Here is a 44486-nt window from a genome sequence, read left to right as displayed (position 1 = left end):
GTTTACGAAATACTTCAAATCCAGTTTTGAGTGAGCAAAAGCAAACTCAATAATGATAACACCACAGTGTGGTGGCGATAGCGAGAAGGATACACCTGTAACCATGCCGAACACAGAAGTTAAGCTTCTTAGCGCCGATTGTAGTGAGGGGTTGCCCCTTGTGAGAGTAGGACGTCGCCACGCAAATGGTGAAAAGCAGATGAATTTAGTTCATCTGCTTTTTTGTTTGCTTAAATTAAGAAAAAATAAAAAGTTAGGAATAATCGTATTTGGGATTGTTCCTAGCTTTTTTACAAACAAAGGTATATTAAAACAATGAAGATAGAAAAGCGAGGCATTCCTCCTATTTAGCTGGTTTTTAGTAAAAGATAAAAGGTGACAAAATTAAATATAGTTAACAGGTTGTTTGACGAAGTGAGGCTGCCAAGTAAAAAAATTGCACTGAAATTTGCAAACAGATTAAAGATAGACAGCTGGAAATACAAGTTACGCTACATATCAAAAGACAGTGTGTTAATTCCCCATTTTCTTTTTCTATACTTTTAGAGAAAAAGGAGTAAATAATCCTCATGCTTCTACTTTTACCATAAAATACAAAAAAGTTAGGCATAAAGCAAGGGGAGAATTGGTCGGAGTAATCTATTCGAGTGAATGCGAACAAATTTTCGGTTTTTGATGAAAAAAAGCAATGAAAATGGTATGATAAAAGGGCATATAATTTTATAAAGCAGTACCTATTTTATAAAAATTATTCAAATAAAGCCGGATAAGGCATAAATTCATCTTGAGTAAAAAGGAGGACACTCGATGGTTAAATTCATCCATGCAGCTGATTTACATATCGATCGCTCTTTTGAAGGACTAGTAAATTTAGATAAATCGGTACAGGAAAAATTATTAGAGGTTAATTTAAAAGTTTTAGCAAATATTGTAGACAAGGCTATAATAAATGAAGTTGATTTTGTTTTACTTGCGGGAGACACCTTCCATCAAAATCGTCCTTCATTAAAAATCCAAAAACATTTTTTTGATCAAATCGAACGATTGAATGAAAAAGAGATTGCTGTCTATTTGACATTTGGAAATCATGATTATTATCAATCAGAGCGCTACTGGTTTACTTTTCCCGAAAATGTCCATTTATTTACTTCGGAAGAGGTAGAAACAAAGACATTTTTATCTAAAAAAGGGGAAAAGGTCGCCATCAGCGGGTTTAGTTATTTACACCAGTGGATACAGGGAGATAAAGTTACTGAATTTCCTTTACGACACTCAGTGGATTATCATATCGGTCTGTATCATGGCGAAATAGGGAGCAATCAGCGGGGAAACTATGCACCTTTTCAGCCGTCTAAAATGCAGGAAAAAGGCTATGATTATTGGGCATTAGGACATATCCATGTGCCAATGTCTTTAAACGAAAAAGAAACAATGAATTATCCAGGGGCACCTCAAGGCCATACCCAAAAAGAGCAGACAGCTAGAAATGTTTTATTGGTTGAATTGACCTCCAGTGAATGCCAGACGATTCCGCTAGAGGTCGCAGAAGTATACTGGGAGAGTAAGACCGTGTCTTTAAAAACTGCTCTGACTACGCAAGACGTGTTACAAGTGATTCAAGAGCAGTTAACTATGGGAAATCCAAAACTGACGTTGTTAGATTTAAAGGTAACAGAGTATCATCACTTGAACCAAGAAGTGATTGATCGAATCTATTCTGGCGAATTACTTGAGTATTTAATGGAAAAAATAGCCAACCTATCTACAAATTTACTTATTTGGCGTATATCTATTAAGGAAGATGAAAGAATGAATCGAGTATCGTTGAAGGTCTCACAGACATTAGTTGACCAACTCTTTGAAACTTATCGGGTAAGTGAAGATTTCCATCAGATTTTAGGTGAGATGTACAGTCATCCTGATGCGGTTCGCTTGATGAATGATTTACCTGAATATCAGGAAGGTACCTTGACTAAAGCCAAGGCAATACTGGAGCAAGATTTTGTGTTTGAGGAGGAAAGTATATGAGAATCCTTCGAATCGAAATAGCTGCATTTGGTAAGTGGAGACAAAAAACATTTGATTTTATTTCTGGAAATCAATTGATCTACGGTGAAAATGAAGCAGGCAAGTCAACGATTTACCAATTTATTCAGGCTGTATTATTTGGCTTCCCTTCAAAAGGAAAGAAGAAAAAAGACTATACGCCGAAAGATGGGGCTGCCTATGGTGGGAAAATTTGGTTAGAACATCCAGTTCATGGAGAAATACTAGTTGAACGTTACAAACAGCAAAATCGTGGGAAATCTAAAGTCCTTTTTAATGAGCAACAGGGAAGTGATGAATTATTAGAGAAATTACTATCTCCACTAACAAAGGATTTATTTCAGCAGGTTTTTACTTTTCAACAAGAACAGTTAACTGAACTAGATCATCTACGAGAAAAAGAATTACATGATGCACTGATCTCATTAGGGATTACGGGTAGTTCGTATGTTTTTCAAAAAAGACAAGAATATTATCAGCAAGCCCAACAGCTTTTTAAGAAAAAAGGGCAGAAACTGCTTATCAATCAGAAATTGAATGAGTGGAAGAACCTTCAAGAAAGAGTCCATCAAAAACAAGAGCAGGAATCTTTTTTCGGTGAACTCGTTCGACAAGAACAAGCCTACAGTCAAGATCAAAGAGAGCTACAAAAAAAACTCCAAGAGATAAACGAAAAAATTTCTCAGATCAAGCAGCAAGAGCTGAATTATTCTTTATACGAAGAGTGGCAAACACTTAAAGCCAATATCTTACCACAAGTTCCTGAAGAACAGTTGCTTTTAGACTTAGAGGAATTCACTAAACGCTATCAGCAGATGACGGAACGCCTAGATGAGCTCGAAGCTACTTTAGAAAAACATAGCGGAATGGATCAACAGTCGGCACGATATTATTTCTATTTGGAACAAGAGCAAGTACTAAAAGAATTGCAACAACAGCAAACACAAATCGAACATTGGCTGAATGAATGGCAAAGACTCCAAGTGGAAGAACGAGAAATTGATTCAGAATTAAAAATTTTAGAACAAAGCTGGCAATGGCAACGGACACAAGAGCCACAAGAATTTTTGCATACCGAAGAATGGCAGCAACTGTTTTCTGAAAATCGTTTGTTGAAAGAACAAGTCAATCAATTATCAATCAGATCAGAAATCGTCTTAGAGCAGCAGCGGACGATTGAAGCGGAGATCAACCAATTAGAAGCCACACATCCAGAATTATTACAGTCGGCACCTTCAGAAGTTCGTTCAAAGAACAAAACACCGTTTGCTATTATCGGCGGATTCTTTTTTGTAGTGGGGATCTTCCTACCAATGCCTTGGAAACTAGGAGTCTTTTTATTAGCCTTAGGTACATTGGGGTATTCATTTTATGAAAGGAAATCACTGAATGGTCAGAAAAGTGATTTATCAGAAATCAAAGGTAAGTGGCAAGAAAAACTAGGACAATTAGACAATACGTTAGCCCAAATCGAAGAGATTAATCAAAGTAAAAACAAGCTAGTGATTGAACAACAAAAAATCCAACAAAAAGCCTTCGATTTTACAAAGGTCCATCACTTAGGAACGATGAATACCTTAGAAGCGATGAAGGAATATGGGCATGAAGTATCCGATTATCAAGACTTGTATAGCCGCTTGATCAAGAAACAAGAACGAGCAAATGAGATTCAACAAAAGTTGATACAGATTGATCGTCAGTTTGAATTGATTAAGGAATGGTTACCGTTACAAGATAAAGGAATCGCTGAAAAAATGGTGCTTTTAACGAACTTCATCCAAGAAATGGAACAATTGAAATTCGCTAGAAGTTATCAACAAAATACACTATTGAAACAAGAAATCAACCAATTGAAAAAGAAACAAAAAAGTTTGATCGAACACTATAGCGGACAGATGGAACAGGTCGGACTTGCTTATCCATCCGAAGTAGCTGCTTATTTGCAAAAAGCGCAACAAACAAAAACACAACTTCAACGACTAAAAGAGTTGGATGAGATTCTCGCACCACTTTTTCCAAAAAAACGGACACGGGAGCAATTAAGTACTGAACTGTATCATAATCAAGAGAAACAACGGCAGTATCAGTTTGAAGAAAAACAATTGATCGAACAACGTCAGCGGTTAAAGATCCAAATCGAGGAATTACAAAAAGATGGTACGTTGGATGAGATGTACCAAGAAGAAAGTTTATTGAGAGCACAACTGCAACAACTGATGGAACATTGGGGCGGTCTAATGGTCGCTGGGACTTTTTTAGGGGATCTGTCTACAGAAATGAGTGAACGTCAATTACCACAATTGTTAAAAGCTGCTGGTCACTATTTAGGAGTCTTAACACAAAATCATTACCAAGAGATTTTATTGAGAAATGATACTTTGACACTAACAGACGGTGTAACTGATTTTCCCATTTATGAATTATCTACAGGAACGAAAGATCAACTAATTATGGCCATGCGTTTTGCCTACCTATCGTTAGAATCAAAACGTTCGATCTGTCCAATCATCATAGATGACGGTTGGTTGCATTATGACCATCAAAGAAAATATCAATTAGCTAAATTGTTAGCTGATTTCGGTCAAAATTATCAAGTTATTTGTTTTTCTTCTGACCAAGAAATGGTAAGCTATTATCAGGAGCTTCAACAATCTGTGAATATATTAAAGGATGTATAAAGAATGAAAAAAATTCGTGAATTAGTTGTCGATGAACAATTTGAATTGTTTGTTTTAATTAAAAATGCTGATGTCAGAGTTGCGAAAAACGGAAAAAAATTTATTGCATTTACTTTTCAAGATACGTCTGGAACGATTGATGGCAAATATTGGGATGCTTCTGAAGAAGAAATCAACAAGTTTACTGCTGGGACAGTTGTTTTCTTAAGTGGGAAGCGGGAAATCTATCAAGGAAACCCACAAGTAAAGATTTTGCATATGCGATTGACTAAACTTGAAGAGCCAAGTGATCCTAGTTTTTATATGGAAAGGGCTCCTTTGAAAAAAGAAGAAATGGAAGAAGAAATCAATCAATTATTATTTGATATAACAAATGCTCATTGGAATCGGATTGTCCGTCATTTACTAAATAAATATCAAAAGCAATTTTTTGAATTTCCCGCAGCAAAACGGAATCATCATGCTTTTGCGAGTGGATTAGCTTACCACACATTGACTATGTTGCATTTAGGTAAAGCGATTGCTGATGAATATCCAGAATTGAATCGATCGTTGTTATACGCAGGAATCATTTTACACGATCTCGGAAAAGTGATTGAATTATCTGGACCGATGAGTACGGAATATACTTTAGCGGGTAATCTAGTGGGGCATTTGGTACTAGTAGATGAAGAGATCACGAGAGCATGTATCGCATTGAAAATAAATGAAGCAGATGAAGATGTTTTGGTATTAAGACATATGGTCTTAGCACATCACGGCTTATTAGAATACGGATCGCCGGTTCGACCACGTATCATGGAAGCAGAAATCTTACACCAGATCGATAATCTCGATGCTTCAATGCAAATGATGTTGACGTCGATTCGTCAAACAGAACCTGGAAAATACACTGAACGGATTTTTGGAATGGAAAATCGTAGTTTCTATGTTCCCAAAGAACTATAGATAACTAAAGGCACGTAGCCTAACACGAACTACTTGTGAGCCTACGTGTCTTTATTATTGGAAAATTTATTTTGTTATTGATAAAAATCTACAATAGTGTAAGATTGTAGTCAGATGAGAAACCGTTTTACTAATAGGGGGAAAATAGTTAATGAATCATTATATCCAATCTCTTGGCGTTCAAAGAGATCCGCTATTTTTCTGGGTATTGGGAATTTTCTTCTCAGTATGTTTGTTGTATATGGCTTATAAATTGAGAAACAAATCCAAGATTGCTTTGATTACTTTAACGACTACGGGCGTCTTTATTTGTATTTTTGCTATGTTTGCAACGATCGTTACACTGATGACCAGAATCAGTTACTAAAAAACAGCTCTTTGTCAAAGTGAATAGGTAGCGAAAAAACATCAAAGTCAATCATTTACTTTGGTGTTTTAATCTATGCTTATCTTTTATAAAAAATAAGGTGGAAATTACGATCCTTCTTAGAAATTATAGCGTCAACAAAAAAACAGACCAGGATAGGTCTGTTTTTTTCATCTTATTTGCTTGATGATTCAGTTGTTGATGATTCAGAAGTTTTTGTTGATTCAGTTGTTTTAGATTCAGAAGATTTTGTTGATTTTGTTTTAGACTCAGATGTATTGGTATTAGCTGTTTCCATAGTAAATGGCGTTAATACATTTTTAAAGGCATCATCTGTGACTTTTACATTTTCTTCTTTTAATACTTTAGCGATAATTTCTTTTTGTAGGTCTTGATCACTTTCTTTTGTATCTCGGGCGATTGATTCTAATTGTTTCTTGTATTTATTCATGTCATCGCCTTTATTTTGGTTTTTGACCATTTTTACAACATAATAATCTGTTGAGTATGAAGTTGTATTTGTCGCTGAGATAACGTCAGATACTTGACCGTCTTTTAATTTGAAGGCTGCTTCTTTCACTTCAGTTGGAACATCTGTCGTTTGAGAATCAAATTTGATTTTTCCGCCATCTTTTTTAGTTGCTTCATCGGTTGATTTTTCTTTTGCCAATTTCGCAAAATCAGTTCCATCATCTGCTGATTTTTTCACTTCTTTTGCTTCATCTTCACTGCTTACTTTAATGATTTGTGCTTCAACTTCTGGATGGAAAGTTTTCCAAGCTTCTTTTAAATCTTTTTCTGTCACTTTGACGTTAGCACTTATACCAGCTTTTAATACTAAACTGCTTCTAAGTGCTTGTTTATATGAGTCTTCTGTATAACCAGCTGCTTCTAATTGTGATTTAAAGGTGTCACCGTAAGTTTCTTCATTCTTTTTGTATTCAGCATTGACATCTTTATCCGTTACTTTATCGCCATATTTATTTTCAAAGGCTTTGTAAATAATCATATTTTGAACTAATTGTTGGTTGTTTTGCGTATGTTTTGCTTCATTATAAAAATCTTCAACCGTGATAGTTCCGCCTTTCATTGTGGCGATGTCTTTATTTGTACTACCTGAACAAGCAGCTAATGCTAATACAGCTAGCGCACTAGTTGCAGCTAAAATTATTTTTTTCTTTTTCATTAAAATTGCTCTCCTGTGATTTATTATTATTCTTACAATAATAACTATACCATATCTATTTATTAATAAAAACGTTCTCGTGATAGTTTCAAATAAAATTCAAATTTTGATCACATTCCTAACTAAAAATTAAAAAAACAATAAAATTAAAATCAAAAGTGTTATAAAATTCCGCATTATTGCATGTCTTGTGGCAAATCATTTGTTAATTTTTCAACTTGTTCTTGGATTTGTGCAATTCTTGGTTCTGCTTGAAATTTAAAATTTTCAATATCTTTTTTCATTGATTCTTGAAAAGCGGGGATCAAAGTATTAGCTGTTTCTTTTGTGTCAACTAATGCTTGTTTGAAATTATTAAGACTGTTATTTAAATCATTTGTTAATTCCGTTGCTTCGTCTAGTTCAGCGATCAATTTTTTTCTGGTTTCGTTCCCGCTTCTAGGAGCAAATAACAATCCAGATATAGCTCCAACGGTCGTTCCAAAAACGATTCCTTTTAAAAAGTTTTTAATCAATGTTCTTCACCTGCTTTACAATGGTATGTTGAATTTGTTGCAATTCTTCCGCACTATATTCTGACTGATGGTTACCAAAGTGGATCGAAAAATCATCTTCTTTACTATAGCGAGGGACCAAATGGACATGTGAATGAAATACAGATTGATAAGCCAATTCACGGTTATTATTCAAGATATTCAGTCCTTGCATCTCAGGAAAAGCTTCTTCAATTGAACGAGCGATTTTAGGGATACGTGAAAAGACATCAGCTGCTAGTACTTCGTCATATTCAAAAATATCAGAAACGTGTTGTTTTGGAATAACTAGTGTGTGTCCTTTTGTAGCTTGGGATATATCTAAAAATGCATAGACTTTTTCGTCTTCGTAGATTTTATAACTAGGGATTTCTTGCTTAATAATTTTACAAAAGATACAGTTTTCCATAGGAAACATCCTTTCCATCAAAAATATTATTTATGTTAACTTTACCATATGTTCAAAGATTTGTATGAAAAAAAATAAATTGACTTCGTTTTCTTCATGGTATAATAAAAACAATCGAACGACGGAGGAAAAATTATGAGTCTAATTGTGGAACATGTAACAGGTGGCTATGGACATCTACCTGTTTTAAAAGATATTAGTTTTAGTGTACAGCCTGGCGAAATGGTAGGATTGATCGGTTTAAATGGCGCTGGAAAAAGTACAACGATCAAACATATCATTGGCCTCTTAGAACAAAAAAAAGGATCTATCACGATTAATGATCTGAGTTTGAAAAAGAATACTGAAGAATACCGAAAACAAATCGGTTTTATACCTGAAACGCCTTCTTTATATGAAGAACTAACTTTAAGAGAACATATCGAAGTGACTGCGATGGCCTATGATATTCCAATCGATATAGCGATGCAACGAGCTGAGAAATTGTTACATACGTTTCGTTTGGAGAATCGCTTGGAATGGTTGCCAGCCAATTTTTCAAAAGGGATGAAACAAAAGGTGATGATCTTGTGTGCTTTCTTGATCGAGCCTTCTTTGTACATTATTGATGAGCCTTTTTTAGGATTAGATCCATTAGCAATCAATGCTCTTTTAGAACTAATGGTAGAAATGAAAAATGAAGGTTCAGGGATCTTGATGTCTACGCATATTTTAGCTACGGCAGAAAAATATTGTGATCGTTTTGTAGTTCTGCACAATGGAGAAATACGTGCAGATGGAACCTTAAAAGACTTACAGGAGGAATTCCGACTACCTGATTCTTCACTGGATGAAATTTATATCTCCTTGACAAAGGAGCAGGATCATGAATAATTTCTTTCAATTGCGATTAGCAAAACACCAGAAAAAAATGATGAAGTATTTGCGTTATGTACTAAATGATCATTTTGTATTGGTTTGCTTATTTCTATTTGGCGGAGTCGGCTTTTACTATTCAAACTGGTTAAAAACGTTAACGACTCCTTTTCAAATGGGTGGGATTATCCTTACGATCTTTTGGTTTATTTGTTTGTTTTTTGGTAAATTTGCCACTTTCACGCAAGCGGCCGATCTGGTTTTTCTACTACCGAAAGAAAAGGAGATGCATCAGTATCTCCAACGAGCTTTTCTTTATTCCAGTCTATTTCCTTCTCTGTTCTTAGGACTAGCTTGTGGCTTTTCAATGCCCCTCGTGGTTGTGACAACCGGGAAGCCTTTTTCTTTTTATTTCGTTTATTTACTGATTCTCTGGGGATTGAAGAGTAGTCAACTACAAATCAAACGAGTGGAGCTTTTCCGAATTGAAGAGAAAAAATTGATGGTATGGAAAGCTTCTTGGTATCTTTCGACATTGCTGATCTTGTTGCTTACGGTCTATGGATGGCTCTGGCTTGGATTGTTAGCTATGTTGATTCAATTAAATATTTACTTTTGGTTTTTATGGAAAAATATGACGTATCGGTTGGATTGGGAAAAAATGATACAAAAAGAAGAGCAACGTTTACATCAAATCTATCAATTCATCAATCTTTTTACTGACGTGCCGGAAATCACTTCTAAAGTCAAAAGAAGAAGGTATTTAGACCCGTTGCTTCAACATACGAAGAAAACGAAAGATAATACTTATTATTATCTTTATGTCAGAAGATTTATTAGAGGTTCTGATTTCAGTGGTCTTTTCTTACGCTTAGTGTTGATTGGAAGTATCTTGATTGCGGGTATTGAAGATGTTTATTTTATAACTGCTATTGGGGCGCTTTTTATCTATTTGATCGGATTCCAAGTGATTCCTTTATACAATCAATTTCGTTACATGACACTTGTCCAACTTTATCCAATCACGGAAAAGCAAAAAGAGGTTGCGCTGCAAAAGTTATTGTTAAATCTTTTGCTGATTGCCGCTAGTCTTTTTGGATTGATTGGTGCGATCGTATTAAATGGTCTAGACAAACTCATACCGATTATCAGTTATTTGATTGTCATCGGCTTGTTTATTAAAATCTATACACCGACTCGGATCAAGAAAATGAACGAATAAAAGAGGTGAAAAAACGAGAGAATAAGGCAGATTTGCTTTTTCTCTCGTTTTTTTGATAAAAGATGGTTTTTTAGAGAGGAATACAGGAAAAAAGAACGTATATGTGCTTGACGTTCGGGGCTTAGGCGACTAGAATAATAAGTACTGCAAATCATAGAGTTTAGAGGACGGGAGAATGCATGATGGAGTTTCAGTTAGACCAAGAATGGCGTTTACGCCCAATCAAAGGTGATACGGGAAAAACATACATAGGCATGCGCGATGAAGATAAGGTCTTTATTAAACGCAATACGACTCCAATGCTTGCTGCACTATCCCGAGAAGGAATTACACCAAAACTGGTATGGACGAAACGGACAGGAAATGGCGATACCTTAACAGCACAGGAATGGCTAGAAGGACGTTTATTAACTCCGACCGAGATCGGCCAGCGAAATGATGTTATTGATGTCTTGTATCATTTGCATCATTCTGCTTCACTTAAAACGATGTTGACTCGGATCGGTGGTAGAGTGATGACACCAGAAAAAATGTTGCAGCAATATGAACTGGAGTTACCTGAGACACTCAGAAAGAATCGATTTTTACAAATCGTTCACCAGTTTTTGCGTCAACAAATTCCACAGATGGATAAAGAGAACTTTGCAGTTGTACACGGAGATGTCAATCATCGGAACTGGTTAGTGTGCAAAAATTATTTGTATCTAGTTGATTGGGATTCAATTATGTTTGCTGATCCAGCGGTGGATATTGCCACGATTTTAGGGAATTATGTTCCATTATCTAATTGGAATCAATGGCTCGTTACTTATGGGATTCGCCCAACGGATGAGATATTAGAAAAATTACATTGGTATGCTGCGATGAATCTTTTACAAGAGATTACCCGATATTGTCAGCGTGAAGATCATCGACGAATGAATGAAGAGATCTTACAGTTGAAAAGAATTTTTAGTGGTTGAGCAAAGAGTCAAAAAGAATGAGTACGGTGTACGAATAAAGCATTTATTGTCGATTATTTATTCAGAGTTAAGATCAGAAGAGTAGAACATCACTTGTCTGATCTTTATTTTTTTAGGAAAGAAAGGAATGGAGTTTTCATGCGTGTACGTAATCGCCCAGGTGCTGCTGAAATGCTAGCAGCGCATCCAGATCTAGTAATAAGTGAACCAACCAAGTGGAGAGGTAAGTGGAACGAACTATTTGGCAATGAGCAGCCGATCCATATTGAAATTGGTATGGGAAAAGGTCAGTTTATCACAGGAATGGCTAAGGCTCATCCTGAAATCAATTATATCGGGGTAGAAATGCAAGTCAGCGTTGTATCAATTGCTTTAGATAAATTAATTGAACAACCATTACCAAATTTAAAACTATTGCATGTTGATGGTTCAGCGTTGACGGAATATTTTGCAGATAGTGAGATTGATCAAATCTATTTGAACTTTTCTGATCCGTGGCCTAAAAAAAGACATGAAAAACGCCGGTTAACGTATCATACATTTTTAGCGGTGGATGAACAAATTCTACGCCCTAAAGGAGAAATCCATTTTAAAACAGATAACCAAGGACTATTTGAATATTCATTAGCTAGTTTTTCTCAATACGGCATGATCATCAAACAAGTATGGTTAGATTTACATCAAAGTAAATATGAAGGAAATATCATGACTGAATACGAAGAAAAATTTTCTTCAAGAGGTCAAAGAATCTATCGTGTTGAAGCTCAATTTCCAGATAAAACGAAGAAATAATGACTTCATTTAATCAAAAGCAACCGAAACATTTTTGTTTCGGTTGCTTTTTTGGTTGTAGATGCAGCTGTTCGAGCAAGAAAAAATTGCTGGGACAAAGTATGTTCGTATTTATCTTATAGAAGGTTCAATCAAGCTAAATTTAGAAAATGAAAATAATCCTTTATCCGTGATCTTCAACTCGGGAATGACAGATAATGTTAGAAATGAGAGTGTCAAAAATGGATCGAATGATTGACTGGCACCTAGCGCATGCGCTTCTTTAGTTAAGGAAACTAACTGCTCATTCACAGCTAAAAAAGGCTCTTGTGACATTAAACCACCGATTGGTAATGGCAAACAAGCTAACTCTTGACCATCTGCAACAGCGATCATTCCGCCACCTTTTTTGATTAATTGGTTTGCTGCTATTAACATATCTTCGTCATTCGTTCCCACCACGACGATGTTATGGGAATCATGCGCAACAGTTGTTGCAAGAGCTCCTTTCTTTAGTTGAAATCCCTTAACGATCCCAACGCCAACATTTCCTGTTCGATGGTGACGTTCGATCACAGCAATTTTTAGTTGGTCGTTGGCAATTGAAGGAACAAAGACACCGTTTTTTGTGTCTACTTCTACGAGACAATCATTGGTCAATAAACTATTAGGAATGACTTCGATCATGTGGGCTTTTTCAGTACAAAGTGGTAAAGCAAAAGAATCGACCGTTAATGGTTTCACATCCATTTTTGGTAATTTTTGAGCATAAGTATTTTTTTGTCTCGGAAATTGTTCCAGATTCAATTGTGCATCCTCTACCACGATTTTTCCATTAGAAAAGACAGTATTGATTGGAAGAGTCGTTAAATCATTGGTTAAGAAGAAATCAGCTTGATAGCCAGGTGCGATGGCGCCTAGCTGACTTAAGCCAAAACATTCGGCAGCGTTTAGTGTGGCCATTTGAATAGCTTGTAATGGTTCCATTCCTAAATGGATTGCTTGGCGTATGATGTGATCGATAGAGCCTTCTGCAACCAGATCATCGATCAGTTTATCATCCGTGACAAATAAACAACGTCGTGAATTTTCTGGTGTTACAACGGGAAGGAGTGCTTCGAGGTCTTTTGCAACTGTCCCTTCTCGAATCATTAAATACATCCCTAAAGCTAGACGTTCTTTTGCTTCTTGTGCGTTAGTCGCTTCATGGTCGGTTTTTATACCAGCCGTCAAATAGACGTTTAGCTCATCTCCTTGAATACCAGCTGCATGACCATCGATTTTCATATTTTTCTCATGCATCAATTGTAATTTATCAATGATGGTTTTTTCGTTATTTGCAACAGCTTGGTAGTTCATCACTTCAGCAAGTCCCAACACTTCAGGACGATCAAGAAAAGGAATGAATGATTGGGCGTCTAGCACTGCACCGCTTGTTTCAAATGGTGTTACAGGAACGCAGGATGGCAGCATGATAAAAATATTCATTGGTACGGATTGGGCATCTTCAATCATAAAATCAAGCCCAATACTTCCTGCTACGTTTCCTATTTCATGAGGATCAGTAATTATCGAGGTGACGCCATGTAATAAAGAAATTTTTGCAAACTCGCTTGGAGATAAAAGTGAACTTTCGATATGCACATGCCCATCAATAAGTCCTGGTACGAGGTATTGATTTTTTGCATCATAGATTTCTTTGCCTTCGTATTGACCGATCCCCACGATTTTACCGTCACAAATCGCAACATCACCGGTTAGGATTTCTTTTGTAAAAACGTTGACGATTTGTGCATGTTTGATTACCAGATCAGCTGGTTCTTTTTTCCCAGCGACTAAAATATGCTTTGTTCGTAATGATTCCACCATGTTCCCTCCAAAATAAATTTTTAATAGTATAACATAAATTCGGATTTTGCCCATCTTTTAGCATTTAATGATACAAAAATAAAATAGTATTAGAAAAAAGACGTATGTTTTTTATGGAGGGGATAAGATGGATATAAAGGAGATATCAGATGATCTCATTAATGAAAGTTATAAAAAACGTGTTCAAGATATCTATATAATGCCTAATCAAACTGATTTCAATATTTATTACCGCTATAGTAAAAAACGAACATTCCAAAAAAGTATTGCATCAGATATTGGACAACAATTAATCTCACGCTTTAAATATTTAGGAGAGATGGATATCGGTGAGAGAAGAAAAGCGCAATTAGGTGCAATGACTTACGTCTTAAAAGAAAAAGAGGTCAGACTGAGACTGTCTTCTGTAGGTGATTACTTACAAAGAGAAAGTTTGGTGATTCGATTACTTTATGATTTGTCTGAAAAACAGTTCCGCTGTTTTTGTCCTGAGGATTTAAAGGTGATCAATGAGCGGAGTAAAAAGCGTGGGCTCTATTTGTTCAGCGGACCAGTTGGATCAGGAAAAACTTCTTTGATGTACTATTTGGCACAAGACAAAGAGGTACAAGTAATTACAATAGAGGACCCAGTAGAAATTGAAGAAACAGCCTTTTTACAATTACAAGTAAACGACAAAATCGAACAAACGTATGAGGAATTGCTGAAGCTTGCATTACGTCATCGTCCAGATTTATTGATCATTGGAGAAATCAGAGATAGCAAGACAGCGAATGTAGCAATTCGAGCAGCGTTGACAGGTCACCGTGTATTTGCGACGGTTCATGCCCGCCATTTAGATGGAACCGAAGCGAGAATTCTTGAATTAGTTGGCAGAAGCGATGAGTTTTTTGAATGTTTATCTGGCGTAATCTACCAAGAAATCCTTTTAGACCAAACACAAGCAGCAGCGGCTTTATGGGGTTACAACTTTACCTACAATGATTTTGAGAGGAAAGGGTGGGACCAAAGCTATGAAGAAGCAAAAAATAGTCGCTGGCGATCGTTTGCCTTCTAAGAAAATGTCACTGAACCATCAAGCAAAGTATATTCGACTGATGGGGGAGTTACTTGACCATGGATTTAGTATTCAAGAAGCAACGGAAATATTGTTGAAGATCACACCTGTCCCCCATATTTATTTACAGCAAGGACACCGTTTATTGCAAGAAGGACATTCTTTTTATGAGGTTCTACAAGCATTGGGTTTTACTCAAGACAAGCTTGTGCAAATCGAGTTAGCCAGTGCGCATGGGAACTTGATCCAAACATTGAATGGGATGGCAGAACAATTTCGTCTCGTAGCAGAATTTCGAAAAGAATTAAAAAAGATGATCAGTTATCCGTGTTTACTGTGTTTGTTTTTATTAGGGATCTTAGTTGCATTACGCCAATTTATTTTGCCACAGTTATTAACTTCGGAAATGGTCATGGATACGCATTGGGGAATCCGATTTTTGCAGTCCTTTCATTGGTATGTTCTTCTTGTTTTACTGTCTGTTGGTTTATTATGTCTGTTTATCAAGATCAGGCTCCTAAAAATGGATATGATTCAACGAGGGGAATGGTTCAGCAACAAACCATTGATTGGTTCGCTGTTTTCCCTCTACCAGTCTTCTTATATCGCTTTAGAATTTGGAAAATTATTCTACGAGGGATTAGAATTGCGCCAAATTATTTTTTGTTTGAAAGAAACAAAACAAGGGAGTTTGATCCAACTATTAGCATTTCGTCTGACAAAAGGGTTAGAATCAGGAATTTCTTTAGCACAGCAGTTTGAGACTTATTCATTTTTAACGGCTGAATTTAGTCAAATCGTTTTACAAGGGGAAGCAAAAGGAAACTTAGGTAAAGAACTTTTGTTTTACAGTAAATTAGCAAGACAGCATTTTTTCCAAAAGGTAAACCGTGGACTTTCATGGATACAGCCAGTCCTTTTTCTAGGAATTGCCAGCTTGATTCTATTGATTTATGCAGCAATTTTACTGCCGGTTTATGGCAACATTGAGGAGGTTTTATTATGAAATATCTAGTCAATTTCAGACGAAAACAATTAAGGAATGTTGAAAGTTTTACGTTGATCGAAATGCTGATCGTCTTATTAGTAATCAGCGCATTAGTTCTCTTGTTCATCCCTAATATTTCCCGCTATCGAGATCATGTCAATCGAGAAGGCAAACAAGCAGTGATGCAATTGGTCGATGCTCAAAAAGAATTGTACTCTTTGCAAAATAATGGGAAAGTCCCAACGATCGCAGAACTCTTAAAGGAGGGATATATAAAGCAAGAACATGCAGATGCCTATAACCGCAAATAAACCAATTTGCCTTACTGGTTATACTTTGATTGAAACCTTATTTGTTTTGGCGATCACTTTAGGATTATTTCTATTCCCTTCACTTTCAGTCTCAGCTTGGCAAAAGCAGATGACAATAGAGCAATTTTTTGCACAATTTGAAAGTCGGATATATGCCACGCAGAAAATAGCCATTGTCAGCCAACAAGCTACAAGAATCTTTTACGATCAATCAAAGAATCAAATTGTTTTTGACGTACCTAATCCAAATCTCGGTTGGTCAACTTTAGAGGTGCCAGATGAAATTACTGTCCAACAGATGGAAAAGCTCATATTCGCTTCGGGAACCGGCAATGAAAGTTCATTGCAAGCCTATCGGTTCTATTGGACAAATAAAAGACAAACAATCGTTTATCAATTTCAGCTAGGGAGTGGCCGATATATTAAAAAAATCGAATAGACATGCTTTTATTCTATTAGAAACAGTAATGGCTTTATCCATTACCTTATCGTGTATCTTTCTTGTCAGTCACGGGAATTTGTATTTATTAACAGCAGAAAAGCAAAATAATCAGGAAATCTTATTACTTCGCAGACTATATGAAGATGTAAAAACCTACCGAATGTATGAACAAATACCGAACCGAACGTTAAATGGACCAGATAGTCAGACAACCATAACCGCTAAAAAGAAAAAGATCGAAAAAGTGAAGCTCACACAAGGAGACAAAGTGATTGAGATTACCAAAATACCAGAATAAAGCTGCCTTTACACTGATTGAATGTTTGATTTCGCTTGCCATTTTAAGTGCTGTTTTACTTTCAATCAGTCTTTTAATCACGCAAACAACGAAAGTGGAACAATATTTACAACAAAAGGATCAAAAAGAGTGGCTGATTTTTTTAGCTCAGTTTGAAGAAGAAATAAAAAAAGGAAAAAATGTCGTCATTAAAGATAACCGTATTTATTATGAGATGGAAAAGAAAACCTATTTATTTGAACAATATCATGCGTTGATACGTAAACGAGAAGTATCAGGGGGACACCAACCTGTGTTAACACAAGTCAAGCATTGGGAAGTGAGAGATTCTACTGCAGCTATCACATTTTTAATCGAATTTATAAACGGAGAGAAGTATGAGGGGATTTGGACCAAGCCACTATCATAAAAAGCATAACAAGGGGTTCAGTAGTAATATCTTATTCTCAACCTTACTATTGTTTTTAGTTTGTAGTTCATTATTGTCGATCATTGTACAAACTTATCGCTCGACAGTAGATTTGAGCCAACGCATCAAAAATTATTATGTAGCAAAAATAATCAAACAAATGGTTTTATCTGAAAGTAACGAGTTGAAAGAACAGGGAATGTATCAATATAATTTAGGAAAGGCTCATTACAAAAGAAAAGCGAATCAGCTAACGATCGAAATTCAGATCGAATCTCAGCATTTTCAGTTCATAGAAATGCTTAACAGTGATACAGAAAGTAACACAGAAAGTGAGTGAATCCATGAAAACGCACTCTTTTCTGTGTTACCGCTGTTTACATAACGTTTATGTTTTTTATTTCACAAACAAAAAAGTGTGAAAACGATTGAAATTTTGCTCATAGTTCGTTAAAATTAAACAGGTAAAATAATTGTTATAATATATCTAGAAATGAGGTGCACCATGTTACCAGAAAAAATGGAACAGGGGTTTGAACAAAACCTAAAAGCGATTCAGCTTTTACAAAATGCATTGGGAACTTCCTTTTTAGAAGCCTATGTCGAAAATGCTGAAAACTTAATCGACAACTATCAAGTACGAGTGGTAGATGGAGTACCGTCTGAAGAAATCAAGCAACAGATTTCTGCTTTGTATAAAGAACTCAGTCAACTTTCCTTTGAACCAGAAGAGTGGCGCCGTCTGTCACAACTACTGTTACTAAAGGGGAGTCAGACAGAACATCTTCAAGCGAACCATCAACTTACTCCAGATAGTATTGGTTTTTTATTTGTCTTTTTAATTGAACAGCTATTCACAAATAAAGAAGAGCCAATCAAGATTTTGGACATTGCAGCAGGAATGGGCAACTTGTTATTAACAGTTCTTTTAAACCTATCAAGTGCGGGATACCAAGCGGAAGGGATGGGTGTAGATATTGACGATACGTTATTAGCGGTTGCTGCTTCAACAAGTGATCTGACTCAGGCGAATGTTCAATATTTTCACCAAGATGGCTTACAAGAATTACTGATTGATCCAGTGGATGTAGCTATCAGCGATTTACCGATTGGTTATTATCCGAATGATCAAAAAGCAAAAGAGTTTTTAACAAGCACCACACAAGGGCATAGTTATGCCCATCATCTGCTATTAGAACAGGCAATGAAGTATGTCAAACCAGATGGATTCGGTCTGTTTTTGATGCCAAGTAACTTCTTAGAAACAGAACAAAGTGAAGAAGTCAAAAGATGGTTTAAAGAAGAAGGATATCTTCAAGGAATGATCCAATTACCAGATGAATTATTCCGTAACAAGCAATCACAAAAAAGTATTTTGATCTTGCAGAAAAAAGGAACAAAGGCAAAACAAGCACAAGAAGTATTACTTGTAAAACTTGATTCACTAAAGAAACCAGAGAAGGTGACTGAATTTTTTAAAGAATTTGAAACATGGAAATCGTCTTCTCTTTAATCACGCACTAAGAAGGAGAATTATATGTCTAAAACAATTGCTATCAACGCTGGAAGTTCAAGTTTAAAATGGCAGCTATATCAAATGCCAGAAGAAACCGTAATTGCTAAAGGAATTGTCGAAAGAATCGGTTTAGAAGATTCAATTTTTACGATCAAATATGGTGAAGATCAAAAATTCGAGAAAATCATGGACATCGATGACCATGAAGTAGCAGTAAAAATGTTGTTAGATCAACTGATTGCATTACAAATCTTAAGTTCTTACGATGAAATCACTGGGGTAGGACATCGTGTGGTTCATGGTGGAGAAACTTATGCTGATTCTGTAATCGTGGATGAAGCTGTGATGGATCGCATTGAAGAATTGGCAGAGTTTGCACCATTGCATAACCCTGCTAATCTAATGGGTATCAAAGCATTTAAAAAAATCTTACCTGATATCCAAAGTGTGGCTGTGTTTGACACGTCATTCCACGCAACAATGCCAAAAAGCAGTTATTTGTATAGCTTACCTGTTTCTTACTATGAAGATTTCAAAGTAAGAAAATATGGCTTCCATGGTACAAGTCATCGCTATGTAGCAGAACGTGCGGCTAAGATGTTAGAGAAACCAATCGAAGAGTTGAAATTGATCACTTGTCACTTAGGGAATGGTGTTTCAATTACGGCAGTAGATGGTGGAAAATCAGTTGATACTTCGATGGGATTCACACCACTGGCAGGTGTAACAATGGGAACACGCTCAGGGGACATTGATCCAGCTGTTTTACCTTATCTAATGGAAAAATTAGAGATTGATATTGATGAAATGGTCAACATTTTAAACAAAAAATCAGGTTTGTTAGGTCTAACAGGTTTATCAAGTGACATGCGTGATCTTGAGAAAAACTATGAACAAGAACATATCCATTTGGCATATGACATCTTTGTAGACCGTATCCGTAAATATATTGGTGGATATGTGACAACGATGAACGGCGTTGACGCAATTGTTTTCACTGCTGGAATTGGCGAAAATGATGGGCACGTCCGTAGTGAAATCATTAAAGGGATGACATGGTTTGGTTGTGAAATTGATCCTGAAATGAATAAAAAACGTGGGGAAGAATTAGATATCTCCACAAAAGATTCAAAAGTCAAAGTACTTGTCATTCCAACTGATGAAGAATTAATGATCGCTCGTGACGTGGAACGTTTACGTAAATAAATATTCTAATGAAATAGTTGTTAGCCTTTTTTAGGTATGAAATAGTGTAACGAACGTATCATAATTTTAAGAATAAATTTTTTCCGAAGTGAACATTGTTCACTTCGTTTTTTTGTTTTGTCTATAAAAAGTGATTGATTGAAAAAAAGAAATGTTCTTTTTTAAATCAATAAAAAATATAGAAATAAAATAAAGTATTATGAAAAAAAGGGAGGAGATTGAATTGAGAAAAACAAATCGATTAACGATAACGATTATGAGTGTACTAATATTAGCTAATTCATCTATAACTGCCAGTCCATTTGTATACGCAGAACAAAATGAAGTCTCAGGAAAGAAAACAATGAAAAGTGAAATCAGCCAGGCAAATATTTCAGGTGAACATTCAGATGTGAAACAAACGAACATTCCTAATGATCAAAACGTTAAGAAAGCGACTGAGGCAGTGAAACTTCTGTTTGATGAAATAGGAGCAAAAACAAGTAATACCCAAGCAAAAATTAATGAAGTAAAGCTACAAGTAATGGAATTAACAGAAAGTGTACAAAAAACAAAATTATTTGAAAAAATTGTTCAAGCGCAAGAAATGTATGATTCAAAACAGACTAAAATGACAAATTCTAAAGAAAAAAATGGACAAAAAGAATTTGACGAAAAAACTCCTTCCTGTACAATCGACCCCTATATTTATGGGAACGTATACATGACTGGTGCTTATGAAGGGGAAATCAATCAATTTAAATTGATTGTTGGCGATAAAGAATATACCCCAGGTTTTACTTTGTTACCAAATAATCAGTTCAAACTTTATATTGGAAAGAAAATTCCGCCTTCAATTTTTTCAGTCACAGTAAAAATCTTTGATAAAAAAGGAAAAGAGACAAGTTCTCAAAACGTTTCAGTTCAAGCACCGAAACTCACCATTAACAATTACACATTAGGAGAAAACTATGTCAAAGGTGAGTTTATTGGTGATGTTGCTAAATTTAAATTGAGGGTGGGGACCACAGGAAGCACGAAAGAATACACTCCAGGTTTTAGACGATTAGCGAATAATCAATTTGAAGTCTATGCGAAAGATAAAATATTACGTGGAAGTAAAAGAGTCGTTTTGGTTGCTCTGAATTCAGAAGGAGATTTGTTAAAATCTGGTTTAGTTAGAGTCCAATCTCCCTACTTAGATATAAATGACTATAAATTAGGAAATGAATATATTACAGGTACCTATGCTGGGGCAGTAAAGAAATTTAAGTTAGTAGTGGATGGAAAAGAGTATTTTCCAGGATTTAAATTGTTAAAGGATAATCAATTTGAAGTCTATGCGAAAAACAAGGTATCGGCGCTAACTAAATCTATTACTTTGATTAGTTTAGATGAACAAGAAAAAGAAATCGTTAGTAAGCAAGTGGTTTTCATTGATTCAACGAATAAAGACTGACTATTTTTATAGCTGAAGCATTAACGACTCGTATAAAAAGTTACTTGAATAGAAATAGAAGAACAGCCAGTGTCACAAACAAAAATTTTTTTACCGAAGTGAGTAACTTTAACATTGTTTTTTATTTTATAAAATAGTCTATTTAAAAAAATGACATTTTTTTTTAAATAATTAAAAAAAATAGCGAGCCCGAATAGGTTATTATTTCCTTAAATCAAATAAACAAAAAAGGGTGGTTTTTAATTGAAAAAGGGGAACTTGAAAAAGAATTTAGTGTCGTTTTCAACTACGAGTGCATTAGTATTATCTAGTTTATCTGGAGTAGTGACACCAATGGTCCATGCAGATCAAAATGGGGCGGGAGAAGGCATCACTATTACTACTTCGGAAAAAAATGAGAAAAAAGAAGAAGCAAATCAATCAAATCAATCAAGTCAGGCGAGTGAAACAAGTCAAACACACGCTTCAGAAGAAAAAGAAAATAAAAAAGTAGAAGAAACAACAACATCTTCCACTACAAAAGAACAGAACGCATCAAGTGTGCCAGTACCGGAACAGAAGAATACACTTGCAGATGAAGTGATTCAACATGCTACTGATGCAGTCAATAATCTATTTGATGGAAATGGAGCAAAAGTAGGCAATACTAAAGCTCAAATTGATGCGGCGAAACAACAAGTCGAAAGCTTACCAGATAGTGATCAAAAAACAGCGTTATTGGAAAAAGTCAATCAAGCACAAAAAGCATACGATACATTGATGCAAAAATGGCAAGTTGCGAATGAGACGATGGATAAACACTTTATTGATGGAGATATCGGTAATCCTAAAGGTAGTTTTACAACAGAAGAAATGATCGATCTTGCAGAAAAACTAGGTGAACTTCCTTATATAAACATTCCATTTTTAGAAGGCTATACGACCAATGAATTGCATGAAAAATACGATCAGTTAATTGCTGTATCAAACGCAACGCCAGTGGTGGATCGTCTGTTTTTTAATGGTAAACCAAGTACAAACAATACTCAAAATGATATTAATACTGCATTGAATCTTGTCCACCGTCTTGTGGATGGACCTTATAAAGACAGACTGTTAGCGAAAGTACAAGAAGCACAAAAAGCTTATAATGATGCGCACATTATTGTACTTCCTAAAGGAAATAAATAGGCGAATTGATGGCAAAGAAATATTTTTATCATGAAATCGATTAGGTTAGAAAAAATGATTGATTGGATAAATAATCTAAAAAAGAGCTTGGAACAAAAGAACGTGCCAAGCTCTTTAGCATATGTAAAAATAAATAAAAGCGGTTGTGACATACTTTTGTCACAACCGCTTGTTTAGTAATTAATCATTCTTTTTCAGGTAATTTATTCTCTAAATCAGTACGTACCACTAGAACATCACAAGTAGCGTTACGAATCACATATTCTGAAACAGAACCAATAAATAGACGTTCAACAGCATTCAATCCTGTTGCACCTAACATGATTAAATCTACATGGTTATCCTCAGGAATTTCTTTAGCGATGATTTGTTTCGGCGAGCCGTATTCAATCACGGTAGTAACATTGTTCAATCCCGCTTTTTTAGCATTTGCTTCATAATCAGCTAGCGTTTGCTTCGCCATTTCAGTTGCTTGCTCTGCCAACATGCCATCAAATGATGAAACGGTTTGGAAAGAACGAGTATCAATCACGTGTGCTAATAAAAGTTCTCCATTATTTCTGATAGCAACGTTTACGGCTTTTTTAAAAGCTAATTCAGCTTCATCAGAGCCATCTACGGCAACCATAATTTTTTTGTACTGTTGTAACATAAGCATTCACTCCTTCAGATAAATCAATCATTTATAATTCTATTGTAAAACAAGTTGAACAAAAAGAGAATTATTTACTGTTTGGTTTGACCATTTTCCGAGCGAAAGTAAAACTGAAGACAGAAGCAACAATAATGACCAAGAGCAGGTAAGCCAAAGCAATAAATCGTTGATTGAAAAAGGCGACAAAAATACCTAATACCCCTAGGAAAGCGTAAATGGCACCATAGAATTGTAAATAGCCACGATTTTTTTCTGTTTCTTCTATTAATACGAAAAAGATGGGTTGTTTTTTTAATAAATAATAGCTAACAAATAATAATAATAATGCGGCAATGCCCATTAAAAGTTGAATCATAGAAATTCCTCCAAAAGTCTAAAGATTGGTCAAATAATGTTTTTCAAGGGATCTACTCGAAAAAAAAGGAGCTGTACCAAGTAATTGGCATAGCCCCTTAATCTTCAAAAAATGGTAATCTCCGTTAATGCCGTTGTTCGTCCTGTAGTATTGATCCCGCGAATTCAAGCAGGTGGGTCCCACGGTCGTAGCCTCGAACTACCAAATGATAAGGCATGTTACCAGCAGTGACACAAGACGGGTCCCAAGATATCAATAAAAATGTTCGGTCAACACACAAAGAGGACAATTCGAACATCACAGATTTCCCACCTCTATAGTAGCATATGGAAATAAAAAGAGCAATGAGAGCGCTCATGGAAAATCAAGTCTATGTCGTTGGCTTATTGCCTCCTGATTTTTTCCATTCTTTGATTCGCTGATATTGTTGCCCAAGGGCTTGTTCATATTTTCCTGTAGTCTTCGGATGATAATAAGACGCTTGTTTTAATTTGTCGGGTAAATATTGTTGGTTCACCCAGGCTTGATCAAAATTGTGAGGGTATTGATAACCAATCCCACGATTCAATGCCTTGGCTCCTTGGTAATGACTGTCTCGTAAATGATCGGGCACTTCGCCAGCGTTGCCTGAGCGGATATCAGCAATCGCTTCATCTAAAGCGGCATAAGCAGAATTTGATTTAGGAGAGAGACAAAGATCAACTACGGCATCTGCTAAAGGAATCCTTGCTTCGGGAAGTCCTAGACGTTCAGCAGCTAAGACAGCATTGACAGTTCTAGCTGCGGCAGCAGGATTTCCTAGACCGATATCTTCATAACCAATCACCATCAAGCGCCGACAGATACTTGCCAGATCACCAGCCTCAACTAAGCGGGCTAGATAATGAAGTGCTGCATCAACATCGCTTCCTCGGATCGATTTTTGAAATGCTGAAATCACGTCATAGTGAGCATCTCCATCTTTATCATGAGTAAGTGCTTTTCGTTGGATACATTCTTCAACGATCGTTAGCGTTAAGTGAATGATCCCCTGTTCATTTGGCTCGGTCGAACGAGCCGCTAATTCCAAGCCGTTGAGTGTGCTTCGAAGATCGCCGTTCGTTGCCCGTGATAGATGAAGCAAAGCGTTTTCGTCTAATTCAATAGCTAGATTACCAAGCCCACGCTCTTTATCACTTAGAGCTGATCGAACCGCTTGCTGGATATCTAATTCGTTTAAGGGTTTTACTTCAAAAATCTGTGTTCGACTGCGAATAGCAGGATTAATCGTGATATAGGGGTTTTCAGTTGTTGCGCCAATCATGATGATCCGTCCATTTTCCAGATGAGGGAGCAAAAAATCTTGTTTCGTTTTATCAAGACGATGGATTTCATCAAGTAAGAGAATGACAGTGCCACTCATCTTGGCTTCTTCGGCAACTACTTGTAAGTCTTTCTTGGAATCAGTTGCTGCATTGAGCATGCGAAAGGCAAATTTGGTTGAGCCAGCAATCGCACTAGCAATACTGGTTTTACCAGTTCCTGGTGGACCATATAAAATCATGGAAGACAGCATTTTGGCATCAACCATTCGTCGAATAATTTTTCCTTCACCAACTAAATGTTCTTGTCCTACGACTTCATCGATCGTTCGTGGACGCATCCGATAAGCTAAAGGTTGCTGCATAAAACGGCCTCCTTTTTTTATTTTTCGTTCGTTAATTATACCATACATTAGGACAATCCACTTTATGGTAACGCTAATTTAGAACGCCGTAAACCGTAAAGTGAAAGGAAACGAGTTTACTCATATTCAGGCTAAGTTTAATAGGGAGGATCCTTATTGAAAGGACTGGGGGACTTTTAAAATAAAGCACCAGCTTCCTCGTTTATTCTGATTTGAGGTAAAATAAAGGGAGTGAAGACATAGATGGCTTGGAGGAGGAGAAAAATGAAAGCGACACGATTATTGAGTGAAACATTGTTACGAGCACAAGAACGGTTTGAAGAAACGTTAGACCAGCTAGATGTAGCAGAAGCAAATACGATGCCGGCACCTTTGATCAAATCAGTAACTTGGCTGATCTGGCATACTGCTCGAGAATTAGACCTTCAAATATCCGATTTGAAAAATAGTGAACCACTGTGGTTTAGTCAAGACTGGTCTGGAAAATTTGCATTAGATCTGCCTGATGATACGCAAGATTGGCCACACACACCTGCGGAAGCAAAAAAAGTCGTCGTAACAGACAAAAAACTACTTACAGATTATTTAGCTAATAGTGTTTCATTGACGATTGAGTACTTGGAACAAGTGGATGAAGGAACACTTGATGAAGTCATTGATTCCAACTGGACACCTCCTGTCACACGTGAAGATCGTCTCGTGTCGATCATTGATGATGCAGTGATGCATTCTGGTCAGGGGATCTATACTCGCCGACTGGTGATCGGTAAATAATGAATGCTAAACCTTGTTCTGGTTTGAACGGTCTATGTAAAATCCTATAAAAGGCTGTGACAGAAGTGTCTAGTTCTGAAAAATAAGCCGGAGAATCCGAAGATAGTTCTTCCTATTTTTGGGATTTTTCGGCTATTCTTATCTGCCTGTCTATTACTGTAGGTTTTTCTTGGTTTCCATAGCTTATGCTTTCAATATTGTGTATGATAAGGGTGGTGAATAAAATGACAAATAAAGAGCAATTAGATGAACTTTTATTGAATAAAACAACACCCGAAGTTGCCAGAGATCTTTTAGGGATGTATTTAGAATATGTTACGCCAACTGGTACCGTTGGTGGTTACATCGTTGATGCAGAGGCATATCTTGGTCCAGAAGATGAAGCGGCTCATAGTTTTGGGATGCGCAGAACCCCACGAGTGGCAGCGATGTATGAAAAGCCAGGAACGATTTATCTTTATACGATGCACACCCACCGTATTTTAAATATTATTACGCAACCTGAAGGGATTCCACAAGGGGTAATGATCCGTGCGATCGAGCCTGCAACTGGTGTGGCTCAAATGAGCATTAACAGAGGCGGGAAGACTGGTCCTGATATTAGTAACGGTCCCGGAAAATTGGTAGCGGCATTAGGATTACCACAAGAACTTTATGGACAATCGATTTTAGACAGTCCGTTGCATTTTGTTTTTGAAAAAACAAAAATACCTAAGAAAATCATGGCTTTGCCAAGGATCGGTATTCCTAACAAAGGAGAATGGACGGACAAACCATTACGTTTTGTGGTGGCTGGAAATCCATATCTATCATTACAAAGAAAGAACCTGGTGGAGGAAGACCGGGGTTGGAGGAAGAGAAAATGAAAAAAACAAACTTACTTGACTACTTAGACAAAACAATCGAAAAAACGATCACTGATTATGATGTGGCATTAGACTGGGATACGAAAAACCATACGATTGAAATCATTGTCCGACTATTTGCAGAAAATAAAGCGCATTTGGAAATCGATGATGCCCAAGGTGTAGTTTCCGAAGAAGAAATCATTGAATTTGAAGATGGTATTTTATTGTTCAATCCACAAAAATCCCATTTTGATGAAAAAGATTATCTAGCGGTTATTCCTTATGAAGGGAAGAAAGGGATAGCCAAATCGGTCATTGATGCATTGATTGAGTATATGAACGAAGTATTAGCGCAAGGGCAAAGTGATCTCTTAGATTTTCTTGATGCAGATGATGAAACGGCAGTGTTTGAGTTGAATTGGGACAATCAACAGTTAGCAAAACTAGTCGAAGAAAAACAGCAAAATGAGACGGACGTCTATTTGCCTTATCCAAGTTATTAAGGAGTGAATGTCATGAAATGGAATGAAGTAAAAGTTGAAACCGCCAGTGAAGCAGTGGAAGCTGTGGCTAATATACTAATGGAAGCAGGAGCAAGCGGTGTTGCGATTGAAGATGCTTTAGACGTTGAAAATTTCAAGTCTGATCAATATGGGGAAATCTTGAATAAAGAAGATTTTACTTCATTAACAGAAGGCGCACTGGTGATGGCTTATTTCCCTGAAACGATTTTTTTACCAGAAATTTTGCCTTTTATCAAAGACCGTGTAGCCCAACTCCCAGAATTTGGCTTGGCGATCGGTAAAAATATCATCACCGTTAGTGAAGTGGAAGAAAGCAACTGGGCAACTGCTTGGAAAAAGTATTATCACCCAGTACGGATCACCAGAATGTTAACGATCGTGCCTAGTTGGGAAGCGTATCAAACAAGTGATCCATTAGAAAAGATCATTACATTAGATCCTGGAATGGCATTTGGAACAGGGACACATCCAACTACCTCTTTAACATTGCAAGCATTAGAAACGGTATTGCGTGGTGGAGAAACACTTTTAGATGTAGGAACTGGTTCAGGCGTCTTAAGTATCGCAGCGAAATATTTAGGTGCTAAAGAGGTTTATGCTTATGACCTTGATGAAGTGGCTGTTCGTGCAGCGAAAGAAAATATGGATATGAATGAAGTAGCCAAAGATGTTCACGTAGCTGCTAATGATTTATTGAACGGCATCACAATCGAAAGTGATGTTATCGTGGCGAACATCTTAGCAGATATTATTTTGTTGATGATCCCTGATGCTTGGCGCTTATTAAAACAAACGGGGCGCCTGATCGTATCTGGTATCATTGAAGAAAAAAAACAAATGGTCATTGACGCCATGAAAGAACAGGGCTTTGTCGTTGATCAAATTTTCCAACAAAAAGATTGGTATGCAATTATCTTGAAAAAGCCTGAGGTGGAATAAATGCAACGTTACTTTTTAGAAGAGGCGTATCAACCAAATACACGCTTCGAACTTTCGGGAGAGGCATTTCATCATATCGTACGGGTCATGCGCATGGCGCCAAAAGATCAAGTCTATTTAGCATTCAACGATCAAGTATCGATTCGTGCGGAGATCACAGAAATCAGTGAAGATACCGTTTATTTGAGCGAGCTTGAAAAAGAAAAAAGCCAAAAGGAATTACCCAATAACATCACGATTGCCAGTGGTTATCCAAAAGGGGATAAACTAGACTGGATCGTTCAAAAAGGAACAGAATTAGGTGCGCATGGATTTATTGGCTTTCCAGCTAAAACATCTATTGTAAAATGGGATGCGAAAAAAAGAAACAAACGTCAAGAACGTTTGAACAAAATTGCTCAAGAAGCAGCTGAACAATCTCATAGACAGATTGCGCCCCAAGTGGAATTATTGGAAAGTCAGCAAGCTCTTTTTGATCGACTATCTGCTTATGATGTGTTGTTGATTGCTTATGAAGAGTCAGCAAAACAAGGAGAACTAGCCAATTTAGCTAAGGTATTCCAAGAACTCACTGATGGTAGTCGGATTTTAGCCATTTTTGGTCCTGAAGGAGGTCTTGCTCCTGAAGAAGTTGAAGCCTTTGTTGAAAAAGGTGGAATCTTATGTGGATTAGGACCACGGATTTTACGTACGGAGACGGCACCTCTTTATCTTTTAAGTGCGGCAAGTTATCAGTGGGAGCTCACTCACTGATAATAACTGAATAAAATCAGGAAAAATTGAAAAAATTCCGAACAATCTGTATAATAAAAACAATTATTTTATTGTAAACAACGGATGACATCAAATGAATGGTGTGCATGAGTTTGTTTCTAGTTATGTTATAAAAAAGAAGAATGGTTTTTAATATTATTCGGAGCAACAGCTGTTGTTCGTAACCTTTGAAAGGGGGATGTTCCATGCCAAAAGAAGAATTATTGACAGGTCCTGGAGTGATTAAATTGGTTAGCCAATACATGGGACCTGATCATGTAGCATTTGTTCAAAAAGCTTGCGATTATGCAACGGCTGCTCACGATGGCCAGTTTCGTAAATCAGGCGAACCATACATTATCCATCCTATCCAAGTTGCTGGGATCTTAGCTGATTTAAGAATGGACCCCCATACTGTTGCAACTGGTTTTTTGCATGATGTTGTAGAAGACACCGACGTTACTTTGGATGATTTGAAAGAAGAATTTGGTCCAGACGTTGCAATGTTAGTTGACGGTGTAACGAAACTAGGGAAAATCAAATACAAATCACATGAAGAACAATTAGCAGAAAATCATCGAAAGATGTTATTAGCTATGGCGCAAGATTTACGTGTAATTATGGTGAAATTAGCTGATCGACTACATAACATGCGTACGCTAAAACATCTTCGTGAAGATAAACAACGTCGAATCGCCCAAGAAACTTTAGAAATTTATGCACCATTAGCTCATCGCTTGGGGATCAGTCGAATCAAATGGGAATTAGAAGATACTGCACTTCGCTATCTCAATCCTAAACAATATTATCGAATCGTGCATTTGATGCAAACGAAACGAGAAGAACGAGAAAAATATGTCAACGCCACAGTCGAAGATATTCGTCTAGCAACAGAAGAACTAGATATCTATGCAGAAATCTATGGACGTCCTAAACACATTTATTCCATTTATCGGAAAATGAAAGACCAAAAGAAACAATTCAATGAAATCTATGATTTACTCGCAATACGGGTAATCGTTGACTCTATCAAGGATTGTTATGCTGTTTTAGGAGCAATCCATACCAAATGGAAACCAATGCCAGGGCGGTTTAAAGATTATATTGCTATGCCTAAAGCAAATATGTATCAATCCTTGCATACAACAGTCATTGGACCAGCTGGAAATCCGGTAGAGATCCAGATACGAACTCAAGAAATGCACGAAATCGCCGAGTTCGGGGTGGCTGCACATTGGGCATACAAAGAAGGTAAAAATGATAAGGTCGAACCAGATGGTATCACGAAACAATTAAGCTGGTTCCACGAAATCATTGAACTACAAGATGAAAGTTATGATGCTTCAGAATTTATGGAAGGTGTCAAAGGAGATATCTTTAGTGATAAGGTCTATGTTTTCACTCCTAAAGGGGACGTGACAGAACTGCCAAAAGGTTCTGGACCTTTAGATTTTGCTTATAGTATCCATACAGACATTGGAAATAAAACAACGGGTGCCAAAATCAACGGCAAAATGGTTCAATTAGATTATAAGTTGAAAAATGGAGACATCATTGAGATTTTGACTTCACCTAATTCGTTTGGTCCAAGTCGAGATTGGTTGAAATTAGTTGCTACGAGTAAAGCTCGCAATAAAATCAAACGTTTCTTCAAAGCGCAAGACAGAGAAGAAAATATCATCAAAGGACATGAAGCAATCACAAAATGTATCATCGATCTAGGCTTTGCACCAAAAGAAATTTTAGCAAAAAGTAAGCTGCAAGATGCTTTAGAAAAGCTGAATTATCAAACGGAAGATGATATGTATGCAGCTGTGGGTTATGGTGAAGTCAGTGCATTGACGATGGCGAACCGTTTGACTGAAAAAGAAAGAAAAGAACAAAAGATCGAGCAACAAAAACAAGAAGCTGAAGAAATCATGAACCAACCGAAAAAAGAACCGGAAAAAATGAAGGTTCGCCATGAAGGTGGTGTCGTGATTCAAGGTGTCGATAACTTGTTGATTCGGATCAGTCGTTGCTGTAACCCGATCCCTGGAGATGATATCGTGGGTTATATCACTAAAGGAAGAGGAATCTCAATTCACCGAAGAGACTGTCCGAATGTCCAAGTAGACAAGCCGAATGTGGCAGAACGTCTGATTGAAGTCGAATGGGAAGATACCTCGAATACTAGAAAAGAATATGATGCTGATCTGGAAATTTATGGTTATAATCGTTCCGGCATGTTAAATGATGTCTTACAAACGGTAAATACCATGACTAAAAACTTAAACAGCGTGGAAGCGAGAACCAACAAAGACAAAATGGCAACGATCCATTTAACAGTAGGGATCCAAAATCTTGCTCACCTAAAGAGCATCGTGGATAAAATCAAAGCTGTACCAGATGTGTATAGCGTGCGACGAACCAATGGTTAGGAGGAAAACACGTGAGAGCTGTTGTCCAGCGAGTAAGTAAAGCTTCAGTGACGATCGCTCAACAAGAAGTTGGGAAGATCGATCAAGGGCTGGTTATTTTACTAGGTATTCATGAAAAAGATACGCAAGATGATGTTGATTATTTAGTAAAAAAAATTGCACAAATGCGTATTTTTGAAGATGAACAAGGAAAAATGAACCGTAGTGTAGAAGATGTCGAAGGACAAATTTTGAGTGTGTCCCAATTTACGCTGTTTGCAGATACTAAAAAAGGAAATCGTCCAAGTTTCATCTCAGCAGCTCGTCCCGAAACAGCTATTCCACTATACGAGGCTTTTAATGAAGGGATTAGAAATAGAGGGATTACCGTAGCAACCGGCCAATTTGGAGCTGACATGGCAGTATCTTTGATCAATGACGGTCCGGTTACTATCATTATTGATTCTCAAAATAAATAAGAGATGCTAGTATATTCATAATTGATTGAAATAAGATGAGCAGGACTCGTCAATTTCTTTAACCGATCCTCAGAGATTCGCACAAGCGATGAATCTTTGAGTGATCGGTTTTTTGTGTGCCTACTCGAAAAGTGTCATACAGATGGGGGAACCTATTTTTTAAGGAAAAAAGAGTGATTTTAGAGGAGAAATAGTTCTAAAATCGAGTCCATTTGGTCTTTTTGGTTTTAGAACACTTTTTTTGTCAGCTATCTAAAAAAAAGATAAGCTAATAATAGATGAAGTGTTCTATTGGAGGAGATAAAAGATGAAAGAGGTACCAGTAGTCGATATAAAGATAACCGAGATTAAAAAAAGATATGAGCAAGGTTATCACTTGTTAGAGGAATTACGTAAAGAGGCAAATGCGCCAGTAGTGAAAGCAAAAATCTTCAATAAAGAAGCGATTGTGATCTATGGAAAAGAAGCCGCTCAAATTTTTTATGATCCAAGGAATTTCAAACGAAAAGGAGCAATGCCTAAATTAGTATTAAAAACGTTGTTTGGGAAAGATGGTGTTCAAACACTAGACGGTGCCCAACACCATCATCGCAAATCGATTTTTATGGATTTGATGACACCGGAAAGAATGGATACGTACCATCAAATTTTAGAAAAAAATTTGTCTCAAGCGTTAAACGAACAACATGGACAATTTGAATTATTTGATTTAAGTAAACAAGTACTATTTACTTCGATTTGTGAATGGTCAGGAATCAACTTAGCAGAATTGACCGATGAAGAAATCAATCAGTTCGCTGATTACCAAATTTCTATGATCAGTGGGACATTTACGTCGCCAATCGATCATATCAAAGGGGTTGAAAATCGTAAAAAATCTGAACAATGGGCTCAAAGGTTGATTGAGGATGCACGAGCAAACCCTGTTCCAGGTAAAGAAGATGTCGCTTTATATGCTTTTGCCCAAGCAACTGATCTTGATGGTAATTTGTTGCCAATCGAAGTGGCTGCGGTGGAATTGCTCAATATTATTCGACCAACTGTAGCATTGACAGTCTGGGCAGCTTTGATGGGACATGCTTTATTCAGTCGACCAGACTTAAAACAGCAGTTAAAAAATGACTTTACAGAATTTCAAGATCCGTTTATTCAGGAAATGCGTCGTTACTATCCATTTTTCCCAATGTTGCCAGCAATTGCTTTAAAAGATGTGTCAGTTGACGGCTATCTTATTCCTAAAGATAGTTGGGTTATTTTGGATCTATACGGGACGAATCATGATGAGCGTACAATCGATGCGCCAGATTCATTCATGATCAAACGTTATTTAGGGAAAGCAAAAGATCTTTCTTACGAAGAGGAATATGAGATGATTGCTCAAGGTGGAGGAGACTTTCGACAAATGCATCGCTGTGCAGGAGAATGGATCACTTTACACAGTTTACGGGTCTTTTCTGACCAATTAGTCAATCATTATGAATTTTCAGTACCTGAACAAGATTGGACGATCCCTAGTAATCAATTTCCAACTTATCCTAATAGTCGTGTACTCTTATATAAAGAATAGTGCGTAGAAAATAAAAAGTCTGAAATATAAATCTCATTCTGTAGCGCCCCCCAAAAAAAGTTAGACTAAAAAAACTAACTTTTGGGGGGCGCTTTATTTTTTATTCTAAAGCAAGTAAACGGTGTTCAAGAAGCAACTCCTCAGCAATAAGCGATGATTTTCTAAAATATGAGAAGCTATTTTAAAAAATCCTCTCTTATTCGCTCGGAGCTGATCGCTTCTTTCACAACCTCTTGTTTTAAACGGTGTTCAAGCAACCTCTGATTTACGGTGTTCAAAGAGCTGACCTTCGGCGATAAGTCGAAAAATCTCAAAACATGGGGAGCTGTTTCGAGATTTCCCTCCTTAACGCTCAGGTCAAAACGCTCTTTTCACAACCTCTAATTCACGGTGTTCAAGAAGCAACTCCTCAGCAATAAGCGAGGATTTTCTAAAATATGAGAAGCTATTTTACAAAATCCTCTCTTATTCGCTCGGAGCTGATCGCTTCTTTCACAACCTCTTGTTTCAAAAGTTCTTTTAGTTTAGCTTTTTTTCTTTTTGTTTTAGACTAAAGAAAAAAGGAGGAATTGCGAATGGCAGAAATAAGAATTGGACATTCACAAGTTTACGCTGAACAACTTGGCTTAGGAGCGAATGCGATCGGTGGTCATAATCTTTTTGCTAACTTAAAAGATGAAACTGGGAAAGAAGTTGTACGAACCGCTTTGCAAAACGGCATCAATTTAATTGATACTGCTTATGCTTATGGAAATGGACGTTCAGAAGAACTGATCGGTGAAGTCCTGCAAGAAAATGAATTTGATCGTTCACGGGTGATCATTGCCACTAAAGCTGCCCATGTTCCTGGACAAAAAGGGGTATTCAATAATTCACCAGAATTTTTGACCCGTTCTGTAGAAGAAGCACTCCGACGTTTACAAACTGATTATATTGATATTTTTTATATCCATTTTCCAGATAAAGAAACGCCAAAAAATGAAGCAGTCGCTGCGTTGCACAAACTAAAAGAAGCAGGGAAGATCCGTGCAATCGGAGTCTCTAATTTTTCAATGACTCAACTGAAAGAAGCAAATCAAGATGGCTATGTTGATGTTGTTGAAGATAAATTTAGTTTGATCCATCGTGAAGCTGAAAAAGAACGTTGGCCTTATCTTGAACAACATAACATTAGTTTCGTCCCTTATTTTCCACTTGCTTCCGGCTTGTTAACGGGAAAATATCATTTAAATAGTCTTCAAAGTATGGCTCCAGATGACCCTCGTAAGAAGAATCCGGATTTTCAAGGAGAGAGGTTTGAAAAAATCATTCAGGCTGTCGAACAACTTGCACCGATTGCGAAAAACAATCAAGCTAGTATTGCTCAACTCGTTTTAGCTTGGTATATGAAAAATCCACGGATTTCTGTCGTGATACCTGGAGCGAAAAAACCGGAACAAGTTAGAGATAATGCTCGTGCATTAGATATTCATTTATCGTCCACTGATTACCATACCATTGATCAACTCTTTAAAGATTTTTAGAAAAATACAGAGAAGGTCGTGACAGAAGAAGTTAGCTCTGAAAAAATGAGCGTGTGCTGGAATGAAGGATGCTAGTAATTAAGGAGATGTTTCAAGTTAGTCGGTTAGCACCTTATTAATTCTCAGTTGATTTACAGATTTTTCTTGACTTTACGCCTTGTTTTTAGTAGGTTATAGGTAATATTGAAAATATCAATGAAAGAGCGAGTAAGTTTCTGAAGCTTTACAAGAGAGGATCATCAAGGCTGAAAATGATCTAAAGTTTTAGGTTCTAAAAGACACTCTGGAGATGGACGAGTGAAAAGCCGTCCCGTGTACGAGCGTTAATCGTTAGAGGAAAGAGCAATCTTTCAAAAATAGGTGGTACCGTGTATGAATTAGTCATTCACCCTTGTTCGTAATGAATAAGGGTGGATTTTTTTTTACATAGAAAAGTAAAGGGGAGAAAAAAATGAGTTTCCAAAGACCAAAAGGAACAAATGATATTTTACCTGGTGAGTCAGAAAAATGGCAGTTCGTGGAAGAAACAGCGCGTTTATTGTTTAGAGATTATCAATACAATGAAATCCGCACGCCTATTTTTGAACACTATGAAGTCATTTCTCGAAGTGTAGGGGATACAACGGATATCGTGTCAAAAGAAATGTATGATTTCTATGACAAAGGGGAACGCCACATCACTTTACGTCCAGAAGGAACAGCACCGATCGTTCGTTCTTTTGTGGAACATAAATTATTTGGACCAGAATATGCAAAACCTTATAAAACATTTTATATGGGACCAATGTTTCGTTATGAACGCCCTCAAAAAGGTCGTTTACGTCAATTCCATCAAATCGGAGTAGAAGCTTTTGGTTCTGACAATCCAGCAACTGACGTGGAAAGTATGGTTATGGCCCTTGATTTCTTTAAACAATTAGGAATCACTCAAATTCGATTAGTGATCAACTCGCTAGGAGATAAAGAAACGCGTCAAGCATATCGTCAAGCATTGATCGACTATCTTTCACCATTTGAAAAAGAGTTGAGTGAAGATTCACAACGTCGTTTGCATGAGAATCCGTTGCGGGTGTTAGATAGTAAAGACAAACGAGATCAAAAGTTTGTTGCTGATGCACCATCGATTTTAGATTTTTTAAGCGAAACAGCACAAAAACATTTTGATATGGTCGTTGCTATGTTGGATGCACTTAATATACCTTACGAAATCGATAGCACGATGGTTCGAGGGTTGGATTACTATACACATACAATCTTTGAGATTATGAGTGATGCACCAAAGATGGGCGCACAAGCGACGATTTGTGCAGGTGGACGTTACGATAATTTGGTTGAAGAACTAGGCGGACCTCAAACACCCGGTTTTGGTTTTGCGATGGGGATCGAACGCTTGCTGTTAACAATGGAAGCAGAAGAAGTCGTGATTCCGGCATTTAATGAATTAGATGCTTATGTCGTGGCTTTAGGCGAAGAAACGAATATCGAAGCATTGAAACTGGTGCAAACGATCCGCAATTTTGGGTTTTCAGCTGATCGTGATTTTATGGATCGTAAAGCAAAAGCACAATTCAAAACGGCTGATAAAGCGAATGCTAAGTTAGTGTTAGTTATTGGCGGAGATGAGCTGGAAAACCAAACGGTCACAGTCAAATCAATGGCTAATAGAAAAGAAAAAAGCTTTAGTTTAACAGAAGTTTATGAACATTTTGATGAAGTCTATGATGAAATGACTTTATTCGAGTAGGAGGAAAAAGAAAAATGGCACAAAGAACAACTTATTGCGGTTTGATTTCAGCAAAAGAACTAGATCAAACTGTTACATTAAAAGGGTGGGTACAAAAGCGAAGAGACCTAGGGGGAGTAATCTTTATTGATTTACGTGACCGAGAAGGAATCGTCCAAATCGTTTTCAATCCTGAGGTCAATAAAGAAGCATGGGAAATCGCGGATAAATGTCGGAGTGAATACGTGATTGAAATCACTGGTGTGGTTCGTAAACGTGAGGAGCTAGCCATCAACCCTAAAATGGTTACTGGTGAATATGAAGTATTCGCAAACGAAATTGTTATCTTGAACAAAGCAAAAACACCACCGTTTTTGATTGAAGACGATCAAACAGTCGGAGACGAGATCCGTATGAAATATCGTTATTTAGATTTGCGTCGTCCAAAAATGACGAAAAATATCAAAATGAGAAATGAAACAACGAAAGCAATCCGTCATTATTTAGATAATAATGATTTCATGGATATCGAAACACCTTATTTAGGAAAATCAACGCCAGAAGGGGCTCGTGACTATCTTGTTCCTTCGCGTGTTTACCCAGGGCACTTCTATGCGTTACCTCAATCACCTCAGTTGTTTAAACAATTATTGATGAACGCAGGGTTTGATCGTTACTACCAAATCGTTCGTTGTTTCCGTGACGAAGATCTTCGTGGTGATCGTCAGCCAGAATTTACTCAAGTAGATATTGAAACGACATTCTTGACGGCAGAAGAAATCCAAGATTATACCGAAGGCTTGATTGCGAAAGTGATGAAAGATGTTCGTGGAATCGACGTTACTTTACCGTTTCCTCGCATGACGTATGACGAAGCAATGAATCGCTACGGTAGTGATAAACCAGATACACGTTTTGAGATGGAGTTGATCGACTTAAGTGAAATCGTCAAAGATGTTGATTTCAAAGTCTTCCAAATGGCTCTTGAAAAAGGTGGCGTCGTCAAAGTTTTAAATGCTAAAAATGCTTCAAGCAACTACTCTCGTAAAGATTTAGATAATCTTGGGCAATACGCTAGCCAATTTGGTGCGAAGGGATTAGCTTGGCTAAAAGTAGAAGAGGACGGCTTGAAAGGTCCAATCGCTAAATTTATGGGAGATGCAACAGAAGCAATCGTTCAAGCGACAAACGCTGATGTTGGAGACATTTTATTATTTGGTGCGGATACAAAAGAAATCGTAGCTGCAACACTAGGGGCAATCCGTACACGCTTAGGAAAAGAATTAGGCTTAATTGATGAATCAAAATTCAATTTCTTGTGGATCACAGAATGGCCACAATTTGAATATTCTGCAGAAGAAGGACGCTACGTATCCGCTCATCATCCATTTACGATGCCAAAAGAAGAAGATCTTGAACGCTTGAGTACAGATCCAGCTAGTGTCTATGCAGAAGCATATGATATCGTATTGAATGGCTATGAGCTAGGCGGTGGCTCAATCCGGATCCATACTCGTGAAATCCAAGAAAAAGTCTTAGAAACTTTAGGCTTTACGAAGGAACAAATGGAGGAACAATTTGGTTTCCTATTAACTGCATTGGATTATGGGTTCCCACCACATGGCGGTATTGCTCTTGGCTTGGACCGTTTTGTGATGTTACTTGCTGGTGAAGAAAACATTCGTGAAGTTATTGCTTTCCCTAAAAATGGTAGAGCAGCAGATGTCATGAGTGATGCACCAAGTACGGTATCAGATGCCCAATTATTTGACTTGAATATTGATGTAACTAGCATGGATTAAGTTTATTCGTATTGAACAAAAGACTAGTAACTCAATTCCATTGATCGTTTTATAAATAATAAGTACGGGAGTCTGGACTAGGTGTAAAAAGACTCTCGTACTTGTTTATGTTGTCTTGATTTAATTCCAAAACGATTTATAATTAAGCCATAGCGTATAATGTCAGTTGAGTTTTAACCCATATTTTCAATGGATGCTACGTTTAGTGATGCGATAGGCGAAGAATGAATCCTTCTTTTTGGTTAGTGTAATGATGGATCATTATAGAGTAGTCACTGAACGTAATCGTTCGTTCTTTCATTATATACTACGTATCTTTACTCACTATCCAAATTAAAATTAAGAAAGGAAATTCCGGGAAAAGAGAGAAATTGACTTCCAGACAATGATTGTCTCTTCATACGAATTCATATGAAAATTACGAGATCGTAACCGGAAATACAAAGCAATGAAAAAAACTTTCGAAAATTGGGCGCATCATGATTATACGACCAAGCTTTCGGTATCTATCGTTTATGCATTGATTGCATCAGTAGCACTAAACTTTTTTTATCAACCAGGACATATTTATTCAAGCGGAATCACTGGCTTGGCACAAATACTGACTACTTTATCTAAATCGTTGATTGGATTCGAAGTACCCGTCTCAACGACTTTATACTTATTGAATATTCCTTTATTTGTTCTTGCTTGGGTGAAAATCGGTAAGAAGTTTACGATTTTTACATTTATCACCGTGACATTGACGTCACTTTGTATCCATATCCTTCCTCTAACGGTTCTTTCAACTGATCCAATCATCTGCGCGATTTTTGGGGGTGCTGTGATGGGGTTAGGGATCGGGTTAGCCTTAAGAAATGGCTTATCCTCAGGTGGTTTGGATATCGTCAGTATCACTATTCGTAAAAAGACAGGAAAATCGATTGGTTCAATTTCGATTTACTTCAATGCATTGATCGTTTTCGTAGCTGGTATCCTTTTTGGCTGGCAATACATGTTTTATAGCGCACTTTCGATCTTTGTCAGTGGGAAAGTAACCGACGTGATGTATACGAAACAAAAGAAAATGCAAGTGATGATCGTAACGAAGCATCCCGAACGAGTAGTCAATGAAATCCAAAACTGTATGCGTCGTGGAATCACGATCATCAATGAGGCAGAAGGAGCTTACAAGCACGATAAACAAACGGTGTTGATGACGATCGTTACACGCTATGAGTTGCCTTTGTTAAGAGAAGCGATGAAAGCTTCTGATCCACAAGCGTTTGTCAGTATCGCCGAAAATGTCCAAATTCTTGGTCGGTTTTATGAAGAGGGCGTTTAGTGCAAGTGCAACTTATTGACAGAAAAAGTGACATATCCAAATAAATGAATCGATCAGTGTGGCTGGAAACAACTTTATTCTACAAATCGTTTGATAAAGTTGGGCATTGTATAGCTTGATTTGTATCTGGAGGGTGAGAATCTTCAAACAGTTTATCCTGTTTTGAGATTTTCACCCTTCATTTTGCTAAATTTGTCGTAACGATCTTAGTAAAGTGATTCTTTCAGTTAGATGTAATCTTACTGAGACTTCAAGGTTATTTTTAGTTATACGTTGTTCATAGTTGAATTTTTATTAAAGTTGCGGAAAAAGTTATTCTTTTTTTCAAAGTTTTATGGGAAGATAGAAATGATAGCGAAAATCACATGAATTTTTCTTGCTATTTTTGTACAATACACGTATATTACAAATGAAAAAAGTTTATGAAAAGTTGGAATATTGAATGGAAAAACAAAAAAGGTTAAAAAATAGTCGCTACATTACTGGTTTTGACGGTATTCGTTCTTTGGCAGTAGTAGGAGTGATTTTGTACCATTTGCTCCCTACAAGTTTGAAGGGTGGTTATTTGGGCGTCCCGATATTTTTTGTTGTATCAGGCTATTTGATCACTGATTTATTACGGCAAGAATGGGAACAAAATGGCAAAATCAATATTTGGCAGTTTTATGTCCGACGAATGAAAAGGTTATATCCAGGATTAGTGTTTTTACTAATCACTGCATCTGCTTATATTACGTTATTTCAACGAGGGTTATTGAATAACTTACGAGGAACAGTCGTTAGTAGTTTATTGTATGTCAACAACTGGTGGCAAATAAAAAATGGTTTGTCTTATTTTGATCGATTTGCCAATGAATCACCGTTTACCCATATTTGGTCATTGGCGGTGGAAGGTCAAAACTACTTAGTTTGGCCCATTCTTTTTGTTTTGTTAATGGTTTTTGTACGTAAAAAGAAGTGGATCGTTTATACAGTCTTAGGAGGATCACTTATTTCTGCGATCCTCATGATGATCCTATTTACGCCAGGCGGTGATCCAACTCGAGTATATTATGGAACAGATACGCGATTGTTTTCAATTTGGTTAGGAAGTGCTTTGGCTTTTGTCTGGCCAAGTACCCGATTGAAAAAAAATATTCCAAAGCAAGCAAAACGGGTGTTGAATCTAGCCGGATTGATTTCACTGATCGCATTGATCCTCTTCTTTTTCTTGTTAGATGATCATTATAGTTTTGTCTATTATGGGGGCATGCTGTTAGTTAGTCTCTTCTGTGTCGTTTTAGTTGCGGTAACAGCGCATCCAGGCGCAAGTGTGAACAAATGGTTAACCAATCCCGTGTTTTCTTGGATCGGTAAACGAAGTTACGGCATCTATCTGTATCAATTTCCAGTCATGATTTTTTATGAAGCAAAAGTTGCGAATATTGCGGATCATGTTTTGCTTCATACATTGATCGAGATTTCATTGATCCTGATCATTAGCGAACTTTCTTATCGCTACATTGAACGTCCTTTGGCACGATTCGATTATGGACAAACGATTCAAGTAGTCAAAGGCTGGTTCACTAAGCCGATTATCAGCAAGCAAAAACCTTGGGTCATTCCGGGAATATTGATGGTGTTGATCGCTCTTGTTGGTTTTGTTACAGCACCTAAGAATTCAGTGACTGCGGATCAAAAAAAATTACAAGCACAAATTGCTGAAAGTAAAAGATTGGCGGAGGAAAGCCAGAAAAATGAAGATAATAATTCCAACACCGTTGATCAAGCAGTTCTTGATAAATATGGGCTAACAGCTAAACAAGGAAAGAAAGCGCAGAAATTAGAATTGACAGCATTTGGGGACTCAGTCATGTTAGATGCAGCGACTGATTTGAAGGAGTTATATCCTAAAGTTGTTGTTGATGGAGACGTTGGTCGACAATTATATGCGAGTGAGCCATATATTGAAGAACTGAAAAAACAAAACCTATTGAAAGATACGGTTTTGATTGGCTTAGGAACAAATGGAGCCTTTTCTGAATCGCAATTTGATAGCATCATGAGTGCCTTAGGAGATCGTAAAGTTTACTGGGTAAATGTCCGCGTTCCTACAAAACGTTGGCAAAACGATGTGAATGCCTTGTTAGCACAAATGGCTAAAAAATACGATAATCTTACATTGATCGACTGGTATGATTATAGTAATAGCCACAATGATTGGTTTTATGATGACCAAGTACATCCAAATCCAGAAGGAATGAAACACTATATCCATTTAGTAAGTGAAACTTTATTAGGGAAAGATAAAACGAAGAAAACTGTTTCAAGTGAATCAACCCAAAATGATACGAATACTAATAGTGGTAGTGTAGCTAGTTCTGCTAATGGAAATGGTAGTACGGAATAGTTGAATAAGAGATAAGACATCTTGATTTTCCGGCTCTTTGTCAATAAGGACTGATAAGTGGTATAAAATTAAAGGCTCTTTGTCAATAAGGACTGATGAGTTGTGTAAAATCAAATCTGGGTCAGAATGAACCACATTCTGGCTCAGATTTTTTTGTTATCTTACATTGATTAATTGATTGATCAAAAAGATTCTAATTCTCATGTTCTCGAATGATTTAAATCCGTAGGATACTCGTTTCATTGTCTTTATGTGGGTATTCTTCGCTTCTATTTTTCCATTGGAATAAGGATAGATCATTGCGTTGGTGATGCCTTCTTCATGGGTAAGAAGGTTTTGAAGCTTTTCTCGAAAGCCGTCATCTAACGTTTCGGGAAGTTCTGCCAATAAGGAGAAAAATAAGTCAGGGTCTTTGTCTCGAAAGGCTTCAACTAATTCATGAAAAAAGGGATACGCCTCCTTTAGGGGCGCAGAAAACTCAAGCAATCGATCAATCATCATTGCTTCAGTAAGAAATGGGTATTTTGGCGCTCGGAAACTTTTCCATGTTTTGTATTCATAATGGTTGATGTTTGCACGATTTTTTAGCAAAAAGCGCCAGTTCTTTTTCAGTTTTTCTGCTTGGCTTTTCTGTCCTGCTTTACGAAGTTCATTCATTTCACGGATACGCAACTCATTGAACGCTTGATTCATGTGTTTGACAATATGAAACCGATCAATCACTACTTTCGCATTTGGCAGAACACGTTTGGTGAGCTGGAAGTAGGCGGCGTTCATGTCTGTCACCAAGAATTCTACTTCTTCCGGATTGGTACAACCTGAGAAATAGCTTGTTAATCGAGGTAATTTACGCGTAGGCAAAACATCTATTAATTTTCCTGTTTCGCCATCTGCGCAAATAAAGCTCATTTTATCTTCTATGGAAGCATGTGAACGAAATTCATCAACCATCAATACTCTTGGGAGAATCTTCTTAGATTGTTTTGGCAAATAGCTTTTAAACTCTTTCAATGTACGAATAACGGTGGTCAAAGATACCTGACAGCTTTTCGCAATAAAAGATAAAGATACTTTTTCAGTCAGTAAAGAAGCAATTTTATATCTCACATGATTTGCGATTGAATGTCTGGGTTGGACAAAATAACTTTGAGCCGTCCAATGGGTTCGGCAGTTTTTACAGGTATAGCGCTGCTTTTTTAGGCGCATAACCAAAGGCATATGATTGTATTGTTCAAAACGGACAATCATTTCCTTCTTCCCATTTTTCACTATAATTGCTTTCCCGTTTCCATCTACCACGGTAGAACCACAACTTCTACAAGCACGAGGAGTAGGCGAGAGAACAGCATCGACAACCAACGTCTTTTTCTTCTGAAGGGTCTCGTAAGAGACCTCTGTAATCATCAAATCTTTCTCTATTATTCTCAGCATTTTTTTGATAGAATCATTCATATAGCATATCGTCCTCTCAGTTGTTTATTTTGTGGTGATTTAATCATACTAGAGAACGATATGTTTTTTAATACCTAAAATGAAAATGGGGCTGAAGAATCAATTCTGATTCATCAGTCCCATAAATTATAGAGCCAAATTAAATCCGGGTCAGAATGAACCTCATTCTGACCCGGATTTTTTGTTATTTCACGTTAATTAATTGATTGCTCAAAAAGATCCTAATATTCATGTTCTCAAATGATTTAAGTCCGTAAGCTACACGTTTGATTGTCTTTATATGGGGATTCTTCTGGAAGCTTTCGTAAGCAACCTCGATACATCATCAGTCCCATAAATTATAGAGCCGATTTTCCTCCATCAATAAGTGCTGAACTCATTTGAAAGGATCTCAAGATGTCTTTTCAATTGTTTGAAGTAGGTAACAATCAACAGCCAAAAAACTAATTTTTGTGTTTTTGTTTAGTTCTCGTACATTCCCTTAAAAGGTCGATTCAGCCCCAATAATATTGCCCCAAATTATTGTTCTGGCAACATGTGAGAGGGCTGTGTCTTTAAATACCGTTCTTTTTGAGTGCGCGTGAGTTTTTTAAAGGCTGCTTCGGCTTTTGTTGCGTCACTCCTAGTTGCAAA

General features: G+C 36.9%; 40 protein-coding genes, 1 rRNA gene, 1 other RNA gene, 1 pseudogene and 1 other annotated feature (1 of these 44 running past the window's edge). Of the genes and pseudogenes, 33 read left to right on the top strand and 10 right to left on the bottom strand.

Annotation, left to right across the window (positions count from 1 at the left end):
- Positions 1-67: 67 nt before the first annotated feature.
- The 5 genes and pseudogenes from rrf to IGK91_RS10860 all read left to right on the top strand — a co-directional run bounded on the left by rrf (position 68) and on the right by IGK91_RS10860 (position 6039).
- Positions 68-183 (top strand): 5S ribosomal RNA (gene rrf, locus IGK91_RS10880).
- A gap of 624 nt (positions 184-807) precedes the next feature.
- On the top strand, positions 808-2028 hold the full coding sequence (locus IGK91_RS10875) for a metallophosphoesterase family protein (protein WP_010737063.1): 1221 nt from the start codon (positions 808-810) through the stop codon (positions 2026-2028).
- Positions 2025-4744 (top strand): annotated as a pseudogene (locus tag IGK91_RS10870) (AAA family ATPase). Before IGK91_RS10875 ends, IGK91_RS10870 begins: the two are co-directional and overlap by 4 nt.
- The gene (locus IGK91_RS10865; RefSeq protein ID WP_010737065.1) at positions 4728-5672 is read left to right on the top strand and encodes a 3'-5' exoribonuclease YhaM family protein; all 945 of its coding nucleotides are present in this window, start codon (positions 4728-4730) and stop codon (positions 5670-5672) included. The pseudogene IGK91_RS10870 and the gene IGK91_RS10865 overlap by 17 nt, the downstream one beginning before the upstream one ends.
- 151 nt (positions 5673-5823) lie before the next feature.
- Positions 5824-6039 carry a hypothetical protein gene (locus IGK91_RS10860; RefSeq protein ID WP_010720908.1) on the top strand — a complete coding sequence of 72 codons (216 nt, stop codon included), beginning with the start codon at positions 5824-5826 and terminating at the stop codon, positions 6037-6039.
- A gap of 175 nt (positions 6040-6214) precedes the next feature.
- Here the strand turns inward: IGK91_RS10860 and IGK91_RS10855 are convergent, their stop codons facing one another.
- From IGK91_RS10855 to IGK91_RS10845, 3 genes are all read right to left on the bottom strand, one after another.
- A complete protein-coding gene (locus IGK91_RS10855; protein ID WP_010737066.1) occupies positions 6215-7225 on the bottom strand; it encodes a peptidylprolyl isomerase in 1011 nt (336 codons plus the stop codon).
- A gap of 176 nt (positions 7226-7401) precedes the next feature.
- Positions 7402-7740 carry a YtxH domain-containing protein gene (locus tag IGK91_RS10850; protein WP_010720906.1) on the bottom strand — a complete coding sequence of 113 codons (339 nt, stop codon included), beginning with the start codon at positions 7738-7740 and terminating at the stop codon, positions 7402-7404.
- Positions 7733-8167 carry an HIT family protein gene (locus IGK91_RS10845; RefSeq protein ID WP_010720905.1) on the bottom strand — a complete coding sequence of 145 codons (435 nt, stop codon included), beginning with the start codon at positions 8165-8167 and terminating at the stop codon, positions 7733-7735. The genes IGK91_RS10850 and IGK91_RS10845 overlap by 8 nt, the downstream gene beginning before the upstream one ends.
- Positions 8168-8302: 135 nt before the next feature.
- Between IGK91_RS10845 and IGK91_RS10840 the strand changes: the two genes are divergently transcribed.
- From IGK91_RS10840 to trmB, 4 genes are all read left to right on the top strand, one after another.
- Positions 8303-9040 carry an ABC transporter ATP-binding protein gene (locus IGK91_RS10840; protein WP_010720904.1) on the top strand — a complete coding sequence of 246 codons (738 nt, stop codon included), beginning with the start codon at positions 8303-8305 and terminating at the stop codon, positions 9038-9040.
- Positions 9033-10244, top strand: a complete 1212-nt coding sequence (locus IGK91_RS10835) for an ABC transporter permease (RefSeq protein ID WP_104325119.1) — start codon at positions 9033-9035, stop codon at positions 10242-10244. The genes IGK91_RS10840 and IGK91_RS10835 overlap by 8 nt, the downstream gene beginning before the upstream one ends.
- A 179-nt stretch (positions 10245-10423) precedes the next feature.
- Positions 10424-11206 (top strand): phosphotransferase family protein, encoded by a 783-nt coding sequence (locus IGK91_RS10830; protein ID WP_010720902.1) that lies wholly within the window; start codon positions 10424-10426, stop codon positions 11204-11206.
- Positions 11207-11344: 138 nt separating this feature from the next.
- Complete coding sequence (gene trmB / locus IGK91_RS10825; protein WP_010720901.1) at positions 11345-11998, top strand: tRNA (guanosine(46)-N7)-methyltransferase TrmB; 654 nt, start codon at positions 11345-11347, stop codon at positions 11996-11998.
- Positions 11999-12109: 111 nt separating this feature from the next.
- Here the strand turns inward: trmB and ade are convergent, their stop codons facing one another.
- Positions 12110-13846, bottom strand: coding sequence for an adenine deaminase (gene ade, locus IGK91_RS10820; RefSeq protein ID WP_010737070.1), 1737 nt, complete (start codon positions 13844-13846; stop codon positions 12110-12112).
- Between the two features lie 127 nt (positions 13847-13973).
- Between ade and comGA the strand changes: the two genes are divergently transcribed.
- The 11 genes from comGA to IGK91_RS10765 all read left to right on the top strand — a co-directional run bounded on the left by comGA (position 13974) and on the right by IGK91_RS10765 (position 22681).
- A complete protein-coding gene (comGA, locus tag IGK91_RS10815; protein ID WP_010737071.1) occupies positions 13974-14903 on the top strand; it encodes a competence type IV pilus ATPase ComGA in 930 nt (309 codons plus the stop codon).
- A complete protein-coding gene (comGB, locus tag IGK91_RS10810) occupies positions 14860-15909 on the top strand; it encodes a competence type IV pilus assembly protein ComGB (protein WP_010737072.1) in 1050 nt (349 codons plus the stop codon). The genes comGA and comGB overlap by 44 nt, the downstream gene beginning before the upstream one ends.
- The gene (comGC, locus tag IGK91_RS10805; protein WP_010720897.1) at positions 15906-16202 is read left to right on the top strand and encodes a competence type IV pilus major pilin ComGC; all 297 of its coding nucleotides are present in this window, start codon (positions 15906-15908) and stop codon (positions 16200-16202) included. Before comGB ends, comGC begins: the two co-directional genes overlap by 4 nt.
- Positions 16183-16641, top strand: coding sequence for a competence type IV pilus minor pilin ComGD (gene comGD / locus IGK91_RS10800; protein WP_370629693.1), 459 nt, complete (start codon positions 16183-16185; stop codon positions 16639-16641). The genes comGC and comGD overlap by 20 nt, the downstream gene beginning before the upstream one ends.
- A 28-nt stretch (positions 16642-16669) precedes the next feature.
- On the top strand, positions 16670-16942 hold the full coding sequence (locus IGK91_RS10795; RefSeq protein ID WP_014834442.1) for a hypothetical protein: 273 nt from the start codon (positions 16670-16672) through the stop codon (positions 16940-16942).
- On the top strand, positions 16917-17351 hold the full coding sequence (gene comGF, locus IGK91_RS10790; RefSeq protein ID WP_010737075.1) for a competence type IV pilus minor pilin ComGF: 435 nt from the start codon (positions 16917-16919) through the stop codon (positions 17349-17351). Before IGK91_RS10795 ends, comGF begins: the two co-directional genes overlap by 26 nt.
- Positions 17320-17691: a competence type IV pilus minor pilin ComGG gene (comGG, locus tag IGK91_RS10785; RefSeq protein ID WP_010737076.1), complete on the top strand. Its 372-nt coding sequence runs from the start codon at positions 17320-17322 to the stop codon at positions 17689-17691. The genes comGF and comGG overlap by 32 nt, the downstream gene beginning before the upstream one ends.
- A 165-nt stretch (positions 17692-17856) precedes the next feature.
- Positions 17857-18864, top strand: a complete 1008-nt coding sequence (locus IGK91_RS10780) for a class I SAM-dependent methyltransferase (RefSeq protein ID WP_010720892.1) — start codon at positions 17857-17859, stop codon at positions 18862-18864.
- A gap of 24 nt (positions 18865-18888) precedes the next feature.
- On the top strand, positions 18889-20073 hold the full coding sequence (locus IGK91_RS10775) for an acetate/propionate family kinase (protein ID WP_010737077.1): 1185 nt from the start codon (positions 18889-18891) through the stop codon (positions 20071-20073).
- A gap of 223 nt (positions 20074-20296) precedes the next feature.
- The gene (locus IGK91_RS10770) at positions 20297-21511 is read left to right on the top strand and encodes an immunoglobulin-like domain-containing protein (protein WP_010737078.1); all 1215 of its coding nucleotides are present in this window, start codon (positions 20297-20299) and stop codon (positions 21509-21511) included.
- A 243-nt stretch (positions 21512-21754) separates the two neighbouring features.
- Positions 21755-22681: a toxin Cry1Ac domain D-VI-related protein gene (locus tag IGK91_RS10765; RefSeq protein ID WP_010737079.1), complete on the top strand. Its 927-nt coding sequence runs from the start codon at positions 21755-21757 to the stop codon at positions 22679-22681.
- Between the two features lie 184 nt (positions 22682-22865).
- Here IGK91_RS10765 and IGK91_RS10760 read toward each other — a convergent pair whose 3' ends face one another.
- From IGK91_RS10760 to IGK91_RS10745, 4 genes are all read right to left on the bottom strand, one after another.
- On the bottom strand, positions 22866-23333 hold the full coding sequence (locus tag IGK91_RS10760) for a universal stress protein (protein WP_010720888.1): 468 nt from the start codon (positions 23331-23333) through the stop codon (positions 22866-22868).
- A gap of 70 nt (positions 23334-23403) precedes the next feature.
- Positions 23404-23691, bottom strand: coding sequence for a hypothetical protein (locus IGK91_RS10755; protein ID WP_010720887.1), 288 nt, complete (start codon positions 23689-23691; stop codon positions 23404-23406).
- 114 nt (positions 23692-23805) lie between these two features.
- A non-coding RNA gene (gene ssrS, locus IGK91_RS10750) (6S RNA) lies at positions 23806-24000 on the bottom strand.
- Between the two features lie 61 nt (positions 24001-24061).
- The gene (locus tag IGK91_RS10745) at positions 24062-25357 is read right to left on the bottom strand and encodes a replication-associated recombination protein A (protein ID WP_010720886.1); all 1296 of its coding nucleotides are present in this window, start codon (positions 25355-25357) and stop codon (positions 24062-24064) included.
- Positions 25358-25621: 264 nt separating this feature from the next.
- Here IGK91_RS10745 and IGK91_RS10740 point away from each other — a divergent pair, with 264 nt between their 5' ends.
- The 13 genes from IGK91_RS10740 (at position 25622) to IGK91_RS10680 (ending at position 42401) form a co-directional block, all read left to right on the top strand.
- A complete protein-coding gene (locus tag IGK91_RS10740; RefSeq protein WP_113803666.1) occupies positions 25622-26131 on the top strand; it encodes a DinB family protein in 510 nt (169 codons plus the stop codon).
- A 224-nt stretch (positions 26132-26355) separates the two neighbouring features.
- A complete protein-coding gene (locus IGK91_RS10735; protein ID WP_081123386.1) occupies positions 26356-26997 on the top strand; it encodes a DNA-3-methyladenine glycosylase in 642 nt (213 codons plus the stop codon).
- Positions 26994-27482 (top strand): DUF3013 family protein, encoded by a 489-nt coding sequence (locus tag IGK91_RS10730; protein WP_010737083.1) that lies wholly within the window; start codon positions 26994-26996, stop codon positions 27480-27482. The genes IGK91_RS10735 and IGK91_RS10730 overlap by 4 nt, the downstream gene beginning before the upstream one ends.
- Positions 27483-27494: 12 nt before the next feature.
- A complete protein-coding gene (gene prmA / locus IGK91_RS10725) occupies positions 27495-28442 on the top strand; it encodes a 50S ribosomal protein L11 methyltransferase (RefSeq protein WP_010737084.1) in 948 nt (315 codons plus the stop codon).
- Entirely contained in the window at positions 28443-29195 is a 753-nt protein-coding gene (locus IGK91_RS10720; protein ID WP_010737085.1) for a 16S rRNA (uracil(1498)-N(3))-methyltransferase, read from the top strand.
- Positions 29196-29401: 206 nt separating this feature from the next.
- On the top strand, positions 29402-31615 hold the full coding sequence (locus IGK91_RS10715; protein WP_010720880.1) for a RelA/SpoT family protein: 2214 nt from the start codon (positions 29402-29404) through the stop codon (positions 31613-31615).
- An 11-nt stretch (positions 31616-31626) separates the two neighbouring features.
- Positions 31627-32073, top strand: a complete 447-nt coding sequence (dtd, locus tag IGK91_RS10710; protein ID WP_010737086.1) for a D-aminoacyl-tRNA deacylase — start codon at positions 31627-31629, stop codon at positions 32071-32073.
- Between the two features lie 307 nt (positions 32074-32380).
- Positions 32381-33640 (top strand): cytochrome P450, encoded by a 1260-nt coding sequence (locus tag IGK91_RS10705; RefSeq protein WP_010737087.1) that lies wholly within the window; start codon positions 32381-32383, stop codon positions 33638-33640.
- A gap of 575 nt (positions 33641-34215) precedes the next feature.
- Positions 34216-35163: an aldo/keto reductase gene (locus tag IGK91_RS10700; RefSeq protein ID WP_010737088.1), complete on the top strand. Its 948-nt coding sequence runs from the start codon at positions 34216-34218 to the stop codon at positions 35161-35163.
- A gap of 186 nt (positions 35164-35349) precedes the next feature.
- Positions 35350-35559, top strand: a binding site (T-box leader).
- A 55-nt stretch (positions 35560-35614) separates the two neighbouring features.
- Entirely contained in the window at positions 35615-36907 is a 1293-nt protein-coding gene (gene hisS, locus IGK91_RS10695) for a histidine--tRNA ligase (protein WP_010720876.1), read from the top strand.
- A 14-nt stretch (positions 36908-36921) separates the two neighbouring features.
- Entirely contained in the window at positions 36922-38688 is a 1767-nt protein-coding gene (gene aspS, locus IGK91_RS10690; protein ID WP_181934399.1) for an aspartate--tRNA ligase, read from the top strand.
- Between the two features lie 448 nt (positions 38689-39136).
- On the top strand, positions 39137-40012 hold the full coding sequence (locus IGK91_RS10685) for a YitT family protein (protein ID WP_010720874.1): 876 nt from the start codon (positions 39137-39139) through the stop codon (positions 40010-40012).
- Between the two features lie 442 nt (positions 40013-40454).
- A complete protein-coding gene (locus IGK91_RS10680; protein WP_034867734.1) occupies positions 40455-42401 on the top strand; it encodes an acyltransferase family protein in 1947 nt (648 codons plus the stop codon).
- Positions 42402-42557: 156 nt separating this feature from the next.
- Here IGK91_RS10680 and IGK91_RS10675 read toward each other — a convergent pair whose 3' ends face one another.
- Together IGK91_RS10675 and IGK91_RS10670 are read right to left on the bottom strand one after the other, a co-directional pair.
- Positions 42558-43853, bottom strand: coding sequence for an ISL3-like element ISEfa11 family transposase (locus tag IGK91_RS10675; protein WP_153884166.1), 1296 nt, complete (start codon positions 43851-43853; stop codon positions 42558-42560).
- Between the two features lie 519 nt (positions 43854-44372).
- Positions 44373-44486 carry the 3' end of a GIY-YIG nuclease family protein gene (locus IGK91_RS10670; protein WP_010737093.1) on the bottom strand. It continues 168 nt past the right edge of the window, so the window shows 114 of its 282 coding nt (coding positions 169-282); its start codon lies beyond the right edge, outside the window; the stop codon is at positions 44373-44375.

The sequence above is a fragment of the Enterococcus sp. DIV1208 genome (assembly GCF_050530455.1).
Lineage (GTDB): Bacteria > Bacillota > Bacilli > Lactobacillales > Enterococcaceae > Enterococcus_B > Enterococcus_B hirae.
The sequence above is the reverse complement of the archived record's forward strand: the minus strand, read 5'-3'. Positions and strand labels throughout refer to the sequence as shown.

What these genes read in the sequence shown, in the direction of transcription:
- IGK91_RS10875 (WP_010737063.1), top strand. Translation starts at nt 808, where the DNA reads ATGGTTAAATTCATCCATGCAGCTGATTTACATATCGATCGCTCTTTT.
- IGK91_RS10865 (WP_010737065.1), top strand. Translation starts at nt 4,728, where the DNA reads ATGAAAAAAATTCGTGAATTAGTTGTCGATGAACAATTTGAATTGTTT.
- IGK91_RS10860 (WP_010720908.1), top strand. Translation starts at nt 5,824, where the DNA reads ATGAATCATTATATCCAATCTCTTGGCGTTCAAAGAGATCCGCTATTT.
- IGK91_RS10855 (WP_010737066.1), bottom strand. Translation starts at nt 7,225, where the DNA reads ATGAAAAAGAAAAAAATAATTTTAGCTGCAACTAGTGCGCTAGCTGTA.
- IGK91_RS10845 (WP_010720905.1), bottom strand. Translation starts at nt 8,167, where the DNA reads ATGGAAAACTGTATCTTTTGTAAAATTATTAAGCAAGAAATCCCTAGT.
- IGK91_RS10840 (WP_010720904.1), top strand. Translation starts at nt 8,303, where the DNA reads ATGAGTCTAATTGTGGAACATGTAACAGGTGGCTATGGACATCTACCT.
- IGK91_RS10835 (WP_104325119.1), top strand. Translation starts at nt 9,033, where the DNA reads ATGAATAATTTCTTTCAATTGCGATTAGCAAAACACCAGAAAAAAATG.
- IGK91_RS10830 (WP_010720902.1), top strand. Translation starts at nt 10,424, where the DNA reads ATGATGGAGTTTCAGTTAGACCAAGAATGGCGTTTACGCCCAATCAAA.
- trmB (WP_010720901.1), top strand. Translation starts at nt 11,345, where the DNA reads ATGCGTGTACGTAATCGCCCAGGTGCTGCTGAAATGCTAGCAGCGCAT.
- ade (WP_010737070.1), bottom strand. Translation starts at nt 13,846, where the DNA reads ATGGTGGAATCATTACGAACAAAGCATATTTTAGTCGCTGGGAAAAAA.
- comGA (WP_010737071.1), top strand. Translation starts at nt 13,974, where the DNA reads ATGGATATAAAGGAGATATCAGATGATCTCATTAATGAAAGTTATAAA.
- comGB (WP_010737072.1), top strand. Translation starts at nt 14,860, where the DNA reads ATGAAGAAGCAAAAAATAGTCGCTGGCGATCGTTTGCCTTCTAAGAAA.
- comGC (WP_010720897.1), top strand. Translation starts at nt 15,906, where the DNA reads ATGAAATATCTAGTCAATTTCAGACGAAAACAATTAAGGAATGTTGAA.
- comGD (WP_370629693.1), top strand. Translation starts at nt 16,183, where the DNA reads ATGCCTATAACCGCAAATAAACCAATTTGCCTTACTGGTTATACTTTG.
- IGK91_RS10795 (WP_014834442.1), top strand. Translation starts at nt 16,670, where the DNA reads ATGGCTTTATCCATTACCTTATCGTGTATCTTTCTTGTCAGTCACGGG.
- comGG (WP_010737076.1), top strand. Translation starts at nt 17,320, where the DNA reads ATGAGGGGATTTGGACCAAGCCACTATCATAAAAAGCATAACAAGGGG.
- IGK91_RS10780 (WP_010720892.1), top strand. Translation starts at nt 17,857, where the DNA reads ATGTTACCAGAAAAAATGGAACAGGGGTTTGAACAAAACCTAAAAGCG.
- IGK91_RS10775 (WP_010737077.1), top strand. Translation starts at nt 18,889, where the DNA reads ATGTCTAAAACAATTGCTATCAACGCTGGAAGTTCAAGTTTAAAATGG.
- IGK91_RS10760 (WP_010720888.1), bottom strand. Translation starts at nt 23,333, where the DNA reads ATGTTACAACAGTACAAAAAAATTATGGTTGCCGTAGATGGCTCTGAT.
- IGK91_RS10755 (WP_010720887.1), bottom strand. Translation starts at nt 23,691, where the DNA reads ATGATTCAACTTTTAATGGGCATTGCCGCATTATTATTATTATTTGTT.
- IGK91_RS10745 (WP_010720886.1), bottom strand. Translation starts at nt 25,357, where the DNA reads ATGCAGCAACCTTTAGCTTATCGGATGCGTCCACGAACGATCGATGAA.
- IGK91_RS10740 (WP_113803666.1), top strand. Translation starts at nt 25,622, where the DNA reads ATGAAAGCGACACGATTATTGAGTGAAACATTGTTACGAGCACAAGAA.
- IGK91_RS10735 (WP_081123386.1), top strand. Translation starts at nt 26,356, where the DNA reads ATGACAAATAAAGAGCAATTAGATGAACTTTTATTGAATAAAACAACA.
- IGK91_RS10730 (WP_010737083.1), top strand. Translation starts at nt 26,994, where the DNA reads ATGAAAAAAACAAACTTACTTGACTACTTAGACAAAACAATCGAAAAA.
- prmA (WP_010737084.1), top strand. Translation starts at nt 27,495, where the DNA reads ATGAAATGGAATGAAGTAAAAGTTGAAACCGCCAGTGAAGCAGTGGAA.
- IGK91_RS10720 (WP_010737085.1), top strand. Translation starts at nt 28,443, where the DNA reads ATGCAACGTTACTTTTTAGAAGAGGCGTATCAACCAAATACACGCTTC.
- IGK91_RS10715 (WP_010720880.1), top strand. Translation starts at nt 29,402, where the DNA reads ATGCCAAAAGAAGAATTATTGACAGGTCCTGGAGTGATTAAATTGGTT.
- IGK91_RS10705 (WP_010737087.1), top strand. Translation starts at nt 32,381, where the DNA reads ATGAAAGAGGTACCAGTAGTCGATATAAAGATAACCGAGATTAAAAAA.
- IGK91_RS10700 (WP_010737088.1), top strand. Translation starts at nt 34,216, where the DNA reads ATGGCAGAAATAAGAATTGGACATTCACAAGTTTACGCTGAACAACTT.
- hisS (WP_010720876.1), top strand. Translation starts at nt 35,615, where the DNA reads ATGAGTTTCCAAAGACCAAAAGGAACAAATGATATTTTACCTGGTGAG.
- aspS (WP_181934399.1), top strand. Translation starts at nt 36,922, where the DNA reads ATGGCACAAAGAACAACTTATTGCGGTTTGATTTCAGCAAAAGAACTA.
- IGK91_RS10685 (WP_010720874.1), top strand. Translation starts at nt 39,137, where the DNA reads ATGAAAAAAACTTTCGAAAATTGGGCGCATCATGATTATACGACCAAG.
- IGK91_RS10680 (WP_034867734.1), top strand. Translation starts at nt 40,455, where the DNA reads ATGGAAAAACAAAAAAGGTTAAAAAATAGTCGCTACATTACTGGTTTT.
- IGK91_RS10675 (WP_153884166.1), bottom strand. Translation starts at nt 43,853, where the DNA reads ATGAATGATTCTATCAAAAAAATGCTGAGAATAATAGAGAAAGATTTG.